Origin of the sequence: Sphingobacterium shayense (assembly GCF_013179575.1) — a bacterium.
GTDB classification, from domain to species: Bacteria; Bacteroidota; Bacteroidia; order Sphingobacteriales; family Sphingobacteriaceae; genus Sphingobacterium; species Sphingobacterium shayense.
This window is the reverse complement of sequence record NZ_JABMCQ010000015.1, coordinates 1-42562: the sequence shown is the minus strand read 5'-3', so window position 1 is coordinate 42562 and position 42562 is coordinate 1. Positions and strand designations below refer to the sequence as shown.

At 41.3% G+C, this 42562-nt stretch carries 27 protein-coding genes and 1 pseudogene; 18 read left to right on the top strand and 10 right to left on the bottom strand.

What is annotated here, in order from left to right:
- From HP439_RS03655 to HP439_RS03645, 3 genes are all read right to left on the bottom strand, one after another.
- Window positions 1–2348: SusC/RagA family TonB-linked outer membrane protein (locus tag HP439_RS03655; RefSeq protein ID WP_172388993.1), on the bottom strand; the 2348-nt coding region annotated here is incomplete at its 3' end.
- Between the two features lie 217 nt (window positions 2349–2565).
- Window positions 2566–3561, bottom strand: a complete 996-nt coding sequence (locus tag HP439_RS03650) for a FecR domain-containing protein (protein WP_172388992.1) — start codon at window positions 3559–3561, stop codon at window positions 2566–2568.
- Window positions 3562–3617: 56 nt separating this feature from the next.
- Window positions 3618–4232 carry an RNA polymerase sigma factor gene (locus HP439_RS03645; RefSeq protein WP_172388991.1) on the bottom strand — a complete coding sequence of 205 codons (615 nt, stop codon included), beginning with the start codon at window positions 4230–4232 and terminating at the stop codon, window positions 3618–3620.
- Window positions 4233–4975: 743 nt separating this feature from the next.
- Between HP439_RS03645 and HP439_RS03640 the strand changes: the two genes are divergently transcribed.
- Genes HP439_RS03640 through HP439_RS03620 form a run of 5 tightly spaced genes read left to right on the top strand, consistent with a single transcriptional unit; the run spans window position 4976 to window position 13587 of the window.
- The gene (locus tag HP439_RS03640) at window positions 4976–5557 is read left to right on the top strand and encodes an RNA polymerase sigma factor (RefSeq protein ID WP_172388990.1); all 582 of its coding nucleotides are present in this window, start codon (window positions 4976–4978) and stop codon (window positions 5555–5557) included.
- Window positions 5558–5606: 49 nt separating this feature from the next.
- On the top strand, window positions 5607–6752 hold the full coding sequence (locus HP439_RS03635) for a FecR family protein (RefSeq protein WP_172388989.1): 1146 nt from the start codon (window positions 5607–5609) through the stop codon (window positions 6750–6752).
- A gap of 46 nt (window positions 6753–6798) precedes the next feature.
- Complete coding sequence (locus HP439_RS03630; protein ID WP_172388988.1) at window positions 6799–9834, top strand: SusC/RagA family TonB-linked outer membrane protein; 3036 nt, start codon at window positions 6799–6801, stop codon at window positions 9832–9834.
- Window positions 9835–9845: 11 nt separating this feature from the next.
- Window positions 9846–11537 (top strand): RagB/SusD family nutrient uptake outer membrane protein, encoded by a 1692-nt coding sequence (locus tag HP439_RS03625; RefSeq protein ID WP_172388987.1) that lies wholly within the window; start codon window positions 9846–9848, stop codon window positions 11535–11537.
- Between the two features lie 49 nt (window positions 11538–11586).
- Complete coding sequence (locus HP439_RS03620) at window positions 11587–13587, top strand: FAD-dependent oxidoreductase (RefSeq protein WP_172388986.1); 2001 nt, start codon at window positions 11587–11589, stop codon at window positions 13585–13587.
- A gap of 600 nt (window positions 13588–14187) precedes the next feature.
- On the opposite strand, the gene HP439_RS03615 is transcribed toward HP439_RS03620, so the two are convergent.
- Window positions 14188–14592: a nuclear transport factor 2 family protein gene (locus tag HP439_RS03615; RefSeq protein WP_172388985.1), complete on the bottom strand. Its 405-nt coding sequence runs from the start codon at window positions 14590–14592 to the stop codon at window positions 14188–14190.
- A 127-nt stretch (window positions 14593–14719) separates the two neighbouring features.
- Between HP439_RS03615 and HP439_RS03610 the strand changes: the two genes are divergently transcribed.
- Window positions 14720–15037, top strand: coding sequence for a winged helix-turn-helix transcriptional regulator (locus HP439_RS03610; RefSeq protein WP_172388984.1), 318 nt, complete (start codon window positions 14720–14722; stop codon window positions 15035–15037).
- Between the two features lies 1 nt (window position 15038).
- Here HP439_RS03610 and HP439_RS03605 read toward each other — a convergent pair whose 3' ends face one another.
- Entirely contained in the window at window positions 15039–15362 is a 324-nt protein-coding gene (locus HP439_RS03605) for a nuclear transport factor 2 family protein (protein ID WP_172388983.1), read from the bottom strand.
- 22 nt (window positions 15363–15384) lie between these two features.
- Window positions 15385–16179, bottom strand: coding sequence for an SDR family oxidoreductase (locus HP439_RS03600; RefSeq protein WP_172388982.1), 795 nt, complete (start codon window positions 16177–16179; stop codon window positions 15385–15387).
- Window positions 16180–16304: 125 nt separating this feature from the next.
- Between HP439_RS03600 and HP439_RS03595 the strand changes: the two genes are divergently transcribed.
- The 5 genes from HP439_RS03595 (at window position 16305) to hflX (ending at window position 21570) form a co-directional block, all read left to right on the top strand.
- A complete protein-coding gene (locus tag HP439_RS03595) occupies window positions 16305–16661 on the top strand; it encodes a winged helix-turn-helix transcriptional regulator (RefSeq protein WP_172388981.1) in 357 nt (118 codons plus the stop codon).
- A gap of 373 nt (window positions 16662–17034) precedes the next feature.
- Window positions 17035–18012 carry a 2-hydroxyacid dehydrogenase gene (locus HP439_RS03590; RefSeq protein WP_172388980.1) on the top strand — a complete coding sequence of 326 codons (978 nt, stop codon included), beginning with the start codon at window positions 17035–17037 and terminating at the stop codon, window positions 18010–18012.
- Window positions 18013–18434: 422 nt separating this feature from the next.
- Entirely contained in the window at window positions 18435–19298 is an 864-nt protein-coding gene (locus tag HP439_RS03585) for an SDR family oxidoreductase (protein WP_246229205.1), read from the top strand.
- Window positions 19299–19304: 6 nt separating this feature from the next.
- A complete protein-coding gene (locus HP439_RS03580; RefSeq protein ID WP_172388979.1) occupies window positions 19305–19877 on the top strand; it encodes a Crp/Fnr family transcriptional regulator in 573 nt (190 codons plus the stop codon).
- 502 nt (window positions 19878–20379) lie between these two features.
- On the top strand, window positions 20380–21570 hold the full coding sequence (gene hflX / locus HP439_RS03575; RefSeq protein WP_172388978.1) for a GTPase HflX: 1191 nt from the start codon (window positions 20380–20382) through the stop codon (window positions 21568–21570).
- A 507-nt stretch (window positions 21571–22077) separates the two neighbouring features.
- On the opposite strand, the gene recG is transcribed toward hflX, so the two are convergent.
- Complete coding sequence (gene recG, locus HP439_RS03570) at window positions 22078–24183, bottom strand: ATP-dependent DNA helicase RecG (RefSeq protein ID WP_172388977.1); 2106 nt, start codon at window positions 24181–24183, stop codon at window positions 22078–22080.
- A gap of 391 nt (window positions 24184–24574) precedes the next feature.
- Here recG and HP439_RS03565 point away from each other — a divergent pair, with 391 nt between their 5' ends.
- The 4 genes and pseudogenes from HP439_RS03565 to HP439_RS03555 all read left to right on the top strand — a co-directional run bounded on the left by HP439_RS03565 (window position 24575) and on the right by HP439_RS03555 (window position 31832).
- Entirely contained in the window at window positions 24575–25834 is a 1260-nt protein-coding gene (locus HP439_RS03565) for a hypothetical protein (protein ID WP_172388976.1), read from the top strand.
- 306 nt (window positions 25835–26140) lie between these two features.
- Window positions 26141–26290 (top strand): annotated as a pseudogene (locus HP439_RS19700) (hypothetical protein); the annotation flags it as partial.
- Window positions 26291–26786: 496 nt separating this feature from the next.
- Entirely contained in the window at window positions 26787–30050 is a 3264-nt protein-coding gene (locus HP439_RS03560; RefSeq protein WP_172388975.1) for a SusC/RagA family TonB-linked outer membrane protein, read from the top strand.
- Between the two features lie 12 nt (window positions 30051–30062).
- Window positions 30063–31832 (top strand): RagB/SusD family nutrient uptake outer membrane protein, encoded by a 1770-nt coding sequence (locus HP439_RS03555; protein WP_172388974.1) that lies wholly within the window; start codon window positions 30063–30065, stop codon window positions 31830–31832.
- Window positions 31833–31901: 69 nt separating this feature from the next.
- On the opposite strand, the gene HP439_RS03550 is transcribed toward HP439_RS03555, so the two are convergent.
- Together HP439_RS03550 and HP439_RS03545 are read right to left on the bottom strand one after the other, a co-directional pair.
- Window positions 31902–33203 carry an ATP-binding protein gene (locus HP439_RS03550; RefSeq protein WP_172388973.1) on the bottom strand — a complete coding sequence of 434 codons (1302 nt, stop codon included), beginning with the start codon at window positions 33201–33203 and terminating at the stop codon, window positions 31902–31904.
- A 120-nt stretch (window positions 33204–33323) separates the two neighbouring features.
- Complete coding sequence (locus HP439_RS03545; RefSeq protein ID WP_172388972.1) at window positions 33324–35762, bottom strand: ThuA domain-containing protein; 2439 nt, start codon at window positions 35760–35762, stop codon at window positions 33324–33326.
- Between the two features lie 228 nt (window positions 35763–35990).
- Here HP439_RS03545 and HP439_RS03540 point away from each other — a divergent pair, with 228 nt between their 5' ends.
- From HP439_RS03540 to HP439_RS03530, 3 genes are all read left to right on the top strand, one after another.
- Window positions 35991–37181, top strand: a complete 1191-nt coding sequence (locus HP439_RS03540; RefSeq protein WP_172388971.1) for an ATP-binding protein — start codon at window positions 35991–35993, stop codon at window positions 37179–37181.
- Between the two features lie 551 nt (window positions 37182–37732).
- Complete coding sequence (locus HP439_RS03535) at window positions 37733–38359, top strand: LuxR C-terminal-related transcriptional regulator (RefSeq protein ID WP_172388970.1); 627 nt, start codon at window positions 37733–37735, stop codon at window positions 38357–38359.
- 76 nt (window positions 38360–38435) lie between these two features.
- Window positions 38436–41279 (top strand): MSCRAMM family protein, encoded by a 2844-nt coding sequence (locus tag HP439_RS03530; RefSeq protein ID WP_172388969.1) that lies wholly within the window; start codon window positions 38436–38438, stop codon window positions 41277–41279.
- Here HP439_RS03530 and HP439_RS03525 read toward each other — a convergent pair.
- Window positions 41276–42562: hypothetical protein (locus HP439_RS03525; protein ID WP_172388968.1), on the bottom strand; the 1287-nt coding region annotated here is incomplete at its 5' end. The genes HP439_RS03530 and HP439_RS03525 overlap by 4 nt on opposite strands.

The window sequence follows — 42562 nt, the reverse complement described above, 5'->3', positions numbered from 1 at the left end:
ACTGCAGGGTTCGCGATGCGGGATTCAGCCAATATCTTGGCCATCTCCGACTCATTAAAAATATACATCTCGGTCGTACCGGTTCCGTACGCATAACTTGGCAGAAATTGATAAGGATCAATCCGATCGTTCCCCGTTTTTCCCCAAGAAGCACGGATTTTGAAATCATTGACCACCGTTTTTACAGGTTGCCAAAATTTCTCTTCGGACACCCGCCAACCGGCAGAAACTCCTGGAAAAAAACCGAAACGGCTATTTTCCTGAAAGATATAGGAACCATCATAGCGCCAGACAAACTCCATCAGGTATTTATTTTTGGCGTTGTAATTTACCCGGCCGAAATAATTCAACCTAGCTTCTTTACTTGCCGACCCGCCGTTATTTTTGTCCAAATCGCCACCCGCAAAAAGCTGGTCTATAGCTGTAGATACGTAGTGTTTGCGAAAACCATAAAAATTCATATTATCGCCCTCGATACGCTCCACACCCGCCATGATATCAAACCGATGGTCATCCAAGTTAAACTGATATTTTCCCAATGCGTTCAAAGTCACAAGGCGGTTATCACTCATATCCTGACGCAGTTCCGCATTAGAATACCCGCGTTCTACCCGGTTCAACTGAGGTAATCCCGCATCATCGAAGGAAGATCTATCCCAAGCATAAAGATACCAGGGGGTCTTCCATAGTTTATCATTCTGTATACTATTGTCCATCGCTGCTGTCAGGCTTAGCGAAAGTCCTTCGACCCATGGTGCACGTAGATCGACAATCCCCCGAGTTTCTAGCACTGTACTTTTGTTTCTATCGTACCCCGTTTGGTTCGTCGTGATTACAACAGGGTTACCACTATCGCCATTGTCTGCTGGCTGGCCTGTCGGCCAGAAGTCGGGCATATTTGGTTTTGAGGCGCGCAGACGATTCCATATACTGGATCCGGACTCGGTCGGATAATGACGGTTTACCTCGCGAAGCGCCACATTCACTCCATAAGTGATATACGGTGAAATATTTCCATCAAGGTTCAACCGTAAATTGTGTTGTTTATAAGAGGTAGCACTGTTCTTATATATCGCATCCTGATAGCGCGTTCCTGCAGAAATATAATACCGCATACTCTCTTGACCACCCGAAATATTCAGATCGGCCGTGCGCTGGGTGGACCAATCCTTGAGGGTTGAAGCATACCAATCGGTGTTCGGGAAAAGCAAAGGGTCCGATCCATCCCGATATTTTTGCAAATCTTCTTCCGAATACATCGGCGTGCCTCCTTCGTAGAGCAAAATCTCGTTTAGCAATTCTGCATAGGTGGCTGCATCGGCCGCCTCAGGAACAACAGTAGGCTTTGCGATACCTTCATTATAATTGAACTGCACACGCGGAGCGCCAGAAGCGCCCTTCTTTGTTGTCACCAAGATCACTCCATTAGCGGCCCTTGCTCCGTAAATCGCTGCCGAAGCGTCCTTTAAGACGGTGATACTTTCGATATCTTGTGGATTAAGACGTTCCCACTCACGGTTGGGCACCCCGTCAACTACCACCAACGGGGTATTATTCCCTAAAGTGTTGCTACCCCGAATAGAAATTCCCGAGCTGCTTCCTGGCTCTCCTGAAGGCGTGAGCGCCACCAAGCCCGGTATCCGGCCGGCAACAGCGTCAGAAGGGTTTATGGCAGGCGCAGCATTTAACTTCTGGCTTTCTAATGTCCCCACCGAGCCAGTTAGATGTGCCCGTTGCTGAGTCCCGTACCCCACCACAACAACCTCATCTAGCGCACCTCCCTCTGTAGATAAGACCACATCTAACCTTTGCGTCTGCCCTTCTTGGATGGTCAGCTTTTTGCGCTGCGTTCCGTAGGATATGTATGATACCTCTAGGGTGTACATACCAGGAGACAACGATATTGTGTACCGACCATTCTCGTCGGCCCCAACGGTTTGGTTCGTTTCGACGATCTTTAGCGTCGCGCCTATTAATGGCGCGCCGCTAACATCTTTAACCATTCCTGTCACCCGTCCAGGCTGTTGTTTTCGTTTAAGGATGATGAATTTCGATTTCTCTTCAAATTCAACGTCTGTCCCTCGAAACGTTTCCCTCAATATTTCTCTTACAGTGCCCGTACGGCCTTTTTTAATATTTGGCGGTTTAATTGTTTTCAGATTTAAGGCGTCCGTATCGTACGCAAGCCTTACTTGTTGCTTTTCAAGATCCCTAATTACCTCCCATGCATTAGTGACCCGGTTACCTATTTCGATTCGTTGTTCCAAAACTTGTGCTTTAGAACTTCCGGCCGCTAACGTGCCGGTCATCGTAATCGCGATATACACGACGACTAAAGATAATCTCATGATACTCTTAAAATTGACTGATAATTTCAACTTCATTATTTTCTTATTGGAGAAGCTGATTCCTAGGTTTACAAACTATATATTTGCACAAATAGGAATCAGTAATTGGTGTCAACACTATAAAATTACTTGATCGGACCTTGCTTGTCGCTACCCACGCTTGCAAGATCATTCCTGAAGGCCGGTGGGACGCTGCAAACGTCCGCCGGCTACTTTTTTAATATATAATTAACCTATCGCCCTCCTTTCTCATTTGGTTATTGTGCATAAGACAGATCACTTCAAGCAGCTCATCTGCCTGCATTGTGCGATCGATCGTCAATGTATATTTTTGTTCGGTGACCTCCGCATCGCCGGCCACTAACTCTAACATGTATTTATTCTTTAGTTCAAGAGCCAATTCACCAAATGAAACCTGATCGAGGTGTGTTGTTCCGTCCATCCATGAGCTGCTCGATGAGGGGTCTACACGGTCCAAGATCACTTTCCCCGTTTCTTTATTAATTTTCAGCTGCTCTCCAGGAGTCAAAGTTTGACTATTTCGACCATTTACACTACTAACTTGTACACGCCCACTGGTGACGACTATCCGCTCGTAAGGAAGCTCTTCATAGGATTTTATCGTAAATGATGTACCCAGCACCCGGGTTTTCATGTGAGACGAGGAGACGACAAAAGGCTTTTGGGGGTTCGATTTCACTTTAAAATGAACTTCGCCACACAATAGATTAACCTGCCTTGTGGACAGGGAATTAAACTGCTTACTAATTGTGAGTTTGCTCCCGTGGTTTAGCCACAACACCGAGCTATCGGGTAAAAGGATTCTTTTGACCTGCCCAACTTTAGTTTCAACAACCACAAGAGGGTCAGCCGTGGATTTCTGATTTTCTCGTTCACGCAGCTTCCATAAAAACCCTAAGACCAGTAAACTACCGATAGTCACGGCTGCAACCCGCATATAAGGGCTTAATCGCTTCCTTATAGGATCTTTCTTTGGAATCAGCAGCAAATTTTCATCTATATGATCTGCATGTATTCGTGTTTGGATTTCGTTATAAATATCATTGCGCAATTTTTTCTCTTCGCTTTTTTCAAATTCTGGAAAATCGTCGCCGAATTCATCATACCACCGATTGACCAAATCGATTTCTTCTCGACTGGCCGTTCCTAACCGATATTTTTTTAATAATTCTTTAAATTTATCAAACTCCACTTCTTACGTTTTAAATAGATGACGGAAAAGCGGACTTATTTTACTTTAAAAAATGATTAAGAATTTATTAACAGCTGGTAAACAAAATAAATAAAAGTGAAGGAGTGGATGTTATTATAGTTTTCGAATCTTTTGGGAAGATCCTTTCGCAATCTTTTTTTTGCCTCCGATAACAAGTTACTAACGGTTTGATCAGCTAAATTGAGCGTCTGTGCAATTTCTTTAACATCGTAATTTTCCAGTCGCAACTGCAGGGATTGCCGCATATTGCCCGGCATTTTCTCCATTTCTTCTTGCAAAATCTCTTCCGCACGTTCATAGCTCAGCCCGAGTTCATCTTGCTTGACTACCATCTCCATTAGGTAGTACGCCCGCTGGACAACGGTATTGTTTCTATCTTCTTTATAGAAATAATCGATCAGTTGATTTTTGAGTGATGTCATCAGGTAAGCGATCACATAATCACGGATGTTAATCGTACTTCGCTTATTCCATAGCTTCACAAAAACATCCTGTACCATATCTTTAGACACATCCTCGTCATGCGTACGGCTCCAGGCATAACTATAGAGTGTCCTCCAAGTCGCTAAATAAATACGATCGAAAGATTTCCGGTCACCGTCATTCTGGACGGCCAGCCAGCATTCTTTTAATTTTGCGTGGTCCACCATTTTATGTTCAAAATTAAAACTCTAACATTAACTCAGCGTTAAGGTTAAAACTATTATCTCGATCTCCAAATGGGTAGTTTAAATTGATTAATATGCTCATCATTCATTCCCGAGAAACGTTTTCTGATACCACAATATAGATTATATTATCAAAAGAAACAAAACCGCTGTCCATTTTCTAACAATGAAATTTTGAGATACTCCCTTGTTAAATCAAGAAGGATTCTTAGATACAACCAAACATGAGTATTCGGCATCAGTTTGCAGCGCTGCCGAATAAAAAGGAGACAAAACGATAAGTGAGTGTGCGAGCCATTCACCGAATAGGTTGTCTGCAGTCGAGGAGAAAACTGTTCCGATTTATTAATTATTCCATGTCTTTCGAAGATGTACACTTGTGAATGCGCTTTCCTGGTCAGACACCTCGTTTCGATCATAAGTAACTGAATTCGTACGTTGCTTATTCCTCAAGATGGTTAACTTACTTGACTCAGGTTAAACATTTTGCTGGCCAATAGAACAATGTGAAAAAATAGTTAACTAATAAAGTCCTAATTTTAGCTTTTTAGGTGACAACAGATTTTCGGATACCTTGAATATCACTATGAAATCCGTTGGACAAATCCCGATAGCACCAGTTATTCACATGCTGAGTCCCACCGTTTAATCTTAAAATAGACATTTTGAATTGTGCTATAGAATCTCTAATATTGTTTGCTAGATTATTAACCGACTCTCCATAGATGGAAACCAACCATTCCATATTATCTTATGAGGAACTTGTTTCAAGAATAAAAAAATCAGATCGTCAGGCATTTAACGAATTGTATGAACGTAGTTGGGAGAAACTTTATACCCAAGCTGCTTCAAAACTCAAAAGCGATGACCTGGCAAAGGACGTCGTTCAGGATATATTCGTCGATCTGTGGACCAAACGGGAAAGTCTAGCAATTGATAAGGTAACAAGCTACCTTTCTAGAGCTGTAAAGTTTAAGGTGATCGATCAAATTCGCAGGAAGGATTACTATCAACAAGAAATTGATGAAATTGCAGAAATTATTGCAGATAGTGAATTTGCGGATAGCAAATTTTTAGAAAAAGAACTTAAGGAAATCATCATCCTACTAATCGAACGTTTACCAAAAAAACGACGGGAAATTTTCAAAATGCGGTTCCAAGAAGAACTTACCACAAAAGAGATAAGCGAGCTGCTGAAAATATCTCCCAAAACGGTCCAAAACCAAACATTAAATTCAATTAGTCTACTACGCAGCCTCTTCCAAAAAATATTTTTTACATTATTTCTATTTTTTTTTGGGAGTTAGCGCACCTTGATACGACATAAGAGAAAGCAACCAATATAAGCTGTTCTCCATGCAAAGGAAACGTCGATCCATTAAAAAGAAGATCCTTCACATTTTCCGTAGATATACGAAAGGTGAGGCAACATCCACAGAACAAAATTTTGTGGATTCCATATATGAATACATCGGATCTTCTGGGCGTAGTAGCGTACCAAATGCATCAGATTCTGCTAAGCAGGAAATCAAAGCAAAGATCGATCAGCAGATCAGTGGCCATCCCAAAAAGTTAAAGTTATATGTTCGCTTGGTCAATCGCGCTGCGGCATTCCTTATAATGGCCTCCGTTTCTTTACTAGTGTGGAAAAACCAAAAGGAAATTAAATCTAATCACAGCAAGTTTCCGATCACCCAACGGAGCGCGATCATACTGTTGCTTATTTTTTTGCTATCCTATGTGAAAATTAATAAAGATGTTCAAGTCGCCTTTTCTAACCCGGTGCACGCATTTAATAATTATTCCAATATCACTAAACGCTTTTATTTTCCGGACAGCTCATCCGTACTATTGGCGCCCAACACGGCAGTAAAATACTCGGGCGATTACGCGAAGAATAGGTTAGTCACTCAGCTTAATGGTAAAGCGGTATACTCTGTACGCAAGAATAAAAATAATATCTTCCGTGTTATTAATCAGGGCATTGAAACTAAAGCTATCGGAACCAAATTTATTGTCAATGCGCTACCTCCAAACCAAATTCATATAACGCTACTAGAAGGTAAAATCGTTGTTCAGGATATAGAAAAATTACAGACGGGGGAAATTTTCCTTCGCACTGAGCAAATCTTAAAAATCAACCCTAAGACCTACGCCTATTCCATGGATCTTAAAGAAACAACCGCGATAAAACAGGTGAGCTTAGAGAAAATAAAATCTAAAATCAACAGCCCGCGAAGCACTGTCTCTTGGACAAACACGGAGATAAAGTTCTTAAAAATCGAGAACCAGGAGCTTTTCCAAGTAATCGAACGGGTTTTCGACGTCACGGTGCTCACTGACGAAGAATCAATCTTGCATGGAAATTTCACGGGTAGCTTATACCGAGATGATAATTTAGAAACATTAATTGGGAATTTTTGCCAATTAAACAACTGCTCGTTTCAACTTAAAGATAACATCATAGAAATAACAAAAATGAGAAAGGCAATGACACCGTAAAAGCCATTAATTAACCCTAATAACTAGTATAAACTAACATGTAATTATGATAACCAAATTAATAAACCACCTTTTTATTGGGGTTTTGCTATTCTGCTATGTAGCAACTAATGCCCAATCTAACATCAGTACAACCGGTAAAATAATTACCATGGATGGTAAAGGCTTACCTGGGGCGACAGTAAAATTTGTTAATTCACAGACCGACGAGCTGGTTGTCGAGATTTCCAGCGGCGAGGACGGTGTGTTTCAAATCAATACGCTTTCCGACAAAGTCGTTTACAATGTGCATGTTCATCACATAGGCTATCTGCCGGAATCGATAACAGATTTTGTGGTATCGGCCAATAAAACTAACACCATCTTGCTGCGACTTAAAGAAGATCAATCCGAAATAGAGGAAGTTGTTGTCGTGGGGTACGGTACACAAAAGAAAACCAACTTAACGGGCGCAGTTTCCGCTGTATCAGGTAAAGATATGGCTACACGTCCAGTAGGACAAACGACTGCCGCTCTCCAAGGGATGGCGCCCGGAGTGACAATCACCCAGCGTTCAGGGAAGCCCGGTAGCGATGGAGGCGATATCCGCATCAGAGGAATCGGTACAATCGGTAGCGCCGGCCCATTAGTGCTCATTGATGGGATTGAAGGATCTATTAATAATATTGATCCAAATTTAATCGAATCAGTATCTATCCTTAAAGATGCGGCCTCATCTTCAATCTACGGATCTCGAGCGGCAAACGGAGTTATACTAGTGACAACAAAAAGGGGTGAAGGGGAAAAAATATCAATCGCCTACAACAATTATTTTGGATGGCAGAACCCGACCAATATGCCTAAAATTGTTAACGCACTGGATCATATATTGCTTACAAATGAGGCATACACCAATGTCGGCAGCTCTCCTTTATATTCTGATGAGCTCATCGAAAGGTACCGCCAGCAGGGCTCAGGAAGTTCGGATGAGCTTCCTAATACCGACTGGCAAAAAGAAGCCCTATTGGGTAACGGTTTTCAGCAAAGCCACTTTTTAACCATCAACGGAGGAACCAAAAATGTAAAAATGCTTGCCTCCTTTGGCTATTATGATCAAAATGGATTAACATTAAACAGCGGATTTAAAAGGTATACGATTAGGAACAACGTCGATATAAAATTCTCCGAAAAATTTTCCGCGAAAATAGATCTGCAATACGTAAACCCAATCGTAGAATCACCCTCGGCGGGGGTAGAAAATCTTTTTCAATGGATGAGCAGCATCCCTGCCAATCAATCCTTTCGAAATTCCGATGGATCTTGGGGGCTGGGATGGAATGGGAACAACCCTGTTTCAGCAGCTGCAGACGGAGGGGTCGCTATGAATAAAGCTCCCTTTGGATCGATTAACGCTTCGATTATCTATAAACCCTTAGACTGGCTGACTGCAGAGGTTAATTACGCGCCAAAATATGCCACACAGGTAAATAAAAATTTCAGAGAGATGGTACAGTCCTACCATCCCGATGGTACTCCGAGCTTCGCTGTTCCTCTGCGCTCTGCGCTCACCCAGTATAACAGCCAAGACTTCTACAACAATATGAGAGCTACACTTAATATCGATAAAAGCTTCACCGACCATAATTTCTCGCTACTACTAGGCGCATCCCGAGAGGATTTTAGAACAGACTACATACAAGGTTTTAGGGATATTTTTGTCTTACCAGAATTTCCGGTACTGGATGCCGGATCGGCGTTAAATCAGGAGGCTACGGGTAGTGCATCAGATTGGGCTTTACAGTCTTTTTTCTCACGGTTGAATTATAACTATAAACAAAAATATCTGCTTGAAGTAAATGCACGCTACGATGGTTCCTCGCGGTTTATTAAAGGAAACAGATATGGGTTTTTCCCTTCCATGTCAGCAGGATGGCGCTTTACCGAGGAGGACTTCTTTAATGAAGCAAAATCATGGCTTAACGAGGGTAAAATCAGATTCTCCTGGGGACAATTAGGGAATCAGAATATCGGAACCTACCCTTCGGTTGCTGCACTAAATTTAGGCTCATACACCCTAGGGGGTGAGATCATAAATACGGCCGCACTAAATAACTTATCCAACCCCAATATTACTTGGGAAACGACCGAAGAGAAAAATTTCGGCATCGACCTGACGCTTTTTAAAAACTTCAATTTTACGGCTGATTATTATTACCGTAAAACAAGCGATATTTTATTGCAGCTGAACATTCCATTGATTCTAGGGTTGAACAGCCCCTATCAAAATGCTGGAGTCGTTGAAAATAAAGGATGGGAGGTCTCCCTAGGTTATCGCAGTGATTTTGACAAACCTTTTAAATATAATTTGGTATTCAACCTCTCTGACGTCAGAAACAAAGTACTGGATATGAGAGGAATCAATCAAACAGGATTAACAGTAAATAGAGAAGGTCACTCCATTAACTCCATATTCGGCTATCAAACGCTCGGATACTTCCAGAATGAAGATGAAATAGCAAACCATGCAACTCAATTTGGAACACTAGCTCCCGGCGATTTAAAATATCAGGATCAAAACGGAGATGGAATAATTAATGAGAGTGATAAAATAATTATTGGAAGCACAATTCCAAGATACACTTATTCACTAAACAGCTCCTTTAGTTACAAAAACATCGATCTAAGTTTTCTAATTCAAGGTGTCGGAAAAGCGGACGGCTATCTCTATGGAGCAGGCATTCAACCCTTCACCACGACCGGAGCGATCGGAGGAACAATCCGTGAAGACAACAAAGACAGGTGGACGCCCGATAATACAAATTCTTTATATCCACGATTAGCATTCGGACAGAACAACAACCAACAGGTTTCCCAATTCTGGATGAAAAAAGCTTCTTACCTACGCCTTAAAAATCTACAAATAGGTTATAACATCCCACTTAGAAACAATACAATAAAGAGTCTTAGGGTGTTTGCCAATGGATCAAACCTATTTAGTATCGATAACTTTTGGGAAGGTTACGACGTTGAAGCACCTATTGGAGTTGGAAATTATTATCCTCAAGTGAAAGTATACACTTTTGGCGTTGATGTTACATTCTAAAACTTAGAGAAATGAAAATATTTAATCTTTTTAAATGTTACTTATTGCTAGTGATATTTAGTTTAACGACCCTATCGTGCGAGGATTACTTGGATCGCAAACCTTTATACGGACCCTCTGATGAGAATTATTTCGCTAACCTTGACGAATTGATACTGGTCGTAAATGGTTTATATAGCGCTATGGTTTTTCATCCAACAGATGACATGCCTTTAAACCTCGTCATTGACGATGCGACAGACATTGGCTGGGACAGAAACACTTCACCGCTTCAATCTATCGGAAGAGGAGATTATGATAGTAACAACGACTTTATCCTTAACGTATGGACCAATGCTTATAAGATCATTGGTAAATGTAATTTTGTGCTAAATAATATCGGAAAACTAGATGGAAAGATTGACCCTGAACTCTATAAAAGATATTCAGCGGAAGCGCGGTTCATCCGAGCCTATACCTATCAATATTTAGTGGATTATTTTGGTGGTGTCCCTTTGATGACTGATCCGGTAAGTCTCGAGGAAGCGCAGGTTCCTCGCTCTAGCAAAGAAGAAATTGTTGATTTTGTGTTAGCTGAATTGCAATCCGCAGCTACCGATTTGCCGGTAAGTTATGGGGGAGAGGACAAAGGAAGAGCTACCAAAGGTGCCGCCCTTGCCATCCGTGCGAGAGCCGCATTAAACAATAGCAGATGGCAAGAAGCTCGGCAATCTGCAAAAGAAGTAATTGACCTAGGCGAATACGAACTGCACGATAATTATGGAGAGCTATTTTCATATGCTGGAAAAGATTCCAAGGAGATAATCTTCGCTTATCAATACCTTAGACTCCAAAACACAAAAACACATAGCACCACGCGCGCCTTCTTATCAAGAAATGCGCAGGGCACATCGAATAAAATTCCTTCTCAATCCGTTGTCGATGCATTTCTGTGCAGCGATGGTTCTGAAATAAATGGTTCCTCCACCTATAATCCGCAAAAACCATTCGAAAACCGCGATCCGCGCTTAGCCTTTACAATCGCCCTACCTGGATCCGAATTTTTCGGGTATCAATTTGAAACACACAAGGATAGTTTGAGAATTTGGAACTACTCTTACAATACCTCCACGCCAATCCGAATAGCAAACGATGACGCAATTAATGCTTATGCAACCTTCTCTGGCTACTGCTGGAGGAAATATGTGGATATACTGGATAAAGAATTTCCAACGCAATCGGAAATAAATGTTATTCAGTCCCGGTTTGCTGAAATTTTATTGATCTATGCCGAGGCCAAAATCGAACTGAACGAAATCGATCAATCGGTTTATGATGCGCTCAATAGAATTAGAGAAAGGCCATCGGTAGACATGCCCGCCATTACCGCCGGAAAAAGCCAGAACGAGTTAAGAATACTGGTCCGTAAAGAACGTCTGTATGAACTGGCAAATGAGGGCTTTCGGATGACCGATTTGAAAAGATGGAAATTAGCCGACAAATTCATGAATTCCACGTTGTACGGAAGAATACCTCGCGGGCTATTAAGCGGCCCGCCGGAAATTGATGACGACGGAATGGTAAACTACTCCGGGGTTGCCAATGTAGCGCAAATGCGTGTTATTGAAAAAAGGAAGTTCAACCCGGCTAGAGACTACTTATGGCCGATTCCAAATATAGAGATCGTAACGAATAAAAATTTAGAGCAAAACCCGGGCTATTAAAGAGGAACTAATAGAGATTTTTTTGATTAAACGAATAACTGGATTACATATGAAAAATTTATTTAGCATTTTTTTATTGATAATTATAAGCAATACCGCTCTGAGGGGGCAGCAGCACATTACCGTTGACATCTGTATTTACGGTGGTAGCTCGGCAGGTGTTGTAGCCGCATACACCGCATCAAAAGCAGGAAAATCTGTTCTAGTCATCGAACCAACGAGCCACTTGGGGGGATTAAGCGCCGGAGGGCTCGGCATGACCGACATCGGAAATAAGTATGTTGTAAAAGGGCTCGCGTTGGATTTCTATCGAAAGATTGGAAAACACTATAATCAATTTGAACAATGGATTTTCGAACCAAAAGTTGCAAGCGAAATTTTCGCGAATTATTTAGCGAACTGTGATGCTAAGGTTATAAAAGGCTATACCGTGAGTAAAGTCAATAAAGAGGGAACCGTGATAAAAAGTGTTGATATTCACCGATCACAAGATCAAGGCAAAGGACAAACCACAGTTACTGCAAAAGTGTTTATGGACTGTACTTATGAAGGCGACCTACTCGCTTTAGCCGGGGCCTCCTACCATGTAGGACGAGAGGACAACAGTGTTTACGGAGAAACTATAAATGGCGTTCAGCTGCTGGACGGGCATCAGTTCCCAGACGGAGTAGACCCCTACCGCGAGAAAGGAAACAAAAATAGTGGTTTATTATGGGGAATTAATGCTGATCCCGTATTAGCGCAAGGAACTGGAGATAAAAAGGTGCAAGCGTATAATTACCGAATTACACTTACGAATAATCCGTCCAATCGAATTGAAATTACTAAACCCGATAATTATGACCCAAGTAAATACGAACTGTTAAAAAGACAAAAAGAGATTCAACCATGGAAAAGCCTGCAAGACGTCTTTATCTGGTCTCTCATGCCTAACGGAAAAACAGATATTAACAATAGAAATGGTTTTTCTACCGATATGATTGGAATGAATTGGAATTATCCTGAAGCGGATTACTCAGAACGCCAAGAAATTATCAAAGCACATGAAGACTATACCAAAGGTCTTCTGTATTTCGTGGGAAATGATGCTTCAGTCCCGGAATTTATACGTAAGGAAATGAAAACATGGGGATACCCCAAAGATGAATATGTCGATAACAACAACTGGTCTCCACAACTTTATATCCGCGAAGGTAGGAGGCTGATTGGCGAACTGGTGATGACACAGAATCATTGCCAAGGTCGTGAGATTGTGGACGATGAAATCGGTTATGCGGCGTATACCATGGACTCCCATAACTGCGATCGTGTAGTAGTGAACGGCATGGTCAAAAATGAGGGTAACGTGGAGGTCGGTGGCTTCGCACCCTTCCCTATCTCATACCGAGCGATTACTCCAAAAAGGGACGAAGTTAGCAATTTGCTTGTCCCGGTTTGTCTTTCCGCTAGTCATATCGCATTCGGTTCGATTCGAATGGAACCCGTTTTTATGGTCCTAGGACAATCAGCGGCCGTCGCCGCTTGTTTGGCTATTGATCAAAAAACGGATGTACAAGGGGTTAAAGTCGATGATATAAAAATGGTACTTCTGAAGAATCCTAAAGCTGATAACAGGCAAGCCGATGAGTTGATTCATGTATCAGACTCGGAGTTAGTATCTTTAACTGGTTCATGGTCCAAAGGCAAGTCCAAAGGTTACGGAATGAGCTACCAAGAGTCGCGTCCAGAAGGTTTAAGTGAGGCGAGATTTAACACGTCCACAGGCTTTAAACCAGGGAAGTATAAACTATATACTTATTTCCCAAAAACAAAAGAAAGCTCATCTTCACTAACGATCAATATATTTAACGGAGAAACAGAAAAAACTAAAACAGTTGATTTGGACAAAGTGGAGATTAAAGGACAGACAAGCAGTACTTGGGTTTATTTAGGTGAATTTGCTTTCCAAAAGTCGACCTCAAACCCATACGTAGAAATTAGTACTAAAGGAGCCAACGGTATCGTTGCTGCAAATGCAATTCTTCTCGTACCGGCTACAGATCAACTTTAGGCCCCGGGTGTAACTAACCCCTTACAGATTAGGCTATTCTTGATCCAGCTTCACTCCCTGTATTCTCCTTATTTCGGACAATACGGGGAGTTATTTTATCAACCTCCCTTTTATTTAGCCCACAAGGAGGACGTCGCTTTAACCTTAGGAGGACGTAAAAAAAATAAAACGATCGGACTTTGACCTAGGTTGCTAAGAGTTTGGGGACCTCAGAGCTAGTTCATGATAATATTTATAAAGGTTTTGCAACACAGACTAATAAAATCCAGGGTTGGATTAATCGAAGTTTTTTGAATCCGAAGTATAAAGAAGATTATACTCAGATCTTTAACAACAACTTGCATTAGATCGTAGTGACTACATTTCAATATTCGAACCTCCTATTAAAAAGAAATTAGCCGTAGGTATCCCAATTATTGACGTAACGAACATTCTACATAACACCTTATCGGCAAACTAGCTAAACTTTTTAAATTATAAAACCCATTACCAACCCAAGCTCTCAGAATCATCACAGCATATCCCTACTGCTAAGACATAGTTACGTGAGTCCTGAACCGATGAAAGTCAATAAGCTATGATCTGGGTGCATTCACCGCATTAGTTGTTTGCAACGTGATTCCAAAAATCATCTTCTTCTTGGATATTTTCAGAGAATAACCAAACTTCTTTTATTTTTTCGCCCTCAATTCTCAACAGATCAACGCCTTTCATTGATAGCTTTCTATTTGCTTTTTCTGCTTCGAAGTGAATAGAGGCTAAGACTAAATCTCCGTTGTCGGTTGTGTATTCAATGTTGTCTATTGCAAACGTTCCGTTGCTCCATTTCATAAAATTCCCCAAATGGTTAAAAACGTTGTCCATCCCCTTGTAGGTTCCCGACTGGACCCCTTCTCCTGGCTGATGCCAGACTACATCATCCGCAAACAAAGTTCTAACGGTGTCAAAATCTCCTTTGGCTATTGCGTTAAAATACGATTGAGCAATTATTACGTTTTGTGACATATTATTTTGTTTATTGAGTTAATAAAATATTATACAAATATCTACCTTTGCTCTATAAAAGACAAGTACCTACCAAAAAGTAGGGTACCTACTTAAAGTAAATAATTATTGGTAATCAACATTATAAATGAAAATAAATATTTCTGACGAGAACTGCCCGCTACGGAAAACGCTTGAAATAATTGGCGGAAAATGGACAATGCTTATTATTTTTCAAATTAATGAACGGACAATCCGGTACGGCGAACTGAAACGATGTGTTGTTGGTATAAGCGAAAAAATGTTGATCGGTCAGTTGAAATTTTTATGCGAAAAAGGTATTGTTCATAAAAAATCTTTTCCCCAAATACCCCCAAGAGTGGAATATACCCTGACGGATTCAGGGAAAAAAATACTACCGATTATCAACCAGATTATTCAGTTTGGTCTCGATCACAAGTCGTAGACTATTCTCTAATTTTCAATGATTGTATTAATCCGTTATGGAGCTTTAAAGTATAAGTTAATACAACAGGGCTTCCTTCAAAGTCGCCAGAAATTTCAGCTTTTAAAATACTTTCGGTCTCTTTATCTTCAAAACTGAGCGGTTTCATTCTGGTTTTGTATCGGTTGTTCGCTTCCGCAATCCAATGTTGGATTTTCTTTCGACCGTTATATGTTTTATTCTCGTCAAATACTAAACCTGTTTCCGAAAAACAATCGGCATAAGCAACACAATCAAAATTGTCTTGTGCTTTAACTAAATCTGCTACTACTTTTGGTAAGTTCATTTTCGTTTTTTTCATGTTGTCATCAAATCGTGGGTATAGTACCTCCGTCAATTATAAACTCTGTCCCTGTCAGATAATTGGCCCTTGGCGACACTAAGAAGCCAACTAATTCGGCAACCTCTTCAGGCTGTGCTGGTCGTCCGATTGGAATTCCGCCCAACGCATCCATTACACTTTGTGTGGCTTTTTCTATCGACACATCAGAACTCTCGGAAATGCGTTCCATCATCCTCGCCGACGATTCTGTCATTATCCAACCAGGGGAAACAGTTAAAACTCTTAAGCCTTTTGGCGAAACTTCTTTTGACAAACCTTTACTGTAGTTTATCAATCCTGCTTTAGCTGCTGCATAAGGCAATGTCGAATCGTGCAGTGGCAATCTACCCTGAATGGATGCGATATGTACGATAACACCGCTTTTTTGCATAAGCATTTGAGGTAAAAACGCCTTATCCAGCCTTACCGGAGCAAGCAAATTAGTGTGAATAGTTTGTACCCAATCTTCATCGGTTAGTACGGCAAAACCACCTCCTTTGGTATCTGAACCACCGAGAGAATTTATAAGGATATCAAGCCTTCCGAATTTCCCTAACACTTCTTCTGCTACTCGCTGAGTTCCTTCGATTTTGCTCAAGTCTGCTGAAATAAAGTATAGATTTTCCTGTAGGTGTTCAGGTTTGTTTCTTGCAGTTATGACTACGGTTGCACCTGCTTTTAGCAATCGTTCTGCGATTGCTTTTCCAGTTCCTTTTGTACCCCCTGTTACCAGAGCAATTTTGTCTCGCAGTTCGTTATTGAAATTAAATTTGTGGTTCATCTATTAAAATATTTAGAACAAAGTTCAGCCTTACTCATCCTTCTTACAAGTACGGAATTACGATTCATATAGAGATAAATTCCTCCCGTATTGCACAGTTTGGAACATAGGTTTAATTTTGTCTTATGAAGTATGAAAGGAAAATTTTACCGAACCTGAATTGCGGTTTGGATATGATAGGCGAAGTGTTATACGGCAAATGGAAGATTCGTCTGCTTTGGTTTATCAATGAAGGATACAAACGACCCAGCGAACTGCAACGTAAAATTCCCGATGCTACAAGACGGGTTTTGAATATTCAACTGAAAGAATTAGAAGAGCACCAATTGATTACCAAGAAAATCTACCCTGTTGTTCCTCCCAAAGCTGAGTACAGTCTTACTGAATTTGGTAAAACTTTAATCCCTGTTATTTCTCTCTTAGGTGAGTGGGGCGATAAAAATGAAGAACGGTTGCGTGAAGTTATAATGCTGCGGTTTTAGGACCTGATTTAAAAGCATTTTGTCCGTCCACTCTTCGAGGAAATGATTAGCTGTCTACGAGCAAAATCCGGGAACTTGCTCTTGTCCTCATTGGAAGGAAAGAGTGGTGTATTCGTTTAAAAGTGTACAATCACGCGCTTGAAATATTAAAAGTCGCCGAGTTGATTTAAACAATTTCTATTTTCACTTGTTTGCAAATTAAATACAAACATCAACAATAAAGAATTGTCTCCTCTCCCCATATAGGGCGGAAGACATATGTCGGTGAACCCGTGTCCACTAGGGCTGTATAAGGTTCTCAAATTATTGATCAAATCCTAGACAGCATGGCTAATACTCTAGTACAACTCTTTCAGCACCTTAAAGAATTTAAATGAACGTTTTTTTGAACAAACCCATTCCTGAACCCGGTCTTCAGTTACTTAGAGACCCAAAGATAAACTTAACAATTGCCCATACCACAAAATTGAGTAGAAGCGAATGGCTGTCATACTGCCAAATGGCTGACGTTGTATTAAACGTGGGAAAAAACAATTTCGATAAAGATTTTTTCGATCAGTGTCCTAACGTAAAGGCGATCTGTCTGTTCTCTGTTGGATACGATCACGTGGACATTAGTGAAGCAAGCAAACGAAAAGTAACCGTATCGAATACACCAGATGTCTTGACGAATGCCACCTCAGATACTGCATTTTTGTTGATGCTCATGGTATCACGACTTGCCGGATATAATCTAGAGAAGGTAAAGTCCGGGATTCGTAATCCGGTATATGATCCGGTCGCAAATTTAGGACAAGAACTTTATGGTAAAACACTCGGAATATTTGGCCTAGGTCGCATTGGCATAGAAATGGCAAAAAAATGTATTAACGCCTACGGCATGAATGTGCTATATCACAATCGGCGCAGAAACCCTGAAGCCGAACAGAGTTTAAATGCATCATATGTTTCAATGGACATTCTGCTTGCAAAATCAGATGTGGTAAGTATACATGCTAATTATTCCGAAGATAGCTATCGACTGTTCAACAACCAGCTGTTTAGAAAAATGAAACCCAATGCCATATTTATTAATACCGCTAGAGGAGGCTTTGTTGATGAAGCTGATTTATACAAGGCGCTGGTTTCAAAAACAATTTGGGGCGCAGGCCTTGACGTCAGCGATCCCGAACCAATGAATACGGCCTCAGACTTGCTCTCGCTTCCTACGGTTTGCGTCCTTCCACACATCGGCTCTGCCACGATAGAGGCTCGCAATAAGATGGCTGAGCTTGCCGCTCAAAATGTCATTGACTTCGCCCATGGAAAGAAGATGAGGACATGTATAAATATGGAGGCCCACGATTCATAATTTATCCAAACTCGAACTTCAATACATATTACATTATTTAGGGAAGACGAAATATTTGAACAAATAAACCAAAAAGGTTTCTATCAAGTTTTACTTGCAATGAAAGCGGGTTGATTGAACAGAAAGATAGAGGAGAGTGGAAAGTGCTTAAAAAAATTAGATTAACCTAATTAAATCATGTTTAAATAAACTAAAACAATAGATTTAGAAAAATCAGATAGTCCAAAAGGTGTTCTTTTTTTAAAGGCAAAAATAAACCGCGTAATACCACCTTACAAAGTCATCGGCGACAATATCTCCTATCCTCAATAAAAGAGACTTGATAAATTCAGTCTGCTCGAAAACAGAAGCAGACCGTGGAGGACATTACCATTCAAAAGCGGGATTTCACTGACTTTATTCGCTAAAATACTTCTTGCCAAATGGCAAGTCCTGGAGATTTTAAAGGTTTGACCTTTGTAGAAGAAATTAAAGACGAAAAAATGAGCAAGACAATTTTTATTACGGGAGCTTCTTCAGGATTAGGAAAAGCAACTGCAAAATTATTTGCAGCAAAAGGATGGACCGTCATTGCCACGCTGCGAAATCCAGAAAAAGAAACGGAACTTTCTCAATTGCCAAATGTACACCTTTTGCAATTGGACATCTGTAACGCAAGTCAAATCAGAGATATTGCTGCAAAAGCTGAACAGATAAGTTCGGTGGACGTATTGTATAACAATGCCGGGTATGCGCTAGGCGGCGACCTTGAAGCTACATCTACCGAACAGATCCAACGACAGATAAACACGAATTTTTTAGGAACAATTCTCGTCACCAAAGCATTTCTTCCTTATTTCAAGAAAAGAAAAGATGGAATTATTATTTCTACGAGTTCTATCGCTGCTTATATTCCTGAGCCTTTTATAGCTGTTTATGCCGCAACCAAGGCTGCTTTGGAAATGTGGACGGCAAGCATGAGTTTTGAACTGGAGAAAGTTGGCGTTTCTATTAAGACAATCGTGCCCAGTTCCATGCAAACATCCTTCTTAGGTAATGCCGATATGGCTTTTGAACCGGACTATCAGACAGATTTCAATAATTATATGGGCAAGTTAATGTCCGATGTAGATTCTGTTGCTGATAAGCCAGAAGACATCGCAAAAGTTGTTTACGGGGCCGTGACCGATGATAACAAACAATTATATTACTTTGCAGGGAATGACGCTATACAGAAATGCGAACGCTTAAAGAAAGAAGGCTTGGAATCTGTAATGGCTGATACGAAAAGGCTTTTTTTTGAATAAGGGATTATGGAGGAACTGATTAACTATTTGTTACAATTCGGGCAATTGAATCAAAATCAAATTAATTTGGTTAAAGTCAAAGCGGAAGAAAAAAATTTGCCGAAAGGCGAATATTTTTCAGAAGCCGGAAAAGTTGCCCGCCAAATTGCCTTTGTGCAGGAAGGCGTTTTGATGATTTGTTACTATAATAACAAGGGCGAAGAAATCGTGCATCATTTTGTAGATGAAAACCACTTTGTTGTGGACCTAGAAAGTTTCAACAGCAAAATCACTTCTATGATCTACATACGGGCGGTTTCAGATTGCGTGCTAATTGCATTCTCGTATGAGCGTTTCAAAGAGTTGTCCACCACTATTATTGAGTGGGACAAAATCATCCAAAAAATTACCATAAAAACCCTGCTTGATAAAGTTAACTTGGTGCAGCCAAAATTGAATACGGATGCTAAAACCCGATATTTAGATTTCTTGAAAAACTTCCCCAATTTAGCAAATAGGATACCGCTTACTTATATCGCTTCTTACTTAGGGATTACCGCCACCTCCTTAAGCAGAATCAGGAAAAATATCAATAAGTAAATTTCAAGTAAAAAACTTTAAAATCGGATAACCCAAGGCTATCCGATTTTTTGTTTGTGGCAAAAGTAAACCGCTACCTCGCTAACAGGAGCTTACTATTATAAAGCGAGTATTGGAGATAATGTGGATAAGGCGGTAATTGATGTATCGATGCTCGGATCAAAGGATATTGAAACCGATTTCAGAAATGTCCGTTGCGTACGAGACGGAGCGTATCTATTTCCTTAGTAGAAGGATGTAACTTTTAACGCCAGTCTTATGGTGTAAGAATATCGAAAGATAATGGTCTTGGATCCCAAGCTGGTATATTCAAAAAACTGTGTAATCTGAAAGTTTAACTTTCAAATTGCATGAAATTGCTATACGATTTTGATAACACTGTGTTATGTAAATATGTCGTAACGCAATAGTTCATTCCATTTTCCATAGAGATAATTACCGTTCGCTAAAAAACAATTACCTTTGTTTTACTGTTCGCTATAGAACAGCATCAAGATAATACATGGCAGTAACTAAAATATACGATACAGCGGTAAAACCTGAAACAGCGGTACTAGTTTCAGTAATAACCCCAGATAACACTGAAGCTAAAGCACGCGAATACTTAGAAGAACTGGAATTTCTCGTGGAGACCGCGGGAGGAATAACCAAAGGAATCTTCACGCAGAAGCTAGCGTATCCAGACCGCGCAACCTTTATTGGTAGTGGTAAGATGGAAGAAATCAAACAATACATCATTGCCGAAGAAATAGACATTGTTGTATTTGACGATGAACTCTCCCCTTCGCAACTTCGGAACATAGAAAAAGAGTTCCAGGTGAAGATTCTCGATCGTTCGAATCTCATTCTCGATATTTTCGCTCGGCATGCAAAAACCGCTCAAGCGAAAACACAAGTAGAACTCGCACAATTGCAGTATTTACTTCCTCGACTCACACGCATGTGGACCCACCTTGAACGTCAACGAGGAGGGATCGGGATGCGTGGACCTGGGGAAAGCCAGATAGAATCCGATAGGCGGATGATCTTAAACAAGATTTCTGTATTTAAAGAACGTTTGAAGCAAATCGACAAACAAAATGAAACGCAGCGGAAAAATCGGGGTGAACTCATCCGTACAGCCCTTGTAGGCTATACCAATGTCGGAAAGTCAACGATCATGAATCTGATTTCGAAATCTGATGTACTGATCGAAAACAAACTTTTTGCGACACTTGATACAACTGTACGTAAAGTTGTCATCGACAACCTCCCGTTTCTAATGTCTGACACTGTTGGATTCATCCGCAAACTACCTCACCATTTAGTTGAATGTTTTAAATCAACATTAGACGAAGTTCGAGAAGCGGATATTCTTATTCACGTTGTCGATATATCGCACCCGAACTTTGAAGACCATATTCAGGCTGTCAACGAAACGCTAAAAGATCTAGACGCACTCGACAAGCCTATCGTGACCGTGTTCAATAAAATAGATGCTTACAAACCGCCCGTAGACGAAGATGAGAACGGGGAAGAAATTAAAGTGACACTCGAAGATTTCAAAAATTCTTGGATGGCTAAAAATTCTGACCCTGCAATTTTCATCTCTGCAACAGACAAAGTGAATGTGGAAGAGTTCCGAGAAAAGCTTTACGAAATCGTAAAAAACTTGCATATGAAACGTTATCCTTACAATAACCTTCTGTACTAGAAAACTCACTCTCTTTTTATAGAAATTAGACAATTTCTGCCTCGACGTATTTTTATATACTCTCGAGGCAGAATCGTTTGGGAACGCTTTGCAACGGGACCCCGAAGGCCATTAACTTTTACATGCGATAACCGTCGGTTGAAAAACACGATTTAAATAGTTATGGTTGACAAAAGGACAAGTAATAACAACCTATATATAGAGTTTACGATATACATGAAACTTTTATTTTAGTTGATTATATTCCAGCTTCGATGTGTTGCAGTCTAGACAGTAGTCCTTAACATCAAGCATCTGGTAAAATATGAAAGATAGAACATAGATATATCTGCACCCGTAAGCTTAGCCCTAGTTGCGGTAAAACTGATAAAAGATCTGCTCGTTTTCTGATCAGGGTCGATTCTAGAACCCCGGATCATCATCAATTAAAAGAATCATTATTTTAACGGCTGTCTAAGTTACGATAAGTACGGAATAGATAACAGACTTATTATCAGACGTCTTGTATTAGGAAATCTTATCCCACGATATTCCAGGACTCCTTTGATTAAGGTAAATGGCTAGCTTTTGATTTTTTGGAAGGCTTAAATTTGGGTCTTCTTTAAAAATTGCAATTACTCTGTTGCGCGCCTCATTCAAAAGAGCTTGATCCGTAGCTAGGTTCGCAATCTTCATCTCTAATACACCCGACTGTTGGGTGCCTGAAAGGTCTCCAGGACCCCGAAGCTGCAGATCCACTTCGGCAATCTCAAAGCCATCCGAAGTCCGCACCATTGTTTCAAGTCGTGTCCTCCCTTCTTTAGAAAGTTTATTTCCGGACATCAGCACACAAAACGATTGTTCCGCGCCACGGCCTACCCTGCCACGCAACTGGTGAAGTTGGGAAAGACCAAAACGTTCCGAATTTTCGATCACCATTACCGAAGCATTCGGAACATTCACGCCTACTTCAATAACAGTCGTCGCAACCATAATCTGGGTTTCTCCCTTGACAAAGCGCTGCATCTCGAAATCCTTCTCTTTCACGGTCATCTTTCCGTGCACAATACTAATCTTAAAGGTCGGTAGTGGAAACTCCCGTTGTAAATTTTCAAGTCCCGCCTCTAAATAAAGAAGATCGAGTTTTTCACTTTCCTTAATTAGAGGAAAAACCACATAAACCTGCCTGCCTTTGGCAATCTCATCACGCATGAATCCGAAGACGCGCAGCCGTTGGTTTTCAAAAAAATGAACCGTTTTGATGGGCTTACGCCCAGCGGGGAGCTCATCAATAACAGAAATATCAAGGTCGCCATACATCGTCATCGCCAAGGTTCGAGGAATAGGGGTCGCTGTCATGACAAGCATATGTGGAGGAATTACATTTTTTCGCCATAACTTTGCCCGCTGTTCGACGCCAAAGCGATGTTGCTCGTCGATAACTACAAAGCCTATATTCTTAAACTTCACTTTATCTTCAATTAGCGCATGGGTTCCGATCAAGATGTCGAGCTTTCCCTCTTCAAGCTCCTGGTGAATAATACGCCGCTGTTTAATTGGGGTGGATCCAGTAAGCAAACGCACGCTACAGATTCCATCCCCTAATAATGCGGAAAGACCAGCATAATGCTGTTGCGCTAAAATCTCCGTCGGTGCCATCATACATGCCTGATAACCATTATCGATAGCCAGTAACATACTCAATAGGGCAACCACAGTCTTTCCCGATCCTACATCTCCTTGAACCAATCTGTTCATCTGTGCGCCGGTATTCGTGTCAAGTCTGATTTCTTTCACCACGCGCTTCTGGGCACCAGTAAGAGGAAAGGGCAGCCGTTCATTAAAAAAAGTATTAAACTTTTCACCAACTTTCGTAAACAGATGTCCTTTATACTTCTGGGTATTTAACTGTTTGTTGCGAAGGAGCCTGAGTTGAATAAAAAAAAGTTCTTCAAACTTAAGCCTCCGAATTGCCGCATTTAAATCCTCCACATTTTGCGGAAAATGAATGGACAACAAAGCTTTCTGATAACTGATAAGTTTATGGCTAACAATGATGTCTTCGGGAAGGATATCTTCTAAGGTCCGATAAAGCAATTCCAGCGCAAACTGCTGCAACTTCTGAATGCCTTTGGTGTCCAAATTAAATTTCTTGAGCTTTTCAGTCGAAGAATACACAGGCTGCATAGTCTGGTTCCCGATTTTCTGCTCGCCAGAATTAAAAAGTTCCATTTCTGGGTGGGTAACCGATATTTGACCATTAAACTCGGACGGTTTTCCGTACATCACATAAACAGCGCCCACCTGAAGACTCTTCTTAAGCCAACTTATACTTTGAAACCAGACGAGCTCAATGCTCCCCGTTTCATCCCGAAACTGCCCAACGAGTCGCTTCCCCCTTTTTTCACCTTTCTCCTGCAACCCAACTAATCGACCTACCACCTGGGCGCCAATCATGTTGGCGTCCACGTTCCTAATTTTATGAAATTCAGTTCGGTCGATGTAACGGAAAGGGTAATATTGCAATAAATCGCCAATAGTGAATAACTGTAGCTCTTTTTTGAGCACATCACCCTTTTGGGGGCCAATGCCCTTAAGGTATTCTATCGGTGTAATTACGGATAATTCAGCCATGCCTGTTGCAGGCTAAAATAAGAAAATATTAGCATTCATATACCCTAGAACGATAACAAAGCGTTTACCTCCTTAATTCTTTAACGTATATTAGCGCAATCGGTCATTATCGCCGCCGATGCCTCAATGATAAATCTTATTTAGTTTGGTTATATTGAGCCGCCTTTACGTTTAAATAGTCTGGATTGGCAATGTATTTGCTTTAAACGGTCAAATTAATATAAATTTCATAAATTTATCGGTATTCGAAGACGCCCGCCATTCTTAGAAAAATTATTTTGACGGGTACAGAAGAAAAACGAATGATGACCATTAGCTTGAACTCAATACATCATAGGATTTCGTTTTAAAATTCTGCTAAGGCCTTTTAAAAAAAAAGACACATAACAATATGAACGTAAACAAATTAACTGCAACACTCTTACTAGCTACTGGAATTTTTACTAGCTGCGTAGAAAACAACAATCCCGTAAATCCTATTAATCCGGATCCAGAAGTCTCAGACAAATATATTCTAATTACTACTACCGAAACATCCGCGGATAAGCCCGGTTATGCGACAGCGTTTAGTGAGTTTCCGTCAGGAGAAATTGTAAACAACGCTACCGGGAGCCTACAGGGGCTTGGCTTCGGTGGCTGGCGTCCGCATGATAACAGATTATTCAAAATGTTCAACACTACTGCAGCCGAGCTGGGGATAGAAGAACTGGTAGTGGATGCTGAAGGAAAAATATCACCGGCGGGCTTCATTAAGACCGAACAAACTACTAGCGGATCAGGAAACTTTGTGATTGCAAGTGAAACGCAGGGATTTTATTTCGATGGAGCGAATCCATTAGACATCCAAACGTTTGACCCAGCGACTATGGCCCGAACAGGTGAAATCAAGTTGGAAGATGCAATCAACGAGCGTGGAGTAGATGATCAGGCTATTCTTTATAAGTCTATAGGACAAAAATTCCTCGCTGTAAAGAACGGAAAGCTATATGCTAATATCACCTACGCGAAGACTGACGGTGCGCAAAAAGGAATTTGGGATGACTATTTCCAAGATGTGTATATCGCCGTGATCGACATTGAGACTCTCCAATACGAAAAAACAATTAAAATAGAAGACACAGGATCAATTGCACATATCAACGATAACAACATGTACGACACCGATGACAATGGAGATCTTTATATTGTGACCCAGGGTAAAACATCGACTGGTGGCAAATCGAAAATCGTCCGGATCAAAGCAGACGAGAATGATATCGACCCAGAATGGAGCTTGAATATGGACGATATCTTCTCAGGAGGGAAATTTGTATCCGTGTTTGCTAAAGGAGGGAAAATAATTACAGTCGTTCCAAACGCCATCTTAACAGAAGGCCCCAACGGAAATTTGGATTCTGAAGACGTTTGGGACTTCTACCAGTTTGATATCGCAAGTAAAGAAAAAACACAAATAACCGGCGTACCCTCGATAAAAAATCCGGGTGCTGCATTTAGTGTAATCGAAATTGATGATAAAATTCTTTTACGCGTTAACACCAAAGACGGCTTGACCAATGGCTACTACGGGCTCGATGGAATCGCAGCAACACCGCTATTTAATGTAACTGCGGGCGGAACGGTTTCTGGTTTCTATAAGGTAAACGCGGGCTAATCTCGCTTTATCAATGTTCAGCTTATGCAATTGCTTAGCTGAACATTCTCACGGCGGTTCTTTATAAAAAATAAAGAACCGCCTTTTCTTTTCCCGCTTATATCTCAGCGTAACCTCAATAGTCCAATTAATTGAGCCAATTATGCTTTCTAATCGGCGCATCAGCTTTGTTTGGAAAGATAAAAACTGCCCTAAATTCACTTACTTCGTGTGGATAGGTTACAAGAAATTTTGATTTCGTTTGCACACGAACTGGGCTTGGTGAATGGGCTTCTCTTGAGGTTGAACTAAGAGCTCAAACAAAAAGCTTTACTGGAACTCTTAATTTCTAAAGCGATCAAAACGTCCGAAATTGAGGGCGAATTTATGAGATATGAGGGTATGATGTCTTTAATCGAAGACAGCCTTGGTTTACAACACTTATATCTGTCAAGGATAAAAGAGCAGCGGGAATAGGCAAGTTAGTTAAGTTCTGATTATGTAGTAATTGAAGGATAATAACACCGCGCCCTGTTATCCTGCTGAATAATTCCTCGTTTCTCTGTGAGTCCATTACACAATCGCAAAACCCCCAAACGAAAATTGCACTTTTCCAAATTAGCGCAATCGTTTGTTTTTTGTTTATAGTTAAAATCTAAACACACAAGGTAAATAAATAGCTGTTCACGAAAACCGCACACTTCGGCAATTTGCCGTTGCGAAATCGTTTGCATAATTTCCATCAATTTTTGAAATCACACATTTCAATACACACTAAACCGAAATGAAAAAGAACTACCCAAAACCTCCGTAAAGATCTGAGGTATAGACGCAAACTGCATGGGCGTGCATTAATCCATAGCTCAAGCCGCATAAAACACGTACCCAGACAAACTAATCTAAAAACTACTAACAATCTGAACGAACATAATCATAGTACATAGCTACGACCGTTTGTTTAAACTAACTAAATATGAAAAAAAACGCATTTCTATCTGCGGCGAGGCCTTTAAGCGCATTGGGGCTTTGTCTACTGCTCAGTATGCACAATACTGCAGCCGCGTTGCCCAGCCTCTCGCCGGGCGACAGGTTATTAACCAACCAACCTTCGAGCCAGCAAAACATAACCGGTACTGTGACCGACCAGAATGGACAACCCATCACTGGAGCAACCATAGCGATTCAAGGAACGTCCACGGCGACTTCATCCGATGCTTCTGGAAAATTCACCTTGCAAGCATCTCCAGGCGATATTGTCGTTATTAGTTTCGTTGGATACATGCCGCAACAGATCACGCTAAGCGATCAAAAAACGCTTACTATCAGCCTCCAAAGTGATGAAAGCGCTATCGAAGAAGTTGTAGTCGTCGGATACGGTACCCAGCGAAAAGGAAGCATTACAGGAGCTATCACAACCGTGAAAGCAGATGATCTAAAAAACATACCAACATCCAACCTTTCCAACACGCTTGCCGGTAGAGCGCCAGGCGTGAATGTCACCAATACTTCAGGTATGGCAGGTGCGTCTTCAAAGGTACGTATGCGGGGTAGCTTTGCCGAACCTTTATACGTTATCGATGGTATTGTACGCGATAAAGCGGCATTCGACGTTTTAGAAGCAAATGAAGTGGACCAAATGAGCTTCCTTAAAGATGCGGCGGCTGCAGCCGTATATGGTACACGTGCGGGTAACGGTGTTGTCGTAGTAACAACGAAAAAAGGTATTGCTCAAGCACCTGTATTTAATGTTCAGAGCAACTACACCTTCAACACGCCAACCCAAACGCTTCTTGCAGATCTGACCACGGCGACCGATGAACTTATCTATCAAAACAGAGTAGCAGAATTCCAGGGACTCCCAGTTCCAAACGGAGAGGAAGAATTTGCCTATTTCCAGAATCGTAGTTATAACGCCAACGACGTCATTTGGCGAAACCCATTTAGCCACCGTCAATCGGTCAGCGTAAATGGTGGAGGAGATAATATTACCTACTATGCTTTGGTAAGCTACCGTGGTGAAAACGGTTCGTACGAGTCCCTAGATCACGAAAAATTCAATATCCGCAGTAATGTGTCGGCGAAAATATCCGACGCTTTCAGTATCGATCTTAATATCTCGGCCAATCAACAAAACTCTAACCGGTTCTTCTGGCCGTTCAGCACATCAGCAAATGACGATGATTTCGACGTATCTGATTTTTACCGCGTTACATTCAATTGGCCAAAAATGTATCCATTCTATACAGATGCCTCCGGTAACCCAACAAGCGAGAAAACACCATTCCCTGTCCAGACGCCAATGGGTACCTGGCAAGCATGGAACGTAATTGACCAAGTGAACGGCGATCGCTACATCGATCGAAAAGTGCGTCAGGTAAATCCGATCCTATCGTTAAATCTCAAACTGGATAAACTTGTTCCAGGACTTTCTACAAAATTAGTAGGAAGCTACATCGCTCAGGACTACCTGCGCAAGCGCTATATGAGCTTCCAGAAAAACTACACCTTCCAATCACTGGATCCCGAAGGAAATCGTTTTATCCCTGCGCCACCAGATGAAGATAAAGTAAACGTATTCACCTTCTCCCAGTCGCAACCTTTTATGGACTACAATACAGAGCGTCGCTGGGAATACCAGTTAAACTGGTTTTTGAACTACTCGAAAACATTCGGCAAACATAACGTTGACGGGACATTAGTTTTCGAGCAGTGGAAGAACGGACTAACGGAGATCACTTCCCGTGGAGAAAACCCGATCACCGGACTCGATCAATTTTTTGTCTACCCGACCGATCGTAACTTCCGCGAAACAGGTGGCATTGAGGAAATCGATGCTCGCCAGGCGATAGTAGGTCGGGCAAACTATAACTATGCAGACAAGTACATTGCGGAATTCTCCTTCCGTTATGACGGAACGGTACTCTTCCCCGAAGAGAAACGTTGGGGATTTTTCCCATCAGTATCTGCTGCCTGGCGGATCTCCGAGGAGAACTTCTTTGCAGATCTAAAAAACACGGTAAGCGACCTAAAGCTTCGGGCATCATATGGTACCACAGGTAACTTCCTTGATGAGTTAGCAGAACCGATCGGGGCGTTTACCTATGCCGAAAAATACCACACAACCAACGGGTTTATCTTCGGCGACCGTTACTACAATGGTTTGCAATACGGTGATACACCGAACCCGTTTGTCACCTGGACAACGTCCAAAAGTTATAATGCTGGTCTAGACTTCGCCTTCCTCAAAGGAAAACTCTCGGGAACATTAGACGTCTTCAAGCGTGAGGAAACCGATATCCTAGCAAGCCGAACGATTACCTTGCCAGATACCTACGGAAGAACACTCGCCAAGGAAAACTACGCGGCGCGTAGCTACCGAGGAGGTGAGCTTAGTTTAAATTGGGCTGACCAAATCGGAGAAGTATCCTACGGAGTAAGCGCAAATATGGGCTATGCAGTAGATAGATGGGACATATACGATGAGGAACCCGCTTGGGGTCCTGACGGCAACCAACACTTTAGGTCTCGTGTCGGGCGTCCGCATAACCGTTTGATAGGACTAACAGCGATCGACCTAGTACGTACCCAGGACCAGCTCGATCAATTAGTCGCTGACGGATTCACCACCTATGGTCGTGATCCATATCTAGGGATGATACTCTATAAAGATATACGCGGTGCAGACTTCGCAGATGGGCCTGACGGAAAGATTGATGAAAACGATGAAGATTTGCTCTCCCTCGACAATTCTCCTCGCTACAACTACGGTCTTGCGTTAAACGCAAGCTGGAAGGGTATATCTGTTTCAGCGTTGTTACAAGGCGTATTAAAATATGACCGCATGATCAGTAACCAAGAAGGTGGTGGTATACGTCAACATGGGAGTACCTTCCGTCCCTACTACCCTATTTGGGCTGACGACGTATGGATAAAAGACAATCCTGATGCGAAATATCCTGCAGTAGTTGGTAAAAACTGGGCCGAGTCAGGCAGTATGCCTTCAACATTTTGGATCCGCAACGGGGCTTATATGCGCCTACGTGACCTAAATGTATCGTATGCACTACCAAGCACATGGACCGAACATATCAAGCTCAAAAATGTTAACGTATTCTTCAACGGGTCGAACCTTTTTGTGATTTCACCAATGACCGAGTTCCAAGATCCTGAACAACTCAACTACGACTCCTATCCCGTCATGAAAACATATACCCTAGGTTTAGACGTTAAATTTTAAAAAGCAAGTCACATGAAAAAGTCATTATATATTCTATTAGCATCTTTTGTTCTGCTTCAATCATGTAAGTCAGAATTAGAGATTGACGACCTGCAGTCATTAGACGAAGAGCAGGTCTGGAACGACCCCAACCTGGTAAATGCGTACCTAGCGAACCTATACGCGATTTTTGGTAACTGGGAAACCATCGCTGACCGATATAGCGAGCAGCTGGTGGAACTTGAATTTACGAGTAACTATGTTACCATCGCAAACGGAACCCTCAAATCTTGGGACTATACAGAGATACGCGAGATAAACACAGCGATCGAGAAGGTTGCCCTCAGTACGGGATTATCCGACGAAGAGAAAAACAATGTCACTGGACAAGCACTTTTTATGCGCGCCTATGCTTACTTCGATATGGTAAAGCACCATGGCGGTGTTCCCTATATCACCGCAACGCAAGACTTAAAGAACGACGAGCTTTCGGTTCCTCGTAACAGTACAAAAGAATGCTTCGAGCTTATAGTTAAGGATCTGGATGACGCAATTGCCCTTTTACCCAAAACAATTGGCAAAGGTTCGGATGATTATGGTCGGATTGACGGTAACTTCGCTGCGGCATTTAAAGCAAAAGTCCTCCTATATAAGGCTTCGCCACAATTCAATCCATCAAATCCTTTTGGCAACGCCTACTGGGCAGAAGCTAATATCGCAAACAAAGCAGCATACGAACAGCTCAAAGCAGAAGGATATGCGCTCACTCCAGACTATTCGAACATCACCCTTAGTGAAAAAGGCCCAGAGGTAGTGTTTGCCGTCATTAATTCATACCCAAACAAAGTAGGAAATTGGGACAACGGTGTACGTCCGGGGTCAGAAAGTCGCGGTACAGCTAATGCTGTTCCGAATTGGGATTTTCTCAAAACCTTTCCGATGAAAGATGGAAAGCTTTATAGTGACCCTACAAGCGCTTATCACAAAACAGAAGAAGAGTTCCTACAGAGTTATTGGGAGAATAGGGATCCAAGATTTGAAAAATCCGTTGTTTGGAATGGTAAGTTGTACGAAGTATCGGGAAAAACAGGTAAACGACAGTATACCGCACTGGGTATCGCGGACGCCCTAGATGATTTTGGGGTTAATCCCAAAGCAAACGTAAGCTCAACAAATCTCTCGCGTTATAGCGGATTTTTCATCCTTAAAAACAGCAAGTTATCATTAAAGCAAACAGAGGTGCAAACACAATATGACGTAGATTTTGTCTTGATGCGCTTCGCCGAGGTTATGCTTAACTACGCCGAGACAGCGAATGAAACGGGCGACCAAGCGACAGCGATAGATATGCTCAAACAAATTCGAGAGCGTGCAGGAATAGAGTCCGGTGCTAACGGTCTTTACGGCATTGATGCTTCTAGCAAGGCAAGTATACGTGATGCTATTCTAGCTGAAAGGAATATCGAATTCTGTTTCGAAGGGCACAGATTCTGGGATTTACGCCGTATGCGTAAACTAGATCTTCTTGACGGAAGCACTAAACATGGAGTGGAAGCTATCGCAATCAATGCAAACGGGACTGATATGAGTCTTACGGCTGCTAAAGCATTAGCTGATGAATACCAGCTTGTCGAAAACCAATTCCGCTATTCTGTTCTTCAGGTGCCAAACACCGGAGAGAAAATTTCCAGAGTACCAGAGACCTACTACTTCTTTCCAATACAGCAGTCAGTTCTCGATAAGAGTCCCGCGGTAAAACAAAACAACAACTGGGGAGGAGAATTTAATCCGACAATGGAATAAAATTTGCCCTCTTGATAAGTCTGAATCACCTGTCAGTATAGAATTTCTATATCGACAGGTGGTTTCTGATTAACTATCTATGTTCATGCCTCCTATCGCATACAAGGGTAGATTTGTCATCCAACTCTCCTTACGATAATTGCTCATCGAAGTTCGGATAGCCAACTCCGGATTATATTTCGTACAATATACACGTAAGCTTTTTGCATGTAGATTTTCTTCGGCTTTCACCTCAACTGGAATAATCTTATTTTGAATTTGAACTAAAAAGTCTATCTCTGAGCTTCCATTTTCGGCGGACCAATAATGCAAGCTAATATCCTTTCGAGTAGCCAATTGTTGTGCAACGTATTGTTCTGTTAACGCGCCTTTAAATTCTTGAAAAATATGGTCTCCTTGCAATATGGTTTGAGCATCCAACGCAGACATCGCTCCAAGCAATCCGACATCAACCATAAACAGCTTGAAAATCCCAAAGTCTTCATAAGCTTTAAGCGGTAATGCCGGCTTGGTAACTCTGAAAACTTGTTGTACCAACCCGCAATCGATGAGCCATGTCAACGCCAATTCATAATCTTTAGCACGTGAGCCTTGACGAATTATGCCATAAATAAATTTTTTATTTTCTTTAGCCAATTGCGCAGGAATCGAATGCCATAGACTCCGAATTCTAGGAACTATTGCTGTGGGTGCATATTTTGAAAAGTCTTGTTCATAGGATACCAAAATTCGATTTTGAATAGCGCGTATTTCTGAAAAATCAAGATTTTCCTTATATGCCAATACCTCCTCAGGCATTCCCCCGATATAATAATATACGCGCAACAGCTCTTTGTACTTCGAGGAAAATGACTGTGCCAGCGTCCAATTGTTTTGCGTTAACAGTTGTTTCAGAGGAGTTTGATCAATCGCCTCTAAAAACTCATGAAAGCTTAAAGGATACATATCCAAGAAATCCACCTTCCCCACTGGAAAAGACCTGTGTCGGTTTAAGACAACCCCTAAAAGTGAGCCCGCGCATATAATATGATATTCCTGGGCGTTCTCTTGAAAATATTTTAATGCAGTTACTGCTTCAGCGGACTCTTGTATTTCATCTATGATGATTAATGTATTCTTTGGGTCAATAATAACTCCAGTTGAAATCTGAATACCGGCTATAATACGCGCAGTGTCAAAATCGACAAGAAATAAGTCCCGAACAAGGGGATTGCTTTCCAAGTTGACGTATGCAACGCGCTCGTAATTACTATTACCAAATTCCTTCATTACCCACGTCTTGCCGACTTGTCTAGCCCCCCAGATCAGCAAAGGTTTTCGGCTTTTACCTACTTTCCATTCCTGTAAATATGCTAATGCTTGTCGTCTCATATCACATAAACTCGTACGAGTTTATGTAATATTTAACATTTATTCGTACGAGTTTTTGTTGACATCAACACTTTTCTGAAGGAGTTTTTTATTTTACTTTAATGTTCTAGAACACAGCTCTTATAGAGACAGTATCCATGAAACCATTTCTTTTACATCGCTTTCCTCTAATCCAGGGTGAGCCGCCATGGCCACTTCACCCCAGTTTCCGCTTCCGCCATTCATAATTTTCTTTGTCAATAAATCTGAGGCGTCTTTATTATCACGGTAACGCTCCGCAACAGCTTTATACGTAGGACCGACCGATTTTTTGTCCACCGAATGGCAGGATTTACAATCGGAAGCAGCTATCAAGCTTTCGCCCTTGGCCATTACAGGTTGTTGATGACCCATCGTGGTGTTTCCTGCCTGCGCCCCAGCAGCCCCTGCGCTCACCTTTGCTGCAGGATTCGCTGAATAGTCTATTCGGGCAAGTCCCGAATCTTCATTCTTACTAAACCAGCCACTACCATATTCCAGAACATATATTTTCCCATCTGGTCCTACCTCCATATCAATTGGAGAATTAAATTTGATCTGCGGGATAAACGGCTCCATCTTGTTGAAGTCTCCATTAGGTAGCATTGAGACCGCTTTTACCCATCCTCGAATCCAGTCATAGATGATTAACTTTCCGTCATAATAATCGGGATAACGCGATTCGCTCGGGTAAAGCTCTGTATAATATACTGGTCCCGCCATCGCGTTTCGTCCACCAGACGCGACCTGAGGGAAGTCGGGTGAAGCGGCATAAGGATACCAAATGAACGCCGGTCTGGCCGAAGGAAGCTCCGTAAGCCCAGTATTATTCGGAGAATTGTTAACCGGCTTTTGAGGATCATAAGTTGAGCCACTCTCTCCAGTGCCATAATTGAATTCATAATATGAATAATTGTTGCCAATAAAAAATGGCCAGCCAAAAAATCCCGCGGTACGTGCTTGATTCACCTCATCATATCCCCTAGGCCCCCTTTTTTCACCATCCTCACTGGCGTCGGGGCCTACATCTCCCCAATACAAGTATCCGGTTTTCTTATCTATAGAAATCCGATACGGATTGCGCATACCCATTGCGTAGATTTCTGGCTTCGTTTTTTCCGTTCCTGGAGCAAACAAGTTACCTTCTGGAATATCATAGGAACCGTCAGCATTAATCTTAATACGCAAGACTTTGCCACGTAAATCGTTTGTGTTGGCCGAGCTACGCGACACATCGTACTGTTCATGACCTGGTCTTAAATCTCGCGGCGAATATCCTTTGCTAACGTACTTTTCACCCGGTTCATCAAATGGCGTCGAATTGTCGCCTGTGGAAAGAAACAAAATATTGTCTTTGCCGAAAGCTAACGATCCTCCTGTGTGGCAGCATATATCGCGCTGCGAGTAAAACTGCAATATAATTTTCTCGGAAGACATGTCAAGCTTGTTATTTTTAAAAACGAAGCGTGAAAGCCTATTCACAGAGGTGTCCTTCGGACTATAGAACGTATAAATATAGTTGTTATTGGCGAAATCGGGATCGATAGTTAGACCCATAAACCCCTCCTCAGCGTTTACATTTGGAACCTGAGTCTCGTGATAAACATCTAATAAACCGACTTGGTTAACCGAGTTTGACTCCTTGTTGAATAATATCAATTCACCGCGGCGTTGCGCAATAAGTATATCTAAATTGGGAAGAATAGCCATTTCGGTTGGCTCATAAAATTCTCCCTCGGCCATAGAGACCTTTTGAAATCCTTCAGCGGCAGGAACGCGAAGTGTGGTCGCTTTACTATAGTCCAGCTCCGGATTATTTCCAATTGCGTATTTAATACCGCCAAGCAGATGCTCTAAAAAAGTAGGGTCTGAATAATTCGAGGCTTGACCTCCTATGCTGGTATAGAATGACCTTCCGCCATCATAATCGTGATACCACGATACGGGCGCCTTGTCAACCTGAGGCGCAAAAACGTCAGTCTCCACAGTTAACAACACATTCACCTTATCATAGAACTCTTTAAAAACATACCACTCATCCTTTATTCTCCACCCTTCCGGAATCGTTTCACTAGCTGCGTGCTTTTTGTCTACAACAACAATACTACCTTCTTTCGCATCAGTTGATACATCAGAGAAATAACCGCCCACGAGTCTTCCGTACCATCCCCAGTCTATTTCTGTATTTGCAGCTGAATGTACTCCGACAAATCCTCCCCCGGCATTTATATAGCGCTGGAAATCGGCTTCTTGATAATTGTTTAAGGCATCTCCAAGGGTATTCAAAAAGACAACAGCCGAATAATTCATTAAGGAGTCTTCAACAAAAAGTGCTGCATCGGAGGTTGTATCTACAAGGAAATCGTGCTGTTGCCCTAACTTTTCTAGAGATACAAAAGCAGACTGTCTCGCATCCGAAAAAGTACTATCATTACTATAAACAAGGATCCGGGGTGTTCCTGACCGCGTCTTTTGGCAAGAACTAAAAATCGCTGCAAAAAGGAGCAGTGCAACAGGGATCGACAATAGAGTTTTATTCATGTGACTGTTGTTATACGTGTTTAGGTTTCGATCTTAAATTTGCAAAAATAATTTGAGTTCTGTTGCATCAAAATTTAAGTTTCTTGAAAAAGCCCTAAAATCGATAAAAAATCGTTCCGACAGCACACAAATTGGTCGACTATTGCTTTTCTCACAAAGCAATAGTTATATAAAATTGCTTTCTATAGTTAACAAAAAATAGTATATTTGCTTTATAAAGAAAGCAATATGGAAGAATTATTACTAGAGTTTCAAATAAAAATAACCCGTGTATCGTTAAATATACAACGTTATCTTATTGATAAAATCGACTTAAATAATCGCCTTATTGTGATAAAAGGCGCAAGAGGTGCTGGAAAAACGACTTTACTTTTGCAGCTAGCAAAACTGAACTTACCATTACAATCAACATTGTACATAAGTCTCGATCATATTTACTTTTTTGAAAATAAACTTTATGATTTGGCGAAACAATTTACTCAGTTCGGAGGAACGCATCTACTACTCGATGAAGTCCATAAATACCCCAACTGGTCAAGAGAGATAAAACTGATTTACGACAATTTCCCTGAGCTTGCTGTTATTTTCACTTCGTCCTCTATGCTCGAAATATATAAATCCGAATCAGATTTAAGCCGAAGAGCAGTCTCGTACTATCTCAAAGAAATGTCCTTTAGAGAGTTTATTACTTTTGAAACCAATGAAACATTTTCCTCTTACACACTGACCGAAATTTTAAAAAATCACAATACCATCGCAACAAAAATTCTGACAGAAATAAAACCTTTACCATTATTCGAAAAATACCTAAAAATAGGAGCTTATCCATACTACAAAGAAAATGAAGCTCATTATATCCAGAAATTGCAAAACACTATTAATCTCATCATCGAAATAGATATCAACGCCGTAGAAGATCTACAATACGACACATTGATCAAATTGAAAAAATTGCTCATCACGGTCGCTTCGAGCGCACCGTTCACACCCAATATCACCAAATTGAGCGAGAAAATAGGGGTATCTCGAAATTTGCTGGTGCAAAGCATAAAAATTCTCGAACGAGCCGGACTTGTCAGTGAACTCTATAAAGACACTTCGGGTATTGGAGTGTTGACCAAACCAGAAAAATTGTATTTGAACAATAGCAACCTAATGTATTCCCTAGCAAAAGACAATACGAACATAGGAAATGTTCGTGAGACGTTTTTCTTAAATCAATTCAAAGGATTACATGAAATAAATCTTTCAGAAACAGCAGATTTCATAATTGATAAAACCTACACCTTTGAAATTGGAGGAAAAAATAAAAGTAAAAAGCAAATAGCAAATACAAAAAACGCCTACGTAGCCAAAGACGGAGTTGAGATAGGCTTTGGAAATGTAATTCCAGTTTGGCTTTTTGGATTTATGTATTAATTTTTAAATTGATAGACACTTTTCGGAAAAATAAAATACAATAAGATAATGCCCCCATTTGTCTCGGTTACGAAAGTAAAAAGTATTAGATTTTCCTGAATTGGAAGGAAATCGAACGGTAGTCAAACGAATGACATCATACGTTGTTTTACTGCTATGAAACGAATGAGGTTTTTTAGAGGAATGAGCAAACGGCAATACTGGTCATTTCGATGGTTCTTCCTATATCCGCTTGCAGTTATCTTGATTGGGAGACTAATTATATGGTGCGTCCTTCTATTTGATCGTCAAAATTGATAGTCTAGAAACAGTAGGATTATATTATCGTTATAAAAATACCAATATAGGAAAGCAAATAACCGTTCTAATTTGCTTTAATAAACATTTTTCAGCAACTTGCTCGTAGGGTTCAACAATGCTGATAAATAAAGTTGAAATCCCTTAAGCGACACTCCATTTCGAATTAAGGAACAAATACTAACTATTGCTGTTAGTATATCATATGACTACAAAAAAATCTGTAAAATCTTGCTTGCGCTGACCATGACACTATGAATGAAACAATTAAAATCGGAATTATTGATATCGACGAGCATGCGCGTAAAGATATTAATCGCTTAGTGAGCGAATATAATACCGAAAACAAGAACCTTACTATCGACATACTTTTTGAGAGTGAGAAATTAAGCCCGTCGAAAATACAACGACCACCACTTCCAGATCTTTTGATTCTCGATATCGAACAGCAAGACTTCCGAACCGTTGAGCAGATTAAGAGAATATATCCAAATATTGACGTTATCGTGGCTACGAAAATTCAAGACATTGCCACGGTCCGCAAATCCTTCCGCAACGGTGCTATCAGTTACCTATGCAAACAAACCTGTATGCCCCTGTTAACAGACGCGATAGTAACGATTCATCAGGGAGGATCCTATGTCAGCCCCAAAATCTCAAGAGCTCTTATAAACCAATTAAGAGAAAGCAAGAAATACGAAGATCTGCTGACGACAAGAGAAATGCAGGTAGCGAACGGCATAGTGGAAGGGATGAGTTACAAAATGATTGCTCATCGCTACGAGCTCTCTTTAGACACTGTACGGATATACGTTAAGCGGGTATACAGAAAACTCAATATCAACAGCAAAGGCGAGCTAATAGCACAATTAGCCGTATAAAATAGAAATTAGTAACATAAGCATGTGACCTACTTTATTTCAATATTACTGTCATTACAATGATCTTTGCCAAGATATGAACGATTTGAGAAACCAATACCTTTGGCCATTCTTATTAACCTGCTTCTGGACACTCACTTTCGTTACTAATGGAATTGGCCAGCAGCGTTATGACGTTTCCTATCATTTCGCCATGGATTCGATTCCCTTATCGGGTCCCCAAACATTCTCCAACAAAATAACCATATCTAATCATACACAAAAACAAATTGTGCTATTGGCATCTGCAAAGAACACTACGGCGCTCAGCGGTATAATTAGTCTACCCCTAAAAATTATACTTCAAGCAACAGAAACAAAAACCTTCCCCTTAAAATATGTGGCAAACAGACAAACGGTAACTACTGTCACTCAGCGTTTCACAATTCACCTTGATTCAGAAGATCCTAAGATAAGTATACAACCGGAACAAACCTTTTACACCAAACTACAAAACGCGCGCCCGATAACAATAAAACCAGCGCAACAGGAATATTATATTGATCCCGCGACCGGTCAGTTACAACTTTTATTGCGGCTGCTAAACACTGGCCTTGTCCCACAGACCATCCAACCCTCCTTCTCCGGTTTTCCGCCAGGCTTCGAGATCATTGGGGAATCTTTACCCTTAACGCTTCCTGCAGGTGGGCAAACCCTCCTCACTTATACGGCAAGTTCCACCGTATCCCGTGTTGACGCTGATTTTGATTTACGCGTACAAGCACTGGGTTCCACCGGAAAAGTTCTTGCAAGCAGCTCGATGCGTATTATAAGTCCTGGGAGTGTAAAGAGATTTGGTTCGAATACCGCGTTGCAAAATCTCCCGCTTCGAAACTCCATCGCTATGCGGTACATCGATATGGGCAACTATTCACAGATATACCAGCTACAAGGGAATGGAGGTATCGATGTACACAAAGCAGGGACACTCGATTACCGGATGACTGTAGACTATTACCAACAACAGAACGGATTCAACATCTACGATTCTTATATAGATTACCAGAGCAAAGACTGGGGTATTAAACTTGGGAATATCTATGAAAATCTGGATCAATCTGTAAATGGTAGAGGGATAAAAGCAAGCTATAAATTTGATTCTGAGCGTTCAATTAGTCTCTATGCTGTAGATAATAGATATATGCTTTTTAGTGAGATGTTTAATTTCCTTGACGGCGGCGAAACGTTCGGTGCAAGATATGCTGAGGGTCCCCGATACAACGAGCGCAAAAGCATCACTTTTCTTCATCGAAATGAGGCGTTCAGAGGTGTAAAAAGTGATTTAGCTAACGTAAAAAAAAGATTACTACTCGAGAAAAACCGAGAGCTCGTACTCGAAGGCGGCCTTAGCTCAGAGCGTTCACAGTTAAGCGAAACCAAGCTCGGTGGTTCCATCGGTGCAAACTACGATTATATGTTCGGCAATTACCAGCTAACAAGCATAAACTATTACAGCTCCCCCTATTATTCGGGACTCCGTCGGGGGCTCTCCCAAAGTGACACCCGTATCAGTAGGATCCTAGAAAACAAAAACCGCTTGACAGCAAGAATAAGTTACATGGACAATAAGCCTGCCTATCGAAATGGATATACGAACTTCTACTCTAGCAACAGTAATCGCATTCAGATTTACGAAATCGGATACCTGTTAGGCTTGAAACAACTACAGCTGGAACTCCGCCCCTACTATATGGCACAAACTGCCAACTATCAAAATTGGTTTCGTCAGACTATTTCGCCTACCCTTGCCCATTCCCGTTCAGCGAGGCTCGCAGCGAATGTCAATTTCTTTTCGAAAGGCCACCGGTTTTCAATGCTTACCGATTATGGCTACACTTCCCTGCATCTTTCTGACCAAGAAAATACAGCGTTCCATTCCCTAAGACTAACCGGGAACTACACTTATCAACGGTTTGGATTTAGTACATTCATACAACTAAAACCTTATTATTTAAGCGATCTATTCTCTATATCGCGTGCGACCGACTATAGCATTTATACATTCGGACCCAATGTACATTTCTATGCTTTCGGCGGAAAACTGCAAGCGCAAACCGCCGCAATGTATAGCCACTATGGATTTTCCGAATCCAACAACTTCTCCTTAAACGCAGACCTTCGCTGGCAACTTAAAAACAACTGGAATCTAACCGGACAAATCTACTACACAGTTATCAAAGCGAGCGACTTCTATAACACCTACAATTCAGAACAGATAGGCTCTTCTCCCGTTCCAAATTATAGATTTGATAACCGCCAAATCCGGATAGGCATTGAGAAACACTTTGGACGCAAAGGAAAACAAAAAGGATATAAATTACAATTAACCCTCTACGGAGACGTCAATAATAACAAGGAAAAAGAAGACGATGAACTTCCTGCAGAAGGGGTATTGGTAAAGATAGGTAGCCAAGGTGCAGTTACTGATAGTAGAGGGAACGTTAAATTTCTAAACATCAACGGCGGAAAGCACTCCATCCAAATCCAAAACAACCAAGGCTGGGTATCTCAAGGCCCTGTTGATATCGTTATAACCAAAAATAGAACATTAGAACTACCCCTTATCAAGACAAAGAAGGTCAATGGCCGCATAACGGTTGCTGTCAATAAATATAATAAAACAACTCCGGCGCTTGCCGGCATACGAATCAACGCAGTAGACAGACACGATAGAGAATATCAAACTTTAAGCGATGCAGATGGCAATTATACCTTTTACTTACCCAAAGGTAACTATACGTTCTCTATTTCTAGCGGAGGTATGTCTTTTTCCATTAAGAATCCATCTTTACGTATTTATATAGGTGAACAAAAAAGCATTCAACTTCCTGATTTTATTTATAAGGATGAGCGGCGAAAAATAGGAATTAAACGCTTCTAAGGTGCCACTATACTAAAAATAATATCTGCAGAATAGTTTCCCGAAGGCTTACCAAGAAGCTTCTCCGCCTGACTAGCTGGAATACTAAAGCGCACGCCAAAGCTTCGATCAATCACGGGATTTGCATTATCAATGAGGGGTTGGGCGGTACCCGAGAGCGTTACTGTATTCATATCTGTTTGGGCGACAGACGGGCCGATTCGCAGAACGCTCAATGGAATATTATTATCTAAGGAATTGAAGGCTGATGAGGTCGACCGAACAGTTAAATTATATGGGGTTGTTTTACTAACGCGTAGATGTGTCGGAATATCAACAGAGACGCCATTAACGTAGTCTAAAGCAGTATTGAAATCTAGGTTTATTACCTGCTGACTAGCTACGATTTCGGCAAGGTCGCTGACAAGAACTTCTAAGCCGCTAGTTGCCTGCGCTTGTGGAACCCCGGCGGGACTTCCAACGACTGATTCGTTATAACTATAGGTAACTGGAAGAAAATATGTTCCAGCTTGCAAAAAACTATTCGTAAGCTGGACTGCGTTAATACTATAGGTATTCGTTAGCACCTGATTGTTGCTCGTAAGGGCAATACCAGAAGGAGTGGTTAGCGCTTGATCGCTCGTAGACAGCGATACAGGAGTTCCTGTGGAAACAGACGTTAGCCCCACGGTAATAGCCGAAACGGGAGACAATGGCAAGCTATTATACGGAAGCGATGTACTAAAATTAAATTGAGAACCTTCCGCCCTTATACTTGGAACGTAGGGAACTGTCGTGCTAACAGGTATAATTTGGTTTACAGAAATAACGCCGGCAGATCTATAATAATTTAAATCGTCAATTACTAAACTTGCTTTAGCTAAGGTGGGCTGCACGCTAATAAATCCCGGTATTTGAATATTGAGCGCCTGAGAAGAAGGGGCGATGGATCCCGGGATAAGTACCCCTCCGACCGAAAAGCTAACATTTGATACATACAGCCCTTGTTTCCAGATGAAACCGGAAGTAGGGATCCGGACGTTTGCTACAATTGGACCTGATGCAAGGTTCGCCCCCAACACGCCAACATAAATAGGTTGGGCCGCAGTTGTTAATGGTACTTCTGTATGAATACCCAATAGTTGTAGGCCGTTGATCGACAGAAGGCGTATATTTATCCGGTTAAGCGGAATTGTTTCACCGGTACTTTTCAAAAAACTTGACGTGTTAGCTTTAACACTAAATGTTGGTAGCAATGACACGCCGAGGCTATAGTTGCCAACTACCACAGAAGAATTAAGTTG

What these genes read in the sequence shown, in the direction of transcription:
- HP439_RS03645 (WP_172388991.1), bottom strand. Translation starts at nt 4,232, where the DNA reads ATGGTGGACCACGCAAAATTAAAAGAATGCTGGCTGGCCGTCCAGAAT.
- HP439_RS03640 (WP_172388990.1), top strand. Translation starts at nt 4,976, where the DNA reads ATGGAAACCAACCATTCCATATTATCTTATGAGGAACTTGTTTCAAGA.
- HP439_RS03635 (WP_172388989.1), top strand. Translation starts at nt 5,607, where the DNA reads ATGCAAAGGAAACGTCGATCCATTAAAAAGAAGATCCTTCACATTTTC.
- HP439_RS03630 (WP_172388988.1), top strand. Translation starts at nt 6,799, where the DNA reads ATGATAACCAAATTAATAAACCACCTTTTTATTGGGGTTTTGCTATTC.
- HP439_RS03625 (WP_172388987.1), top strand. Translation starts at nt 9,846, where the DNA reads ATGAAAATATTTAATCTTTTTAAATGTTACTTATTGCTAGTGATATTT.
- HP439_RS03620 (WP_172388986.1), top strand. Translation starts at nt 11,587, where the DNA reads ATGAAAAATTTATTTAGCATTTTTTTATTGATAATTATAAGCAATACC.
- HP439_RS03615 (WP_172388985.1), bottom strand. Translation starts at nt 14,592, where the DNA reads ATGTCACAAAACGTAATAATTGCTCAATCGTATTTTAACGCAATAGCC.
- HP439_RS03610 (WP_172388984.1), top strand. Translation starts at nt 14,720, where the DNA reads ATGAAAATAAATATTTCTGACGAGAACTGCCCGCTACGGAAAACGCTT.
- HP439_RS03605 (WP_172388983.1), bottom strand. Translation starts at nt 15,362, where the DNA reads ATGAACTTACCAAAAGTAGTAGCAGATTTAGTTAAAGCACAAGACAAT.
- HP439_RS03600 (WP_172388982.1), bottom strand. Translation starts at nt 16,179, where the DNA reads ATGAACCACAAATTTAATTTCAATAACGAACTGCGAGACAAAATTGCT.
- HP439_RS03595 (WP_172388981.1), top strand. Translation starts at nt 16,305, where the DNA reads ATGAAGTATGAAAGGAAAATTTTACCGAACCTGAATTGCGGTTTGGAT.
- HP439_RS03590 (WP_172388980.1), top strand. Translation starts at nt 17,035, where the DNA reads ATGAACGTTTTTTTGAACAAACCCATTCCTGAACCCGGTCTTCAGTTA.
- HP439_RS03585 (WP_246229205.1), top strand. Translation starts at nt 18,435, where the DNA reads ATGGCAAGTCCTGGAGATTTTAAAGGTTTGACCTTTGTAGAAGAAATT.
- HP439_RS03580 (WP_172388979.1), top strand. Translation starts at nt 19,305, where the DNA reads ATGGAGGAACTGATTAACTATTTGTTACAATTCGGGCAATTGAATCAA.
- hflX (WP_172388978.1), top strand. Translation starts at nt 20,380, where the DNA reads ATGGCAGTAACTAAAATATACGATACAGCGGTAAAACCTGAAACAGCG.
- recG (WP_172388977.1), bottom strand. Translation starts at nt 24,183, where the DNA reads ATGGCTGAATTATCCGTAATTACACCGATAGAATACCTTAAGGGCATT.
- HP439_RS03565 (WP_172388976.1), top strand. Translation starts at nt 24,575, where the DNA reads ATGAACGTAAACAAATTAACTGCAACACTCTTACTAGCTACTGGAATT.
- HP439_RS03560 (WP_172388975.1), top strand. Translation starts at nt 26,787, where the DNA reads ATGAAAAAAAACGCATTTCTATCTGCGGCGAGGCCTTTAAGCGCATTG.
- HP439_RS03555 (WP_172388974.1), top strand. Translation starts at nt 30,063, where the DNA reads ATGAAAAAGTCATTATATATTCTATTAGCATCTTTTGTTCTGCTTCAA.
- HP439_RS03550 (WP_172388973.1), bottom strand. Translation starts at nt 33,203, where the DNA reads ATGAGACGACAAGCATTAGCATATTTACAGGAATGGAAAGTAGGTAAA.
- HP439_RS03545 (WP_172388972.1), bottom strand. Translation starts at nt 35,762, where the DNA reads ATGAATAAAACTCTATTGTCGATCCCTGTTGCACTGCTCCTTTTTGCA.
- HP439_RS03540 (WP_172388971.1), top strand. Translation starts at nt 35,991, where the DNA reads ATGGAAGAATTATTACTAGAGTTTCAAATAAAAATAACCCGTGTATCG.
- HP439_RS03535 (WP_172388970.1), top strand. Translation starts at nt 37,733, where the DNA reads ATGAATGAAACAATTAAAATCGGAATTATTGATATCGACGAGCATGCG.
- HP439_RS03530 (WP_172388969.1), top strand. Translation starts at nt 38,436, where the DNA reads ATGAACGATTTGAGAAACCAATACCTTTGGCCATTCTTATTAACCTGC.